Here is a 55,895-nt window from a genome sequence, read left to right on the forward strand (position 1 = left end):
GACATGCTCTACATGGCCGGCGGCGGCCGCATCACCCGCGTGCACGGCCCGTTCTGCTCCGACGAGGAGGTCGAGAAGGTGGTGGCGCATCTCAAGCGCCAGGGCCGGCCGCAATATCTCGAGGCGGTCACGGCCGACGAGGAGGAGGCGGGCGGGGCCGACGCGCCGGTGTTCGACCAGGGCGAGTTCGGCGCCCCCGGGGGCGATCTGTACGATCAGGCGGTGGCGGTGGTGCTGCGCGACAAGAAGGCGTCGACGAGCTACATCCAGCGCCGGCTGCAGATCGGCTACAACCGCGCCGCCTCACTGATGGAGCGGATGGAGCAGGAGGGCATCGTCGGGCCCGCCAACCACGCCGGTAAACGCGAAATCCTGCTGGAGAGCCCTCACGGCGGAGACGACTAGAGCATTTTCCGGCGAAGTGGATCCGGTTCGCCGTCAGAAAATGCGGCAGAACAAGAAAGAGAGCCGATTTCACGCAAGGGGAATCGGCTCTAGGCCTATATAGATGGAACCTTGGCCGCGGCCCTGCGTCATCTTTCGGCGCTGCGCACAAGCGCGGCTGCAGTCATAGTGTCTATCGAAGGAAGGTTCGAATGCGTCTGTTCAGCTTTGCCGGTCTGATGACCGCGGCGTCCGCTCTTGCGGGCCCGCTGCCGGCTGCCGCGCAGACGCTGCCCATGGACATGATCCTGCCGCCCAAGCGGCCGGTCAGCCAAGGATTCAATGCCTCCGCGCCATCGCTTCCGACCTCGTCCTTCCATCAGGCTTCCTCCACCGCGACGGGCCCGACCCCGGTCAATGCCGCTGTTCAGCCTACCCGAGCCGCCATTGTGAGGCCGGTGAATGCCGAGCAGGTGCTCGCAGCCACTGCGCCCCTGCCTCCGGCCCGGCCGGCTTTTGCTGAAACACCGACACCGCAGCCTTCCGAGGCCGAGCCCATCACCATCACGCCGAAGCCCATCGTGACGGCCTCCATGGGTCCGGTCGGCCAGGGCCAGCCCCTGCCGAACAGCGCCATCGTGGAGCGGGCGAACGCCTATTTCACCAATCTCAACACTCTCATCGCCGATTTCACTCAAGTTGGCGGCGACGGGCGGCGGATGGGCGGCACACTCTATCTTCAGCGGCCCGGCAAGGTGCGCTTCGAATACGATCCCCCGGCCACCCTCGAGGTGATCGCCGACGGTCGCTCGGTGGCCGTACGCGACCGGAAGCTCGCCACACAGGATCTCTATTCGATCTCCCAGACGCCGCTGAAATTCCTGCTGCGCGAGCGGGTCAGCCTCGGCCAGGACATCAAGATCACCGGCATTACCAGCGAGCCCAACGCGGTACGCATCAACCTTGAGGACTCATCCACGCTCGGCGGTACCTCCCGGATCACGCTGTTCTTCGATCCAGAGGTGCAGAACCTCAATCAGTGGCGCATCGTTGACGCGCAAGGGTTCCAGACCGTCGTGGTTCTGAACCAGGTCCAGAAGGGCCGCCGCATCGACCAAGACCTGTTCAGGATCCAGTACGAAGAGATCCGCGGCGACAACAAATAGCTGCTTCCTGCTGAACGCCTCGTCCGACCGCGAACCGGTCTCCACTTCGCCGGACAGGGCTTTCGATCTTCCCTCCGGCGCAAATCTGTCGTAGCCCGGGGAGGTCTCTCGAAGGACCTCCCCGTGAAACTCACCGTCTCTACCTGGAACATCAATTCCGTCCGCCTGCGCATCGACCAGGTCGAACGCTTCCTGAAGGACCGGCGGCCCGACGTCCTGTGCCTGCAGGAGACGAAGTGCCCGAACGACAAGCTGCCGATGAAGGAGCTGCAATCCTTCGGCTATCCGTTCGTCGTCCATATGGGCCAGAAGGGCTACAATGGCGTTGCGATCCTCTCGCGCTATCCGTTTTCGGAAACGAGCGTGATGGAGATGTGCGGCCGCCAGGATGCGCGCCACATCATGGTGACTCTCGGCCAGGCGAAGGCCGCCTCCGGCATCACGATCCATAATTTCTACGTGCCCGCCGGCGGCGACATTCCCGATCCGGAGATGAATGAGAAATTCCGCCACAAGCTCGATTTTCTTAGCCAGATGCGCGCCTGGGGCTCGAAGGCGAAGCCCACGTCAAGTCCCGCGATTCTGGTGGGTGATCTCAACGTCGCGCCGCTCGAACACGATGTGTGGAGCCACAAGCAGCTTCTCGACGTGGTGAGCCACACGCCGGTCGAGACGCAAGCGCTTGAGGAACTGCGCCAGGAAGCCGGGTGGACCGACGCCATGCGCGCCATAAGGCCAGAGCCCGAAAAGATCTATTCCTGGTGGAGCTACCGTTCCCCCGATTGGGCCGCCGCCGACAAGGGCCGCCGGCTCGATCACATCTGGATCTCGGATGGCTTGAAAGGCTCGCTGCGCTCCGTCGATGTCACCCGCGACACGCGCGGCTGGGAGCGTCCTTCCGACCATGCGCCGGTGACGATGGAATTGGAGCTGTAAAAAACGCGCCTCAGACATTCCCCGCAAGGCGTCAAGGATCACCGCTTTCGTCCCACAAGCTCGCCGCAAGCTAGGCTTTGTAAAAGGCAAATAAATTCAAAAGCCATGCCTTGGGGCGAGCGGATGATTCTCAAATTACGATCGATCAAAAGCCGGGTCCTGCTGCTCGCGGGAGCGGGCTTTATCGGTGCCTGCATGGTTCTGACTTTCGCAGGCACGCAGATCATGATGCATGAGGGCCGGAACGATGCAATCCTCACGGTGAACGCTCTCCTCAACCAGTACAAGGGTCTCGCTCAGGCAGAAATCGGCCATGCGATTTCCGCCGCAACGGTCACGAATTCGGCTGTCGAAGCCATCATCTACGATCAAAAGGTCGATCGGGACGAACTTGCCGAAGTCATCGCGAGAACCGTCGAGGGTCAACCCAATCTCATCGGCATGACGCTCGCTTTCGAGCCGGATGGCCTGGACAGGCACGACAAGGATTTTCTGGCCCATACCTATTCGGACCCGACCGGGCGCTTCGCCCCCTACTTCTACTGGACGAAGGACGGGAAGGTTTCCGTCGAGCCCATCAATCTGACGAAGCCGCAAGAGATCGAGAACTGGTACACCAAGCCCCTGCGCGAGAACCGCAACCAGATCGTTCCGGCCTATACCTACAAGGTGGATGGCGAGGACGTGCTGATGTCGACGGTCAGCATCGTCGTGCGCCGCGACAAGAAACCGGTCGGCATCATCACCGCCGATTTGGCCCTCAACAAGATCTCGGAGGCCATCGGCGCGTTGAAGCCGTTCGGCGAAGGAACCGTGAGCCTGATCGGCTCAGGAGGGTTGTGGGTTGCCAGCAAGGACGCGCAGCTTCTCGGGAAGCCGGCCGATGACAAGGTCGTCGCTGAGTTGACGGAGAAGGCCAAGGCATCGTCGGCCGGTTTCGCGGACACGATGATCGAGGATGCCTCGGGCGAGGAGATCTATCGGGCCGTGGTCCCGGTGACCTTCCCCGGAATCGACGAGCCCTGGCTTCTGTCCATCTCGGTCCCGGCCGATGCGATGATTTCGGGCGCCATCGACGCCCGCAACCTGATGCTGCTGACGGCGGCAGGCCTGCTTGTCCTGGCGCTATTCGGTGCCTGGCTCGCGGCCCGCTCGCTCGCCACGCCGATCACGCGCATCACCGAAACCATGAAGACCCTCGCACGCGGCGACACCAGCGTGAAAGTCACCGACATCGAACGCGTCGATGAAATCGGCGCGATGGCGGGTGCGGTTCAGGTGTTCAAGGACGCGTTGATCGCCAAGAAGGAAGCGGACGAAGCCGCCGCTTTCGAAGCCGAAGCCAAGATGCGCCGCGCGCAGGTGCTCGATCAGCTCACGAAGCAGTTCGAGGCCAATGTCTCCGTGCTCACGAGCGGTCTCTCTTCCGCCGCGACACAAATGGAATCGACCGCCCAGTCGATGACTTCGGTGGCGGATCAGACCACGAACCAGTCGGTAAGCGTTGCCTCGGCGGCCGAGCAGACGTCGGCCAATGTGCAGACGGTGGCGGCTGCCACCGAGGAGCTGTCGATCTCGATCCGCGAGATCGCCTCGCAGGTCGGCCAGTCCTCGCGCATTGCGGAACAGGCCGTATCGGACGCCCAGCGCACGAACGAGACCGTCCAGGCCCTGGCCGCCTCCGCCGAGCGCATCGGCGACGTGGTGCAGCTCATCCGCACCATCGCGGCCCAGACGAACCTGCTCGCGCTCAACGCCACCATTGAGGCGGCGCGCGCCGGCGAGGCCGGCAAGGGCTTCGCGGTCGTGGCGAGCGAGGTGAAGCATCTCGCGACGCAGACCTCGAAGGCCACGGAAGAAATCTCGGCGCAGATCGGCTCGGTGCAGCAGGCAACCGCTGAGACCGTGCAGGCGATCCAGAGCATCGCCCGCACGATTGCCGAGATGTCGCAGATCTCGGTGTCGATCTCGGCAGCCATGGAGGAGCAGGGCGCGGCGACCGCCGAAATCTCGCGCAACGTGCAGGAGGCCGCGCGCGGCACGGAAGCGGTCACCGGCAACATCAACGAGGTGCGTCAGGGCGCGGGCGAAACCGGCATGGCGGCCGCACAGGTGCTGACCTCGGCGCAGGAACTTGCGCGCCATTCCGAGACGCTCGGCCGCGAAGTCAGCTCGTTCCTGTCAGGCGTGAAAGCAGCGTAAGGGCTTAAGCACCGGACGTGAAAAGTGGAATGCACCTTTTGTCCGGTGCCTCATTTCTCAAGCGAGCGCATCGTTTGAAAACGATGCGCTCAGATCCCTCACTCGTTATCCGAGGGTTTCGCAGGGACCTCCTCATCGTCGATCGCGATGAGCTTCTGGCGGACCCGCTCCAGGCCTTGAGTGAGGCGGGCGAGCTCCTCGGCCATGGCATCCTGCATGGCGGCCGCCGCATCGGGGAATTCTTCCAGCACGCGGCGCATGAGGCTCGGCGTGACGCGGATCACGGTGGAGGCTTCCTGGGCCGTCGCCGTGGCGGGCCGGGACATGCGGGTGAACAGGGCCGCTTGTCCGATCAGGGAGCCGGGACCGGCGACGAAGGCTGCGGGCGAGCCGTCCTCGCTGGCGTCGAGCGTGATGGCGCCCCGGCTCACCACATAACCGCCATCCGAGCGGTCGCCTTTGCGAAACAGCACGTCACCCTCACGAAGGCTCCGGGTTTCCGACGCAAAGGCCACGAGACGCAGGGCATCGCGCTCCAGCAGGTTGAACAGGGGAGCCCGGGACAGGATCGCGATATCGTCGTCGAGAGCCATGGTTCTATGGGATCAGCTTGTAGCCGCCAGGTTCGGTCACCAGGATTCGGGCATTGGAAGGATCGGCCTCGATTTTCTGGCGCAACCGATAGATATGCGTTTCCAGCGTGTGGGTGGTCACGTTGGAATTATAGCCCCAGACCTCGGTGAGCAGCGTATCGCGCCCCACCACCGCCTGACCGGCGCGGTAGAGATAGCGCAGGATCGCGGTTTCCTTCTCCGTCAGCTTGAGCTTGGAGCCCTTCTCGTTGGTCAAAAGCTTGGAGCCTGGACGGAAGGTATAAGGCCCGATCTGGAACACCGCATCCTCGCTCGCCTCGTATTGGCGTAGCTGCGCACGGATTCGGGCCAACAGGACGGCGAACTTGAAGGGCTTCACCACGTAATCATTGGCGCCTGCCTCCAGGCCCATGACCGTATCGTTGTCGGAGCCCTGGCCGGTGAGCATAATGATCGGGCTGCGAAAACCGTTCTGGCGCATGACCTTCACCGCCTCACGGCCATCCATGTCGGGCAGGCCCACATCCATGATGGCGAGATCGATCCGGTCGCCCTTCACCGCCTCGATGGCGGCAGAAGCCGTATCGACGGTGGTGACCTGGAACTCCTCATGGAGGCCCAACTGCTCGGCCAGGGTGTCGCGCAGGTCCTGATCGTCGTCCACGACGAGGAGGCGGCTGGCATTCGACATCTCAAACCCTTCACACGATGAACAGCATTAGCGCTGGGGCGGCTTTCGAGGAGCAAAGGCAAAGCCTGCTCCCATCCTTCAGGCATGATCCTCTTTGACGGTTAGGCTCTGTAAAGCCCTGCCGGCGCAAGCATTCTGCTTTCAGATCACGCTCGTTGCATTAGAGTAGTCATTCCCAGCTTGACAACAAGGGGCAGGCCCTGCCCTTCCACTGCCTATGAAGCGTACTCGCGTCAATGTCATCCGTGTCCACCGTTCCCCGCTCGACCACCGGCGGGGATGGCTCAGGGCCGGCAACCTCACGCTGCCCTGCGCCATCGGCCGCTCAGGGACGAGCCATGCGAAGCGCGAAGGTGACGGCGCCTCTCCGGTGGGTCGCTTTCGCCTGCTGCAGGCCTTCTACCGGGCCGACCATGGCCCCCGCCCCCGCACGGGCCTGAAGCTGCGCCCCATCCGTCCGACCGATGGATGGTCTGACGAGCCCCAAGACCGGCGCTACAACCGGCTCGTGCCGCTCCCCTGCCCCACGAGCCACGAAAAGATGTGGCGCGACGACCATCTCTACGATGTGGTGATCGACATCGCCTGGAACCGAGGGCCCATCGTGAAAGGTCGCGGCAGCGCCATCTTCCTCCACCTCGCCCGCCCCGGCTTCCTGCCGACCGAAGGCTGCGTGGCGGTGGATCCGCGCATGATCCGGCGCCTGCTGGAACGGATCGGACCGCAGACTCGGATCGAGATCGTGGGATAGGGCGGATCAGGCTTCGTCTCTCAGCCGCTTCCGGGCAATCTCGACATAAGCCTCTTCCGCTTCGAAGCCGATGAAGGAGCGGTTCAAGTCTTTCGCGGCGACCAGCGTCGTGCCGCTGCCGCAGAAGGGATCGAGCACGATCTGGCCTTCCTGCGTCGTGAGATCGATCAGCGCCTGCATCAGGCGCACGGGCTTTTGGGTCGGATGAAGCCCGCCTTCTTTCGGCATGAAGCCGAGATCAAGCACGTTCTCAGGGCCCGGGACGTATGTCAGCAGCGCATCCTGGTTGTATGCGCCGACGCCATGAACAAGCGCGTTGTCGGCAATCGTCGTGCCGATCTTGTACGGTTTCGTCAGCCACAGGATCGGCTCGAAGGTCGGGCGCAAATTGCCGACGCGCCAACCGTCCCATGTCTTCGCAGCTTCTGCATCGCCGCGACGTTCATAAACGGCGCTCAGGCGTTGCGCGCGATGCGGTGCGCGGGCGCGCATCCAGGCGAGCATGTCCTTGTAGGAGAAGCCCGAATCCTCCATCGCCGAAATGCAGCGATGCGCGAGGCGACGGCCTGCAAAGACGAGCGCCGAGCCTCCCGGCTTCAGCACGCGCAGCCATTCCGGCGCCCATGTGAGGCACCATTCGTAATATTCACGCGGAATGGCGCGATCCGCTTCGGACCAGCCGTTGATGGGCTTGCCGCGTTTCTTGAACACCGCGCCCGCCTTCGTCTGCGCAGGGCTGGCGCCGAGATAGGCGGAATTGGTGTTGGTGTGCAGCACATCCCAATCCTCGGCGCCGATGCCATAGGGGATGTCGCTGAGGATCAGATGCACGCTCTCGGACGGCAGAGATTTGATGAGATCGATCGAGTCGCCGGCAAGCACATCATCGAGCGGCAGCGCACGACCTCCAGCGTCGTTGGCCGGAACGATGCGACGGCATTTGGCTGTTGCTTGCGTCACTGAGAACTACTTCAGACCCGGACGGATCTTACGAGAGTGGCAGGAGCACCGGTAGCGCGGAACGACACCCGCCCTGCCCGCTCCACATCATTTATGCCGCAGGCTTCGAGCGCGCTCCAAAAATCGCGCTGCCGACCCGCACATGCGTTGCGCCGAGCTGGATCGCCTCGTCGAAATCGGCGCTCATGCCCATGGAGAGCACCGTCAAGCCGTGACGCTTGGCGATGGTGTTGAGGAGCGCGAAATGAGGCGACGGCGGATCCTGTGCCGGGGGGATGCACATGAGGCCTTCGACCTCGAGGCCATACTTCGTGCGGCAGGCCTCCAGGAAGGCGTCCACCTCACCGGGCGCGATGCCGCCCTTCTGGGGCTCCTCGCCCGTGTTCACCTGGACCAGCAGGCGCGGCTTCCTGCCCTGCTTGGCGATCTCCCGCGCGAGCGCTTCGGCGAGCGAAGGCCGGTCGAGGGTGTGGATCACGTCGAAGAGCTCCACCGCTTCCTTGGCCTTGTTGGATTGGAGCGGGCCGATCATGTGGAGCTCCACATCCGGGTAGCGCTTGCGCAGTTCGGGCCACTTGGCCTTGGCCTCCTGGACGTAGTTCTCACCGAAAACCCGCTGGCCTGCGGCGAGAACCGGCTCGATGGCGTTCCTCGAGAAGGTCTTGGAGACGGCCACCAGCGTGATGCCCGAGGGGGCGCGGTCGTAGTCCGACGCGGCGCGGCGGATTGCCTCCCGCACCTCTCTTAAGGCCTCGACCGCATCGTTCTCGCTCATGGACGTCCTCTCCTGCTTCTGTCATCCCCGGCCGGAGATGGCTTGAAGCCATCGGACGGGAAGGGGATCCACGATCAAGCGTATCGCCATGGATCCCCTTCCCGGCCCTTTCGGGCCGCCGAGGATGACAGGGCGAGCGAAACTTGACCGCCTCTCGCGCGCGAAACCGTTGACCGCGCGGGAGAGCTGTGTCCTAGTCCGCCGCAACGTGGCGGCGCAAGCCGCTTGAATCTCGAACCGACGGATGATTGACGAAAAATGAGGCCCGAGCGCTACAACGCCAAGGAAGCCGAGCTGAAATGGCGGAAGGTCTGGAACGACCGCAACCTGTTCAAGACCAACAACGACGACCCGCGTCCGAAATATTACGTGCTTGAGATGTTCCCCTATCCGTCGGGGCGCATCCATATGGGCCACGTGCGCAACTACACCATGGGCGACGTGGTGGCGCGCTACAAGCGGGCCAAGGGCTTCAACGTGCTCCATCCCATGGGCTGGGACGCCTTCGGCATGCCGGCGGAGAACGCCGCCATGCAGAACAAGGTCCATCCCAAGGAATGGACCTACGCCAATATCGCCACCATGCGCGCCCAGCTGCAATCCATGGGCCTATCGCTCGACTGGAGCCGCGAGATCGCGACCTGCGATCCGAGCTATTACAAACACCAGCAGCGCATGTTCCTGGACTTCCTGGAGGCCGGCCTCGTCGACCGCAAGACGGCAAAAGTAAACTGGGATCCGGTTGATCACACGGTGCTCGCCAACGAGCAGGTGATCGACGGCCGCGGCTGGCGCTCCGGCGCGCTGGTCGAACAGCGCGAGCTGACCCAGTGGTTCCTGAAGATCACCGATTACGCGCAGGATCTCGACGACAGGCTCGACACCCTCGACCGCTGGCCGGAGAAGGTGCGCCTGATGCAGCGCAACTGGATCGGCCGCTCGGAAGGCCTCTTAGTGCGCTTCGCCCTGAAGCCCGACACGGCTCCGAACGGCGAGACGGAGCTTGAGATCTACACCACGCGTCCCGATACGCTCTTCGGCGCGAAGTTCATGGCGGTCGCCCCCGATCACCCGCTGGCGAAGGCCGCTGCCGCGAAGAACCCGGAGCTTGCCACCTTCATCGAGGAGGCTAAGCGCATGGGCACCGCGCAGGAAGCCATCGAGAAGGCGGAAAAACTCGGCTTTGATACGGGCGTGCGCGCCGTGCATCCGTTCGACCCGAACTGGACGCTGCCCGTCTATGTCGCGAACTTCATCCTGATGGAATACGGCACGGGCGCCATCTTCGGCTGCCCGGCGCATGACCAGCGCGACCTGGACTTCGTCAACAAGTATGGCCTCGGCAACACCCCTGTCGTGTGCCCGCCGGACCAAGATCCGGCCACCTTCCTCATCACCGACACCGCCTATGACGGCGAGGGCCGGTTGATCAATTCCCGCTTCCTCGATGGCATGGCTATCGCCGAGGCGAAGGAAGAGGTGGCTAGGCGCCTCGAAAAGGAGACGCGCAACAACCGTCCGGTGGCCGAGCGCAAGGTGAACTTCCGCCTGCGTGACTGGGGCATCTCGCGCCAGCGCTACTGGGGCTGCCCGATCCCGATCATCCATTGCGATGATTGCGGCGTCGTGCCCGTGCCGAAGGATCAGCTGCCCGTGGTGCTGCCGGAGGACGTGTCCTTCGACGTGCCGGGCAACCCCCTCGACCGTCACCCCAGCTGGAAGCACGTGAACTGCCCGACCTGCGGCAAGGCGGCTCGCCGCGAGACAGACACCATGGACACCTTCGTGGATTCGTCCTGGTACTTCGCCCGCTTCACGGACCCGACTCTGGCGGACCAGCCCACCGACCGCGCCACGGTCGATGCCTGGCTGCCGGTCGATCAGTATATTGGCGGCATCGAGCACGCGATCCTGCACCTGCTCTATTCCCGCTTTTTCACCCGCGCGATGAAGAAGACCGGTCATGCGGGCCTGGACGAGCCCTTCGCGGGCCTGTTCACGCAGGGCATGGTGGTTCACGAGACCTACAAGGACCAGAGCGGCGCCTGGGTGCTGCCGAGCGATGTGCGCTTCGAGACGCAAGGCAACACGCGCAAGGCCTTCCATGTGGAGACCGGTGCGGCGATCGAGATCGGCTCCATCGAGAAGATGTCGAAGTCGAAGAAGAACACGGTCGATCCGGACGAGATCATCGGTTCTTACGGCGCCGACACGGCCCGCTGGTTCATGCTCTCCGACTCCCCGCCCGAGCGCGACGTGATCTGGACCGAGGAAGGCGTGCAGGGCGCCGGCCGCTTCGTGCAGCGCGTGTGGCGTCTCGTCGGCGATCTCGCCGACCGCATGAACGGCGGCAACGGCGCTGCCGCTGAGGGCCCGATCGGCCTTGCCGTCCGGAAGGCCGCGCACAAGGCGCTCGCCGCCGTGGAAGAGGACGTGGAGCGCCTGCGCTTCAACCGCTGCGTCGCGCATCTCTACGAGCTCGCCAACAGCCTGCAGGATCTGGCGAACCAGGCCAAGACAGCCGACGAGCCGGGCCTCGGCAGCGCCTTCGCGGAGGCCGGCCGCATCTTCGTGCAGCTGCTGGCTCCCATGATGCCGCATCTGGCGGAGGAATGCTGGGAATCCTTGGGGCAGCCGGGTCTCGTGACCGACACGGCCTGGCCGGTCATCGACCGCTCGCTGCTCGTCGAGGACACGGTCACCCTGCCGGTTCAGGTCAATGGCAAGAAGCGTGCCGACGTCACCGTGGCGCGCGATGCGGACCAGGCCACGATTGAGGCGGCTGTGCTCTCGCTTGAAGCCGTGCAAAAGGCTATGGAAGGGAAGCCCGCCCGCAAGATCATCGTCGTTCCCCAAAGGATCGTGAATGTCGTCGCTTAATCTCAAAGGCCTGGCCCGTCTCACTGTCGTGGCGGGCCTCTCGCTTGGCCTGACCGCCTGCTTCAAGCCGCTCTATGGCCCGACGGCCTCGGGCCAGTCGCTTCAGACGGTGCTGGCCTCCATCGAGGTTCCCGAGATCGACTGGCCGGACAATCAGGCGGTGATGGGCCATTACCTGCGCAGCGAACTGGTCTATGCGCTGAACGGCTCGGGCTCGGACATGCCGAAGCGGTATGTGCTGAAGATGGCTCTCTCGCGCTCTCTCTCGACACCGATTGTCGATACGGAGACGGGCCGGGCGACCTCCGCCATCATCGGCGGTACGCTCAGCTACACGCTGACGAGCCTCGATGGAAACACGGTCTATACCAGGGGAACGGCCACCTCCACGGCGAGCTTTGACCGCTATCAGCAGCGCTTCGCAACCGTGCGCGCTCAGCGCGATGCCGAGATCAGGCTCGCTAAGGTCTTGGCGGAACAGGTGAAAACCCGTCTGGCGGCGACGCTCTCCGCCGGAAGTTGAAGCATTTTCCGCAAAAGTGGATTCGGGCTTGCGAAAGAAGATGCGTCTTTTCAATCACTTAGCGCATCGTGCGGACCCGAAGGGCCGCGTCAGCGAAAAGTGGATCCGGTTTTACGCTTCAACGATGCGCTCTCCCTAGAAGGGAGCATCGGACCCAAAAGTGCAGATCCACTTTTGGGTCCGATGCTCTAGAGCGTTTATCATGAACCTTCATTCACGGGGAACGCTCTAAGATGGTTGCCGTCAAGGCCGGCGATGTGGAAGGGGCGCTGCGGCGTCCCGATCCGCGCATCGGCGTGTACCTGTTCTACGGTCCCGACATGGGTCTCATCAACGAGCGCGCCCGCGCTGTCGCGGAGCGCTCGGTGGACGACCCCACCGATCCCTTCCAGCTCATTCGCATCGATGGCGACGACATCGCCTCGGATCCGGCCCGGCTCGCAGACGAGGCGGGGACCGTCGGCCTGTTCGGGGCTAAGCGCGCGATCTGGGTGAAATCCAGCTCCCGCAACATCGCGCCGGCCGTGGATGCGGTTCTGAAGGGCGAATTACAAAATACGGTGATTGTCATCGAAGGCGGTGATCTCCAGAAATCGTCGCCCCTGCGTACCCTCTGTGAGCGTTCGCAGAGGGCGCTCGCCCTGCCCTGCTATGCGGATACCGGCAAGGATCTTGGCGCGGTCGTGGACGAGACCTTGAAAAACAACGGTTTTTCCATCACCCGCGATGCCCGCACGGCTCTCATCGCGAGCCTCGGCGGCGACCGGCTGGCGACTCGCGGCGAACTCTCCAAGCTCATGCTCTACGCGCATGGAAGGGCTGAGATCACTCTTGAGGACATCGACGCGATCATGAGTGACGTGTCGAGCCTTGCCATGGACGCGGTGGTCGATGCCGCTTTCGGCGGCGACGGCACGAATCTCGAAATCGGCTCACGGCGCCTGGCGGCGGAGGGTGTCAATGCCGCCGTGCTGCTGGGCGCTGCCCTCCGCCATGCCCTGATGCTGCTCACCGCTCGCCTCACCATTGAGGAAGGACGGCCCATCCCGGCGGTGATGGAAACCATGCGCAGCCTGCATTTCCGCCGCAAGCCACTTGTGGAACGTCATCTCCAGCGCTGGACGAGCGAGACCTTGAAGCAGGCCATCGCCCTCCTCCAGTCGAGCCTCCTCGACACCCGCCGCCTGTCGGATCTCGACGACACGATTGCGGCCAAGACCCTCCTCGACCTCGCGCGCATGGCGCGGCGTTAAGATCGCAATCTCTTTTCTTTTGAGGTAAGACTGCCTCATCCTGAGGAGCAGCCGTCAGGCTGCATCGGAGGACCCTTCAGTGCTCGCTGGACGCCCCTTCGAGACGGCGCTGACGCGCCTCCTCAGGATGAGGTTGGTGAGTTGCGGATGGCGTTAACTTATGGATTCAACCGCCGGCACAACCCGTCAAGCTGCTCCAGGGTCTTATAACGGATACGCAATTCGCCGCCGTTGCCCTTATGGTCGATGGAGACGGTGAGCCCCAGGACGTCCTGGAGAACACGCTCCAGCGCACGGGTATCGGGGTCCTTCTCCACCTTGGGCTTGGCCGACTTCGTCTCGAGCTTGGAAGGTTCTGCGCTTTCGGTTTGCGCGATCGCCTCGACCTGACGCACGCTCAGACCAGCGTCGAGCACCTGTTTGGCCACAGCCACCGGGTCCTTCACGGCAAGCAACGCGCGGCCGTGACCGGCGGAGAGCTTGCGGTCGATCAGAAGCTTCTTCACCGGATCGGGCAGATCGGTGAGGCGCATCATATTGGCGATATGGCTGCGGCTCTTGCCGATGATCTTTGAGAGATTCTCCTGCGTGTAGGAGAACTCGGCCATCAGGCGCCCATAGCCTTCCGCCTCTTCGATGGGGTTGAGATCGGCTCGCTGGACGTTTTCGAGGATGGCGTATTCGAGCGAGGTCTTGTCGTCAATGTCGACGACGACCACCGGCACTTCGTGCAGGCCCGCTTTCTGCGATGCACGCCAGCGGCGCTCGCCGGCGACGATCTCGTAAGTGTCAGCCTTGTTCGGCACGGGTCGGACCACGATGGGCTGGATGATGCCACGGTCCTTGATGGACTGGGTCAGCTCCTGAAGCTCCGCATCCTCGAACACCTTGCGTGGATTGCGCGGGTTCGGGCGCAGGAACTCAACGGGCACCTTCTTCTGGCCGCCCTTGTTGCTGCTCTGCATGGTGCCGATTTCGGCACCAACCTCGCCGATCAATGCGGCCAAGCCCCGGCCGAGCGACTTCGCTTCTCTTGCCATTGTTTGTCTCAACTCTTGTTACGCGGCACGTAAGGAACGTTCACGCTGAATGATTTCGGATGCCAAACGGAGATAGGCTTGAGAGCCCGTGCACTTGATGTCGTAGAGCAGCACCGGCTTGCCGTGGGACGGCGCTTCCGAGACACGGACGTTTCGCGGGATCATGGTCTCGTAGACCTTGTCGCCCATGAACTCGCGCACATCGGCCACTACCTGCCCCGACAGGTTGTTTCGGGGGTCGAACATGGTGAGCACCACGCCATGGATCGTGAGATCCGGGTTGAGGGCCGAACGGACCTGTTCGACTGTCTTGAGCAGCTGGCTGAGACCTTCCAGAGCAAAAAATTCGCATTGGAGGGGGACCAGAACCGCGTCAGAAGCGGTCAAGGCGTTGATGGTCAGGAGGTTCAAAGAAGGCGGGCAATCAATAAGGACATAGGTAAAAGCTTCATTTACCTGATCGGCTGCCAAGCCCTGAATCGCCGCGCGGAGACGATGAGCGCGATTCCGCTCGCTTGCGATCTCCAGCTCAACGCCGAGCAGATCGAGAGTCGAGGGCGCCAGCCAAAGACCGGGCACCACTGTCTCGGTGATGCTCTCGGCCAGCGAAGCTTCACCGGCGAGCACGTGATAGGTCGAGACCTGACGGCTCTTTCGGTCAATGCCGAGGCCGGTTGAGGCATTGCCCTGCGGGTCAAGATCGATGATCAGCACCTTCTCGCCGATGGCGGCCAGCGCCGTACCAAGGTTGATGGCCGTCGTTGTCTTGCCGACGCCGCCCTTCTGGTTGGCGAGCACAAGAATGCGTGGTTTCACAGCACGCGCTCCAGCTTCGGATTCGCTGCGGTCGGTCATCATGAATGGCTCTCGATGGAGGTTATGCGAAGAATCCTGGCCTCAGAATCGGTACGGCTTGGCAGGACATCTGCTTTGAATGTCCACCTTTTCCGGGCCTCGGTCAATTCGGACTCGACCTCACGCCCTTTGGGAAAGAGGCCGATTGTCCCCGTTTTCAACATGGGCTCAGTCCATTCCAGCAACTGCGTCAACGAGGCGAGCGCCCGTGCGGACACCACATCGGCCTTGCCCACGAAGCCTGGAATGACGGTCTCAAGCCGCGCCTCGTGCACCGTGGCCGGAGCACCGGTGAGGCGGGCGATCTGGCGCAAGAAAGCGCACTTGCGGGAATTGCTCTCGACGAGGTGAACCTTCAATCCCCTCTCCTGCCCGGCAATGGCGAGCACCAGACCGGGAAACCCGGCGCCGGAGCCGAGATCGACCCAGGTCTTGGCCTCAGGTGCCAGTCCCAGAAGCTGGAGAGAATCGACGATATGCCGATCCCAGATTTGGTCGAGCGTCGCCGGGCCGACAAGGTTCTTGATCGCCTGCCAACGGCGAAGCTCGCGCTCCAAAAGCTCGAGCTTCTCGTGTGTTTCACGTGAAACATTCAAGGTGGTGCGAGAGGATGCGGCCGCATTCATGATGCCACCGAACCCATTGAGCGCGATTCCTTCCTGGTGGATTTCTTCGCATGAGCAGCCAGAAGCGTGAGCGCGGCTGGCGTGATGCCTTCGATTCGAGCCGCCTGCCCCAGGGTCTTGGGACGAACCAGGACGAGCTTGGCCTTGATCTCGTTCGACAGACCCGGGAGGTCTTGGAAGTCGAGCGTCTCCTCCAGCATGATCCCCTCGTCCCGACGATAGGCGGCGATATCCGCCCGCTGCCGGTCGAGATACACGGCGTATGTGGCATCGGTTTCCAGCCGCTCCTGAACCTGCGGGCTCACGGCAGAGAGTTCCGGCCAAGCCTTGACGAGGTCGTTCCAGCCTACAGTCGGATAGGAGAGCAGCTGATAAGCGCTGCGGCGAATGCCGTCCTGGTTCAGCCCGAGGCCGTGGCGGGCCGCTTCCTGAGGTGTGAGGCTCAGGGAGTACAGCTTTTCACGGATGGAACGGATTTCACCTTGAGAGCGGCGGAAATGGACTTCGCGTTCAGAGCCCACGCAGCCGATCTCCAGCCCCTTCCCGGTCAGGCGCTCGTCCACATTGTCGATGCGCAGGCTCAAGCGATATTCCGAGCGGGAGGTGAACATGCGGTAGGGTTCGCTCACGCCACGGGTAATCAGATCATCGATCAGCACGCCGATATAGGACTCGGCCCTGTCGAAGATCACGCTCTCCTGGCCGGCGGCCCGGCGGGCGGCATTGATCCCGGCAACCAGCCCCTGGGCGCCAGCCTCTTCATACCCTGTGGTGCCGTTGATCTGGCCGGCGAGGAACAGGCCCTTCACCGCCTTGGTCTCGAGCCCGGCGGACAGGTTCCGAGGATCCACATAATCGTATTCGATGGCGTAAGCCGGCTGGAGCATCCGCACCTTTTCGAGGCCCGGAATGTGCTTCAGGAATTCCAGCTGCACGTCCTCCGGCAGGGAGGTCGAGATGCCGTTGGGATAGACGGTGATGTCGTCGAGCCCCTCCGGCTCCAGGAAGATCTGGTGCCCGTCGCGGTCGACGAAGCGCACCACTTTGTCCTCGATGGAGGGGCAATAGCGGGGGCCGGTGCCCCGAATATCGCCGGAATACATGGCCGAGCGGTGCAGGTTGCCCCGGATCAGCTCATGGACCTTGGCGGTCGTGCGGGTGATGCCGCACTCGATCTGAGGCGTCGTGATCTTGTCCGTGAGAAGCGAGAACGGCACCGGATCGTCATCCGCCGCCTGCTTGTCGATTCCGGCCCAGTCGATCGTGCGACCGTCGAGGCGCGGCGGCGTGCCGGTCTTGAGACGGCCGAGGGTGAAGCCGAGCCGCGCGAAGGTCTTCGGGAGACCGAGCGAGGGACGTTCGCCCATGCGGCCTGCCGGGATCTTCTTCTCGCCGATATGGATCAGACCAGACAGGAAGGTGCCCGTGGTGATGACAACAGCACCCGTCGTGAGCGTCCGGCCATCCACCAGGAGCAGGCCTGTCACGCGCCCGTCCTGCACGATGAGGTCGTCCGCCTCCCCTTCCACGACAGTGAGGTTTTCGGTCTGGAGCAGCTCGGCCTGCATCGCCCGGGCATAGAGCTTCCGGTCTGCCTGGGTGCGCGGACCGCGAACAGCGGGACCCTTGCGCCGGTTCAGGAGGCGAAACTGGATGCCGGCCTTGTCGGCCATGCGTCCCATGACGCCGTCGAGGGCATCAATCTCACGCACAAGATGGCCTTTGCCGAGACCCCCGATCGCCGGGTTGCAGGACATGGCGCCAATAGTCGCGAGCTTGTGCGTGACCAGAGCCGTGCGCGCGCCCATGCGGGCGGAGGCAGCGGCCGCCTCCGCACCCGCATGGCCGCCACCGACCACGACGACATCGAATATTTCACGCGTTGAGAGCTGACTCACGGGATTCTCCATGCCTGGGGTCTAGGACCTCGCGGCGAAGAGGTCAAAAGGGCAAAATGTTCCACGTGAAACATTCGCTCCGCCCACCGATTTTGCACAGGATCCACACAGGCTGTGCAGAAGGGATTCAGCACCATTCAGCCGATTCGTGAACAGGTATCGCGCCGAGTCACACAGATTCGCTTTATCGTTACCGACGCCGCTACTTGCCGATGCAGAAGCTGGAAAACAGGCGATCCAGCACATCCTCCACATCGACTCGGCCCGTAATTTCTCCGACAGCGCGAGCCGCCAGACGGACTTCTTCGGCGGCCAGCTCCAGGGGACCACGCGATACCAACAGCTCTCGCCCGGCTGCCAGAGAGCGGTGGGTCCGTTCGAGAGCCTTGCGATGACGCTCCCGGGTGAGAATGGCATCGCCTTGGCCAAGAGCGACCTCGGCTTCGTGCTCCAAAGCGGCGATCAACTCAGGCAGCCCCTCCCCGGTCGAGGCCGAGATTAGGAGGTCGCAATCGTGACGGCTCCGATTCAAATCGGCTTTGGTGCCGACCTTCAGCGAACGCCGTGCCAGGGGCGCTTCCGTCTCCGCCCCTTCCGGCGGGACGAGCCAGAGAACGAGGTCGGCGTCTTGCGCGCGGGCACGGGCACGCGAGACGCCCTCCTGCTCGATGATATCCTGGCTCTCCCGCAGGCCCGCGGTATCGACGATCACCACGGGGAGGCCGCCCAGATCGCAATGCACCTCGATGACATCGCGGGTGGTTCCCGCGATCGGAGAGACGATGGCCACGTCCCTCCGGGCGAGCGCATTGAGGAGCGTGGACTTGCCCGCATTTGGAGGGCCGGCAAGCACAACGGTGAAGCCCTCGCGTAGACGCTCGCCGCTGCGGTTCGAGAGCGCCTGCCCGATTTCGGCATGAAGATGATCGAGCCGGTCCAGGATGTCGGCTTCCAGATCCTCGGGAACATCGCCTTCGTCCGAAAAGTCGAGGCTCGCTTCCAGCAGGGCAAGAACCTGGAGGATGCCCTCGCGCCACCGTTCGGCAGCATTGCCGAGACGGCCTTCGAGCTGGAGCATGGCCTGACGGCGCTGCGCCTCCGTCTCCGCATCGATTACGTCGGCGAGACCTTCCACCTGGGAAAGGTCCATCCGCCCGTTCAGGAAAGCCCGGCGGGTGAACTCGCCCGCTTCGGCCGGCCGGCAGCCGGGGATCGCGCCGAGAGCCTTGAGCACCGCCGCCCTCGTGGCGAGGCCGCCATGGATGTGAAGCTCGGCCTGGTCTTCCCCCGTGAAGCTGCGCGGTCCCGGCATCCAGAGCACAAGCGCCTGATCGAGGGGCTCGCCCGAGACGGGCTCCCTTAAGGTTCGCACGGCAGCATGACGCGGCTCGGGCACGCTGCCGCCGAGGGTTTCGAGAATGGCCAAACTCTGCGGCCCACTGATCCGGATGATGCAGACGGCGGCGCGACCATGGCCGGAGGCGGTGGCGAAGATGGTGTCATCCGAACGCATGGGTATGGACCTCTTAACAGACCGAGCGATTATGCTTGTGAGGCGTTCACGCGAGACGGACCCAGGATCGGTCCTGATCCGAATCGATTGCTCCGTTTCACGTGAGCGAACCAATAGGCAGGAGCAGGAACCATGAACCGCCTCGGGAATGCCAGTTCACCCTATCTCCTGCAGCACAAGGACAATCCTGTCCATTGGTGGGAATGGGGACCGGAGGCCCTCGCCGAGGCGAAGTGGCTCAATAAGCCCATCCTCATCTCCATCGGCTATGCCGCCTGCCATTGGTGCCACGTGATGGCCCACGAGAGCTTCGAGGACCCCGGCGTCGCGGCGGTGATGAACGAGCTCTATGTGAACATCAAGGTCGACCGGGAGGAGCGGCCCGATGTCGACCACGTCTATATGAACGCTCTCCATCTTCTCGGCGAACAGGGTGGCTGGCCACTCACCATGTTCCTGACGCCTGATGGCGAGCCATTCTGGGGCGGCACTTATTTCCCCAAGGAGCCGCGCTTCGGTCGTCCCGGCTTCGTCCAGGTGCTGCGGGAGATCAGCCGCCTCTATCACGCGGAGCCGGAGCGCATCCTCAAGAACCGGGACGCACTGAAGCAGCATTTGGCGAGAGGTGCGGAATCCGACGGCGGCACATTGGGTCTCGCCGATCTCGACCGCATGGGCCTGCGTCTTGCCGAGTTGATCGACACGGAGCATGGCGGCCTTCAGGGCGCGCCTAAATTCCCGAACCCGACAATCCTCGAATATCTCCTCCGCTATGCAAGCCGCGCTGGTAACGAAGAGGCTCACAGGCGGTTTCTTCTCACCATGGAGCAGATGGCGCTCGGCGGCATCCGCGATCACCTCGGTGGAGGCTTTGCGCGCTACTCGGTGGATGAGCGCTGGCTCGTGCCGCATTTCGAAAAGATGCTCTACGACAATGCGCAGCTCCTGGAGCTCTACGCGCTGGCCTATGCCGAAACCGGGCGCGCGCTGTTCAAGGAGGCTGCGGAGGGAATCGTGACCTGGCTCCAACGGGAGATGGTGACAGCGGAGGGTGCCTTCGCGTCCAGCTTGGACGCCGACTCGGAAGGCGAGGAAGGCCGCTTCTACGTGTGGAGCCTCGCCGAGGTCCGCGAGGTTCTCGGCGAGGAGGATGCCGCGTTCTTCGCCAAAGTCTACGACATCACCGAGCAAGGCAACTTCGAGGGACACAACATCCCGAACCGGCTGATCACCGGCGAGGCCCCTCCCCCGGTTGAAGAGCGCCTCGCCGCGATGCGGGCCAAACTGCTGGAGCGTCGGGCGACCCGCGTCCGGCCCGGGCTCGACGACAAGGTGCTGGCCGATTGGAACGGGCTGATGATCGCGGCCCTCGTTCGCGCGGCTCCCCTCCTGGATCATCCGGAATGGGTCGGACCGGCTCAACGCGCCTATCGTTTCATTCTCCAGTCGATGAGTCGTGAAGGCAGGCTCGGTCACTCATGGCGCGGAGGATCGCTCATCTTCCCCGGCTTCGCGCTTGATCAAGCCGCCATGATGCGGGCGGCTCTTGCACTCTATGAGCCGACCAGCGACGCCTCTTACCTGCGTGATGCGGAAACCTGGCGGGATGTCCTGCTCGCCGAATTCATGGTCGAGGAGACCGGTTGTCTCGCGATGACGGCTCGAAGCGCCGATCCGCTCGTGGTCCGTCCGCAGCCGACCCATGACGAGGCGGTGCCCAATGCCAACGGCGTCTTCGCGGACGCGCTCGTGCGGCTCGCGCAAATCACCGAGACTCAAGACGATCATCAACGGGCAACGGAGATCCTCACACGGCTCATGGGCGTCGCCCGCTCCTCGCCTCTCGGTCACACCTCAGTCCTCAATGCTCTCGATCTGCATCTCAGAGGCTTGAGCATTCTCGTCGCGGGAAACAACGCAGGGCCGCTTCACGAGACCGCGCTGCGCGTGCCCTATCTCGACCGAAGCGTGCGCCGGCTGCGCGCGGGTGAAACCCTCGACGAGAACCATCCTGCCAAAGCCCTGGCTTCATCGAGCGAGGAAGCACAGGCTCTCGTCTGCGCCGGCATGCGCTGTTCGCTTCCGGTGACGACACCCGAAGCGCTGAGAGATCAAGTGAAGGAGATGACCGCATCCTAGAGCCTCGGACCCACAAGTGGAATCCACTTTTGGGATTGATCCGATGCTCCCTCTCTCGAGCAGCGCATCGTTGAAAGCGGAACCGGAGGTCCGCGTCAGCGACCCGAAGGGCCACGTCAGTGAAAACCGGTGCCACTTTCTAAGCACGAGGCGCTAGGAACAGAAGCGCGTCCTGGAGCTTTCAGCCTCCCACCAACGCGGGAGCGACGATGTTCTTTTTCTTCTCGAACCGGATCGGCTGCGCAGGCTCTCTTCTCATCTCCGTCGGTCTCACCCTGCTCGTCCTGTTCCTGATGGGCGTAATTTGAAAATGGACCAGGCGCCATCCGCATGTCCTGGACCCACCTTCGAGACCCAGCCTTCAGCTGCTCCTCAGGATGAGGGTGGAGGTTTACGAAGGCTGAGGAGACGAGTGTCGCTTCGATAAAATTTGAAGCAATTCGAAATCGGCTCGGATCAAAGCTGCCTTCTTTGCTCGTGGCCAGCCTTTGACCTGACGTTCAAAGGCAACGGCATCGGTGATGCGTCCAAAATGTGCAGAGTAGACGAGGGTTACAGGGCATCGTTTGGATGTATAGCCGCCCAACAAGCCCTGATTATGCTGACTGAGGCGGGTTTCCAGATCTTCGAGCCTGCTCGTGCCGACATAGTAGAGCATCGTGCGGAAGAGTGGATCCGGTTTTCACTGGCGTGGCCCTTCGGGTCGCTGACGCGGACCTCCGGTTCCGCACTCAACGATGCTCTCATTGAAGGAGAAAGCATCGGATGGGTCCCAAAAGTGCAAATCCACTTTTCACGTCCGAGGCTGTAGCTGCCATCGGCGCAGCGCAGAATGTAGAACCAATAGCTCTGCACCATACTCTCCCTCCGTCACATACTCTCACCTCATCCTGAGGAGGTCGCTGAAAGCGACCGTCTCGAAGGAGGGTCCAGTCTGCATGGAAACACCCCCAAACAAAAACCCCACCCTCGGTTGAGAGGATGGGGCAAGATTTCCGCAGCCGGACGCGTTCGGACTCAGGTGTTCATCGAGTCGAAGAAATCCTGGTTCGACTTGGTCTGACGCAGCTTGTCGAGGAGGAACTCGATGGCGTCCACCGTGCCCATCGGGTTGAGGATGCGGCGCAGCACGTACATCTTCTTGAGCGTGTCGCTAGGCACCAGCAGTTCCTCCTTGCGGGTACCAGAGCGGGTGATGTCGATGGCGGGGAAGGTGCGCTTGTCGGCGACCTTGCGGTCAAGGATGATTTCCGAGTTACCGGTGCCCTTGAACTCTTCGAAGATCACTTCGTCCATGCGCGAGCCGGTATCGATCAGCGCGGTGGCGATGATGGTGAGCGAACCGCCCTCCTCGATATTGCGTGCGGCACCGAAGAAGCGCTTCGGGCGCTGCAGGGCGTTGGCGTCCACACCGCCGGTGAGCACCTTGCCGGAGGACGGAACGACCGTGTTGTAGGCACGACCCAGACGGGTGATCGAGTCGAGCAGGATGACCACGTCGCGGCCGTGCTCCACGAGGCGCTTGGCCTTCTCGATCACCATCTCGGCCACCTGCACGTGGCGGGTCGCCGGCTCGTCGAAGGTGGAGGCCACGACCTCGCCCTTCACGGAGCGCTGCATGTCGGTCACCTCTTCCGGGCGCTCGTCGATGAGCAGCACGATGAGGTAGCACTCGGGGTGATTGGTGGTGATCGACTGCGCCACGTTCTGCATCAGCACCGTCTTACCGGTGCGCGGCGGCGCGACGATGAGCGCGCGCTGGCCCTTGCCGATGGGCGAGACGATGTCGATGATGCGCGGCGAGAAATCTTTTCTGGTCGGATCGTCGATCTCGAGCTTGAAGCGCTCGTGCGGGAAGAGCGGCGTCAGGTTGTCGAAGTGAACCTTGTGCCGGATCTTCTCGGGATCCTCGAAATTGATGGTGTTGACCTTGAGCAACGCGAAGTAGCGCTCGCCCTCTTTCGGGCCTCGGATCGGGCCATCCACCGTGTCGCCGGTGCGAAGACCGAAGCGGCGGATCTGGCTCGGGGAGACGTAAATGTCGTCAGGGCCCGGCAGGTAGTTCGAATCGGCCGAGCGGAGAAAGCCGAAGCCGTCCTGCAGCACCTCGACGACACCCGCGCCGATGATTTCCACCTCGCGCGCCGCGAGCTGCTTGAGGATGGCGAACATGAGCTCCTGCTTGCGCATCGTGCTCGCGTTCTCGACCTCGAGCTCCTCGGCAAAGGCAATGAGTTCGGTGGGGGATTTGGATTTCAGGTCTTGAAGTTTGATTTCCCTCATCGGGGAACACTCTCGGGGTAAAATGCGCGGGCAGGTTCACTGTGCGCGGGGAGATCGGGGGAATGTTCGACAGGGCCGCTCAGTTCACGAGGGTGACTTGAGAGAGCCCTGAGGGCCCGTGCAGCGCAACCTGTCTTTTATGGAAGAGGATTCTTTTTACCCTCATTCGGGCCGTTTCACAAGTCCTGTTTGAACAATGCGAGTCGTGGCGGTCATCCATCTGGGATGGCGCGCTGCTCCCCTCGTCATTGGGAGCCGTCGCGGGTGAAGGCGTGGATGCCCGGAACAAGTCCAGGGATGACGATCAAGCATTGTCGTGGTTGGGGAATCCCGGATCTCTGCGCGTCGTCCGGAACGACGCGACCATGGTTAGAACGGCTTCACGATCACCAGGATCACGATGCCGATCATGAGCACCGTCGGCACCTCGTTGAGGATGCGGTAGTATTTCGCCGGACGGGTGTTCTTGTCGGCAGCGAATTCCTTCAGGCGGCGCACATAGACGCCATGCACGCCGGAGAGGATCAGCACGAGAGCAACCTTCGCGTGCAGCCAGCCGGAGGTGTACCAGCCGCCGTCCCAGATCATGTAAAGGCCGAGCAACCAGGTGACGATCATCGCCGGATTGATGATCGCCTTCAGGAGGCGCCGCTCCATGATCTTGAAGGTCTCGGACTGGATGGAGCCCTTCGGTGCGTCGCAGTGATAGACGAAGAGGCGCGGCAGGTAGAGCATGCCCGCCATCCAGGCGATGACCGCGATGACGTGGAACGCCTTGATCCAGAGATACAGCATCGGCCTCAAGCCTCCCGCACGCGAGCGATCATCTGCTCCACATGGGCGATCGGCGTCTCCGGGAGGATGCCGTGGCCGAGATTGAAGATGTGCGGACGGCCGCGCGCGCTTTTAAGGATATGGTCGATCCCCTGCTCCATCGGCGCCCCACCGGCGATCAGCGCGAGCGGATCGAGATTGCCTTGGGTCGCGACCGTATTCGGTAGCGTCGGAAGCACGACGGCCGGATCGAGTGTCCAGTCGAGGGCGAACGCATCGCCGATCCCGGCCGAGGCGAAGCGATGGAGGTTCGCACCGCCGCGCACGAAGACGATGGCCTTGGCCTGGGGACGGGCCGCCTTCAAGCCTTCGACCATCCGGCGGATCGGATTGAGCGAGAGCCGGTCGAAAAGAGCGGGCGGCAGGGCCGAGCCGAAGCTCTCGAAGATCTGCACCGCTTCGGCGCCCGCATCGATCTGGCGGATCAGATAGGCGGTGGACGCCCGCACCAGCCGGTCGATGAGCGTATCCATGAAGGCCGGATCGCGATAGGCCGTGAGTCGGGCCGGCGCCTGGTCCGGAGTGCCCTTGCCGGCGATCATGTAGCTCGCGACGGTCCAGGGTGCGCCGCAGAAGCCCAGAAGGGTGGTCTCCTGCGGGAGGGATTGCTTAAGGCGGTCGAGGGTCTCGAAGACCGGATCGAGCCGCTCCAGCGGCAGCTCATCGGCAAGCCTCGAAAAATCCTTTTCCGAGGTGACCGGATCGAGCTTGGGACCCTCGTTCTCGACGAAGCGCACGTCCTGGCCCAGCGCATGGGGGATGACCAGGATGTCGGAGAACAGGATCGAGGCATCGAAGCCGAAGCGCCGGATCGGCTGAAGGGTCACCTCCTCGGCGAGCCTCGGGGTGTAGCAAAGGTCCAGGAAGGAACCCGCCTGTTTGCGGGTCTCGCGGTATTCCGGCAAATAGCGGCCGGCCTGACGCATGATCCAGATCGGCAGAGGCCAGACCGGCTCGCCGTTCAGCACGCGGAGGATCGCTTTGGTGGGACGCTCGCTCACAGGCCCTCTCTAATAAGAATAATCTTTGAATCTAAGAATCTGATGTTTCTCTTGGGCCGTGAATCACAAAGCCGCAACCCCGTCCACAATCTCTCCACATCGGCCGACCCGTTAACTGTTCATTAACGGATGGGGCAGCCTTGCCCCAATCGTTTCCGAATTCTTAAACCTTAACAGCCCGTTAACGAATTTGAACGAGAGGTTAACGCCAAGCTGAAGGGTGATTCGTGCCGGATTCCCCCATGGTTGAGAATTCAGACTCACACGTGAAGCTGCCCTGTTGATGGCTGACCCGACAGATCACAGGCCCCCTGCCCTGGACCTCTGAATCAAGCCGTTCTATCCACATTTATCGACTCCTTTGCGCATCGTGCGGAAAAGTGGACCCGGTTTTCCGCTCAAAACGATGCGCCACTAAAAAGGGAGCATCGGATGGGTCCCGAAAGTGGAATCCACTTTCGGGTCCGAGGCTCGATCCGGCAAACCGTCCGCGAGGACCGCCCAGGAGAACCACCGTGGTGGGACGCAGCTACTTCCATCTCCATCTCGTCTCCGACTCGACGGGCGAGACCCTGATCACCGTCGCTCGCGCGGTGGTGGCGCAATATGAAGGGGTGGCCGCCATCGAGCACGTCTATCCGCTGGTGCGCTCCACCACGCAGCTCGAGCGCGTGCTCGCCGAGATCGAGGCCGCTCCCGGCATCGTCCTCTACACCCTGGTGGACCGGGACCTCACGTCGCGGCTGGAAGATGTCTGCCGCGCCACGAGCTCACCGTGTCTCTCCGTGCTCGAGCCGGTGCATTCGCTGATATCCTCCTATCTCGGCACCCATTCCACCGCGCGGCCCGGCGCGCAGCACATGCTGAACGCGGAATATTTCAAGCGCATCGACGCCATGAACTTCACGCTCATGCACGATGACGGGCATCTGCCCGACGATCTGGACGAGGCCGACGTGATCCTCATGGGCGTGAGCCGCACCTCCAAAACGCCGACGGCCGTCTATCTCGCCAATCGTGGGTTGAAGACGGCCAATTTCCCGCTCGTACCGGGCATGCCGCTGCCGCCAAAACTGGAAGCGGCAAAAAAGGCTCTCGTCGTCGGCCTCGTCGCGACACCGGAGCGCATCGTGCAGATCCGGCAGAACCGTCTGCTCAGTCTCAATGCCGATGACGATACATCCTATGTGGATCGCGAGGCCGTGGCGGAGGAAATCGCGGCTTCACGCCGGCTCTTTGCACGCCATGGCTGGCCGGTGATCGACGTGACGCGCCGTTCCATCGAGGAGACTGCGGCGGCGATCATCGATCTCTATCGCGACCATCGCCTGAAACTCATCGCGGAGTAGAACAATGCCCGCGCTTTGGACTGCCTCGGAGAAATTGCTGCTCGCATCGACCAGCGCGACACGGCTCGCGCTGCTTGTGAGCGCAGGATTGTCGGTCGAGACACAAAGCTCGAACGTCGATGAACGCGCCATCGAGCAGGCAGCGCAAAGCGAAGGGCTCGATCCGCCGGCTTTGGCCGCACGTCTTGCCGCCGAAAAAGCGCTGGCCGTGAGCAGCCGTCATCCGGAGCGCATCGTGCTCGGCGCCGATCAGGTTCTCGCCTGCGGCTCGACCGTGTTTCACAAAGTGGATGATCGCGACGCCGCCCGCCGCCAGTTGCACGCGCTCTCGGGAAAAAGCCACGCGCTCCATTCCGCCGGTGCACTCGCCATCGGTGGACAGGTGGTGGAACGCTTCGTGGCGACCGCCACTCTCGCGATGCGCCCGCTCACGGACGAGGCCATCGAGCTTTACCTGGAGCTCGCAGGTCCCGGCGTGCTCCAGAGCGTCGGCATCTATCAATATGAAGGTTTAGGTGTTCACTTGTTCGACTCTGCCGAGGGCGATCACTCCACCATTCTCGGATTGCCGCTGCTTCCGCTTCTCTCGGCCTTGCGCCGGCTCGGGTGTCTTTCTCTGTAGGACTTGCACATTATGAAAAAGGCCTTCGTCGTCGGCCATCCGATCAAGCATTCCCGCTCACCGCTCATTCACGGTTTCTGGCTGAAGCAGCACGGCATCGCGGGCTCTTACGAGCGCATCGATGTAGAGCCTGTGAACTTCGGTCGCTTCTTGCGGAATTTCCACGAGCAGGGTTTTGCAGGCGGCAATGTCACGATCCCGCACAAGGAAACGGCTTTCGCCGGCGTCACGCGCAGGACGGAACGTGCTGAGCGTTTGAAAGCCGTCAACACGCTCTGGATCGAGAACGGCGTGCTCTGGGGCGACAACACGGATGTGCTCGGCTTCATGGCCAATCTCGATCAGAGCCTGGGGACAGGCTGGGAGCAAGCTGTGGACAACGTGCTCGTTCTCGGCGCGGGCGGTGCGGCGCGCGGCATCGTGGCAGGCCTGCAGGATCGGCCGATGAAGCGCATCGTCGTCGCCAATCGCACCGTGTCGAAGGCCGAGGATCTCGTTCGCGATCTCGAACGCTACAGCGCGGTGAAACTCGAGGCTCTCGCCTGGGACGAACTCGACCGCGCTCTTCCCACATCGCAGCTCATCGTCAACACCACCTCGCTCGGCATGGCGGGACAGCCTCCAATTCTGATCGATCTCGCCAAGGTGCCAGGAAACGCCGTCGTCTCGGACATCGTCTATGTCCCGCTGAAAACGCCGCTGCTTGCGGCTGCCGAGGCGCACGGTTTGCGAACCGTCGACGGCCTGGGAATGCTGCTGCACCAGGCCGTGCCCGGTTTCGAGCGCTGGTTCGGCGTGAGGCCCGAAGTGACGCCCGACTTGCGCGCGCTGATCGTCGCCGACATCGAGAGCGCGACATGACCTTCGTGCTCGGGCTCACCGGCTCCATCGGCATGGGAAAATCGGCCACCGCCAATCTTTTCCGAAGGCTCGGCGTACCTGTGCATGATGCAGACGCCGCCGTCCACGCGCTCTATCGCGGCCGCGCCGCGCCGCTGATCGAGAAGGCGTTTCCCGGAACCGTCGTCGAGGGTGTGGTAGATCGACGCAAGCTCGGCCAAGCCGTGCTCAACAGCGCCGAAAAGCTGAAACTGCTCGAGAGCATCGTGCATCCGCTGGTGCGCGAGGAGGAAGAAAACTTTCTGGCCCGCGTCTCCACAACGTCGTCTCTTGCGGTTCTCGACATTCCGCTTCTTTTTGAGACCGGTGGCGACAGGCGCTGCGATGCGGTTCTGGTCGTCTCTGCTCCAGCCGACGTGCAACGGGCGCGCGTGATGGGACGACCCGGCATGACGGAAGAGACATTCGGGGCAATCTTGAGTAAGCAGATGCCTGATGCGCAAAAGCGTGCCCGCGCACATTTTATTGTCGATACGAGCCGTGACTTTGCTTCCGCCGAGGCGCAGGTGCGGTCTATCCTTGCTTGCCTCGCGGGACGGCCCGGCCGGCGCAAATTTTTGAAAAAGAGTGTTTGACGATGCTGCGAGAGATCGTTCTCGATACCGAAACCACCGGCACCGATCACGCCAAGGGTGATCGCATCATCGAAATCGGCTGCGTCGAGCTCCTCAACCACATCCCGACAGGCAAGAGCTATCACGTCTATATCAACCCCGAATGCCCGGTTTCCGCCGGCGCGCTCGCGGTGCACGGATTGAGCAACGAGTTTCTCGCCGACAAGCCGGTCTTTGCAGCGGTCGTCGACGAGTTTTATGACTTCATCCGCGATGCGCGGCTCGTCATCCACAACGCGGCCTTCGACATTGGCTTCATCAACGCAGAATTTGCGCGCACGGGCCATCCGGCCATCGATCTGGGCGATGTGGTCGATACGCTCATCATGGCGCGCCGCAAGCATCCGGGTGCCGCGAACAATCTCGATGCGCTCTGCTCGCGCTATGGCATCGACAATTCCAAGCGCACCAAACACGGCGCGTTGCTCGACGCGGAGATCCTGGCCGAGGTCTATATCGAGCTGATCGGCGGACGGCAGGTCGGCTTCGATCTCTCCGCGCAGCCGGTGAAGGGCAGCGGCCCTGCCCTGCGCACAGATTCCGCCTCGCCGCGCGAGGCGAAACCGCGGCCGATGATCTCGCGTCTCACGGATGCGGAACGCGCTGCGCACGCCGCCTTCATCGAGCAGCTAGGCCCGAATTCCCTGTGGCGCGAATATATCGGCGAAGCTTCGCCGGAAGCGTCATCGTGAAGCACGACATCTTTCCCACGAACAAATCTCTCTGCCCTCATCCTGAGGAGGCGAGAGGATAATCCGACCCAAAATACAGAAAGCGGAGCAGTTGCCTGCTCCGCCTGAAGTAAAAACTTAAAAAGCCGAACCGTGTTACGACACGGTCTGGCCACCCTGCTGACCCTGCATCTCGGCCACGCGCTGGCGGTAGAGAGCGACGAAATCGATCGGGTCGATGTAGAGGGGCGGGAAGCCGCCGTTGCGCACCGCGTCGGCCACGATCTGACGGGCGAAGGGGAAAAGAAGGCGCGGGCACTCGATCATCACCACCGGATGGAGCTGCTCCTGCGGGATGTTCTGCACGCGGAACACGCCGGAATAGGTGAGCTCGAAGGCGAACAGCACGTCATTGCCAGCTTTGGCATTGCCTTCGAGGGTGAGATCCACCTCGAAATCGGCCTCCGCCAGCTGCTTGGCGTTCACGTTGACCTGCAGGTTGATCTGCGGGCCTTCCGACTGCTGCTGCAGGGAGCGCGGGGCATTGGGATTCTCGAACGAAAAATCCTTGCAGTATTGCGCAAGAGCGTTCAGCGCGGGCATGCCGCCGGGCGCTCCATTGTTTGCCGGGTTGTCGGCCATGGGGTTTCATGCTCCGAAGAGAGGTAAATCGGTCGACCCGGACGTGGCGCTTCACACCTGAAGGCACCTGATCGGCAACGGGCCATGGATCTCCGCGCTATCATGTTTCGGGCCAAAGAGGCAAGATTTGCGAGCGTCCTTCGCTTGTCGTGCGCTTGTCGCGGGGAAAGGTGGATGTTACGACCGGAAGACCCCATATGCAAAGGATCACATCTTATCCCTTTGGGGCAACGCCCGGCGCCGAGCCGGGTTTGGGCAGGCTGACAACGGATCGACGATGCAGGACTCCTTCGACATCACGACCCTCATTTTCATCGTTCTCGCGATCTTCGTGATCTGGCGCCTTCGCTCGGTGCTGGGGCAGAAGACCGGCAACGAACAGCCGCCGTTCGATCCGCTCTCGCGCCGCGATGCGCCCTTGCGTCCCGGCAATTCGAATCCTGAGCCCGATCACAATGTGGTGCGTCTTCCCGGGGCCAACGGCACCCGTCCTGCGGCCGAGGTTCAGACCGCCGAGCGCTGGAAGGGTTTTGCCGAGCCGGGCACACCCATGGCCGGGGCTCTCGACAGCATCGCCCGCGCCGAGCCCAGCTTCGACGCTGCCGGTTTCCTGGAAGGAGCCAAGGCGGCTTATGAGATGATCGTCACGGCCTTTGCTGTGGGTGATCGCAAGACCCTGAAGGATCTTCTCTCCCGCGAAGTCTATGAGGGCTTCGAGCGCGCCATCACGGAGCGCGAACAGCGTGGCGAGCGCGTCGAAACCACCTTCGTCTCCATCGACAAGGCCGAGATGGCCGGCGCCGAGGTGCACAACAAGACCGCGCAGATCGTGGTGCGCTTCGTCTCGCAGCTGATTACCGTGACCCGCGATGCGGCGGGCGTGGTGATCGATGGCAGCCCGGATCAGGTGGCCGAGGTCACCGATGTGTGGACCTTCGCCCGCACGCTCGGCAGCCGCGATCCCAACTGGCAGCTCGTCGCGACCGAAGCGGGGCAATGAGGCATGCCGGGCGAGCCCTCCTCGCGTGTCTCTTCGCCTGGATCGTGACCGTGCCGGAGACGGAGGCAGCATTACGTCTGGCGGCCCAGGCGCGTCTTGAGGCTTTGTCCTTCAAGGATCTCGATGCGTGGGCGAATGACGACCACGGCGCCGCCTTCAAGGCCTTCCTGCGCTCCTGCCGCGCTCTCGATGCGAGTGCTGCCGAGCTGAGACCCGCGCAAGCGCCGGAGCGTCATCTTCTTTCCGTCTGCCGTGAAGCTCTGAAGAGCGAAAATCTCTCCCGCTCAGAGGCGCGCCGGTTCTTCGAGACGCATTTCCAGCCCTTCGCCATCATCCCCCGTTCCGGCAACGGCTTTCTGACAGGCTATTACGAACCCGAGTTTCAAGGTTCGCACACGCCCGATTCCCGTTTCAAGGTGCCATTGCTCGCAAGACCGGACGATCTCGTCACCATCGCGCAGGGCGAGACTCTGCCCGGCATCGACAAGGGGCTGCAGGCTGCCCGGCGCACCGCAACGGGCTATGAGCCCTATCCCGATCGCGCCGCCATCGAGGATGGTGCGCTGGGATCGCTCGCGAAACCCGTCGTGTATCTTCGCGAGCCTGCCGAGGCCTTCATCATCCATGTGCAGGGTTCGTCCCGTATCCGTCTGACCGATGGCTCGGTGATGCGCGTCGCCTATGCGGGCCGCAACGGGCGCCCCTACACCTCCATCGGCCGCGTGCTGGTGCAGCGGGGCGAGATGGATCTCGAATCCATGACGTTGGAAAAGCTTATGGGCTGGTTGAAGGACAATCCCGGCCCGGCCAAGGAGCTGATGCGGCAGAATCAGTCTTACATCTTCTTCCGCGAGGCCGATGAGCTTGCGCCAGAGGACGGACCCATCGGCGGCGCGGGCTTTCCACTGGTGCCGGGCCGGAGCCTGGCTGTCGACCGCTCCCTCTGGGCCTATGGCCTGCCCTTCTGGCTGGAGGGCGAATTACCCTTCACTCTCGAAAAATCCGAGCCACTGCGTCGCCTCATGATCGCCCAGGACACCGGCTCGGCCATCGTCGGTCCTGCGCGAGGCGATTTCTTCTTCGGCAGCGGCGAGGACGCAGGCACGCGTGCCGGTCTGTTGCGTCACACCACGCGCTTCGTGGTGCTCAAGCCTAAAGCGAAGCCATGACCAAGCATCGCCGGACACGTCAGCTCAGCCCCGAGGAGCGGCGGCTCTGGTCGCACGTGGCCCGCAACGTGCGGCCCATGAAGGGCAAGGTGTTGCCGCCCGAGCCGGAGCATGAGCCTGAGGCGGAGATCGCAACGGCCCCTGCTCCGCAGGTTCTTGTCACCTCTCCGGCACCCCTGCCTGCACCCCCGAAAAAACCTTCGCTTCCGCCGCTCGCTCCCGTGGAGCGCAAGACGCTCCAGGCCCTGCGCCGGGGCCGGAAGGACCTGGACAGCGTCATCGATCTCCACGGCATGCGCCAGGAAGAGGCGCATTTCGCACTCATCAGCTTCCTGCACCGGGCGCAGAATTCCGGACACGGTCTCGTCCTCGTCATCACCGGCAAGGGCGGCTCGGCCGTCAACAACGGCCTCTTCGATGAGCGTGGCGTGTTGCGCCGCATGGTGCCGCATTGGCTGCGCCTGCCCGATCTCAGATCTCTTGTGATCGGCTACGAGGAGGCCTCTCCCCAACATGGCGGTTCCGGTGCACTTTATGTCAGGCTCCGCCGGAGGCGGGGCGCGGGATAACCACCTATGACTCCCTTTGGCGAACGGGTGCGGCAGCTGCGCCGCGAACGCGGATTGATGTTGAAGGACATGGCCGCTCACCTAGGCGTGTCGAGCGCCTATCTCTCGGCTCTCGAGCGCGGCGATCGCGGCAAGCCCACTTGGACGCTCATCCAGGGGGTGCTGCAATATTTCCACATCATCTGGGACGAGGCCGACGAGCTGACGCGGCTCGCCGATCTCTCCGACCCGCGCGTGAAGATCGATACCGCCGGTGCCGATCCCAAGGCGACGCTCCTCGCCAATCGCCTCGCCCGCGAGATCCGCAATCTCTCGGAAGGAGAGCTTGAGGACATGCTCGCCATTCTGGATCACGCTCAAGGCCGCGAGCGCCGCGCCCCCGTGCCGGTCCAGGCCGTGCAGGATGCTGTCTGAGAAGGCATTAGTCTTGACCGCTCAGGCCGAGGATGCCAAAGCGCCCTTAGTTCCTTCCAACATCGTGGTTGTTCATGTCCCAGACCCGCATCGACGTGCTCACGCTCGGCAACGCCATCGTTGACGTGCTCGCCCATACCGACGAGGCCTTCCTGCTCCAGAAGAAGGTGCACAAGGGCTCCATGCAGCTCATCGACGAGGCGCGTGCCGAGGAGCTCTACCGGGATATGGGCCCTGCGGTGATCGTGTCGGGCGGCTCGGGCGCCAATACGGCAGCGGGAGCCGCAGCCTTGGGCGTGAAGGCGGGCTTCATCGGCAAGGTGAAGAACGACGAGACCGGCAAGCTCTTCGCGCATGATCTGAAGGCCATCGACGTGCATTACGACGTGGCTTTCGCAGAGGATGGCCCGGCCACCGCGCGCAGCTTCATCCTGGTGACGCCGGACGGCGAGCGCACGATGAACACCTATCTCGGCGCCTGCCAGAACCTCACGCCCGAGGACGTGAACCCCGATACGGTTCGCGCCGCGAGCATCGTTTATCTCGAAGGCTATCTCTGGGATCCGCCGGCCGCGAAGGAAGCCTTCCGCAAGGCGGTGAAGATTGCGCACGAAGCGGGCAACAAGGTCGCCCTCACCCTCTCTGACGCCTTCTGCGTCGACCGCTATCGCGACGAGTTTCTCGGCCTCATGCGCGACGGCAGCCTCGATATCCTCTTCGCCAACATCCACGAACTGCAGAGCCTCTATGGCACGTCCTCGGCGGAGAGCGCGCTGGCCGCGTTGCGCGAGGAAAACCTGCTCGGCGTCATCACCCGCTCGGCGGAAGGCGCGCTGGTGGTGAGCCGGGGCGAGACGCTCAGCATCCCGGCCTTCCCGGTCGAGCGCGTGGTCGATACCACCGGCGCGGGCGACCTCTTCGCCTCGGGCTTCCTCGCCGGTCTCGTGCAGGACCTGGAACTTGCCGATTGCGCCCGCCTCGGCGGCTTGGCGGCGGCAGAAATCATCAGCCATCTCGGCGCGCGTCCGCAGGCGAACCTGCGCGAACTCGCGCAGCAGGAAGGCTTGCTGAGCTGATCACTCAGGTCCGGGTTGTCTTCGATTCGGCGATCCTGGCGGCGACCAGCATCTGCAGCCGCCAGAGATTGCGGTCATGAATGCCGTTCTCTGCCAGATGCATGACCGTGTTGTGGAGATATTCGGCGCCTGATCCCCAGTGTCCGCAAGCCCTCGACAACACGTCGGCCACATCCTCGGGTGCGAGCCGTCCCACATAAGCGGGGGCCTGCCGGTTCATCACGAAGGCGATGGCCGTCACTGGCCCCTCCTCGGTCGCAACCTTGATCCAGCGCGGCAAGCTGTTGGCCGGCTTCACGGTGAATTCGCGGCGGAACAGCCTGCCCAATTGCCCTTGAAGAGAGTGCCCAGGGAGCCGATAGAGCAGCCCCCGGCACTGCCCGCCCCGATCCATCGCCATCATGAGCCCGGGCTGCTCCCGCGTGGCGCGCCAGCGCGTGATCCGGAAACAGAAGGAGCGGTGCCATCCATGCGCCGTGCCCCGGCGCATATCGATATGTTCGACCTCCGGTTTCCAGATCAGGGATCCATAGGCGAAGAGCCAGGCATCCTGCTCCGGTGGATGTGATGCGAGAATCCTGGCAACGACGGCGTCGTAGTCTTCGGACGTGTGATAGACGAGGCCCGGTTCAGGTCCGGGATCCTCAAGAGGGCGATGAACGAGCGCGACGAGGTCGGGCGTGAGCGCCATCTGCCGGGCCCCCATGGGATCACCTCTTGCTCAGATTGCCACCCGCAAGATTAGCTCAAGCGGCGACGCTCGTCCAAGCGCACAGCCTGCAGATTCTCAATCTCCTCCCGTGCGTCCGAACCAGAGCCCGAACAGGGCTGCCAGCGCGACAAGCATCAGAAAGCCGTTGAACATCACGAGCAGGTACGGCGGAAGGCGCTGCACGTCCGGCTGCGGCGGCTGCGCGCCGGTGAACACCTGACGCCACACGGCGGCGGCAAAGCAGAAGGCGCTGAACAGCACCAGGATCGAGCCGGTGGAGATGATCATCCATTCGGGCACCACGCCTTCCAGGAGCTTCTTCGCGCCGATGCCGGAGGCAAGCGACGCCAGACCTGTGCGCACCCAGGCCGCATAGGTGCGCTCGGCGGCGAAAACGGTGCGGTTTGCGGCGAGTTCCGTGCGTCGGTCGGCGCTGTCCTTCATCTGGACGCTGGCAACGGCCGTTGTCTTGGCCGCAGCCTGCGTCTGCTCGGCGGCTTCCTGTGTGTTTTCAGCCGCTTCCTGGGTCTGCGTCGCAGCTTCCTTCGCGTGCTCGACGCTACGCTTGAGCTTGTCCTCGACGGGTGGCGTGGTCATGCGTTCTCCATTTGACGGAGGAACAACGCTCAAGATTACGAAAAAGGTCAGTTCTTACAGACGTCGCAAAGCCACGGTTTCGATCCGGTGGCTCGCTCCCTTTGTCAGGATCAGGCTCGCACGCTGGCGGGTGGGTACGATATTTTCGCGCAGGTTCAGCAGGTTGATCCGGCTCCAGAGGCCGTCGGCAATGGCGATGGCTTCCTCTTCCGGGATCTCCGCGTAGCGGCGGAAATAGGAGAGCGGATCGCGGAAAGCCGTGTGGCGCAAGCGCAGGAAACGGCTCACATACCAGCGGTGCAGGTCCTCCTCCGCCGCGTCGATATAGACGGAGAAGTCGAAGAAGTCGGATACGAAGGGAATGGCCGTGCCGTCCTTCGGCAGACGCGCGGGCTGGAGAACGTTGAGGCCTTCGACGATGAGAATGTCCGGCCGGTCGACCGTCGTTTCCTCGCCGGGCACCACGTCATAAACCAGATGCGAATAGAGCGGTGCCTTCACGTTGCGCTTGCCCGCCTTGATGTCGGCGAGGAAGTGCAGGAGCTTGCCGGTGTCGTAGCTCTCCGGAAAACCTTTGCGCTCCATCAGGCCAAGCCGCGTCAGCTCGGCATTGGGGAGCAGGAAGCCGTCCGTGGTGACGAGGTCCACCTTTGGCGTGTTGGGCCAGCGGGCGAGAAGAGCTTTCAGCACACGCGCCGTGGTGGATTTGCCCACCGCCACCGAGCCCGCGACGCCGATGATATAGGGCACCTTCTCTTGCTGCTCGGCGAGAAGGAAGCGCTGGGTCGCCTTGAACAGCCCCTGGGTCGCAGCGACGTAGAGCGAGAGCAAACGCGAGAGCGGCAGGTAGATTGCCGCCACCTCATCGAGCGAGATCGGATCGTTGAGGGATTGCAGCTGCACCACCTCATCGGCGGTCAGTGTCATTGGCGTATCGGCGCGCAGCTTCGCCCATTCGTCGCGCGTGAACGTGCGGTAGGGCGAGAGGTCGTCCTCGCCTTGAGGAGAAACCACGTTGGGCTGGTCCATGCGAGCCCCCCTTATTCGAGGTCAGGACTTCAGGTCACGACTTGCGCGCGGCCTTCTCGGCGAGCCCCGATTGCGCGGTGCGGCGCTCCAATTCGGCCATGACGTCACTTAGAGGAATATTGGCGCCCTGCAACACGACCAAAAGATGATACAGCACGTCCGCCGCTTCCGCCGTGAGGTTCTGCCGGTCGCCCTGGACGGCGGCGAGGGCGGCCTCGACAGCCTCCTCCCCCAGCTTCTTGGCCGCCTTGGCGGGGCCTTCGCTCAGGAGCTTGGCCGTATAGGACTCGGTCACGGGTGCAGCCGCACGCTGGGCCACGATGCGGGCGAGATCGTCGAGGGTGAAGGAGGTCATGGATTCATCCCCTCTGATCAGGCTGCGTTCTTCGCCGGCTCGTCCAGCCGCATCTTCAGGCCCGCTTTCGCCATGTAGCTCTTCGCCTCGCCGATCGTGTGCGTGCCGAAGTGGAAGATCGAGGCCGCGAGCACGGCGCTCGCATGACCGTCCTTCACGCCATCGACCAAGTGGTCGAGATTGCCGACGCCGCCGGAGGCGATGACGGGAACGGAGACGGCATCGGCGATGGCGCGCACGAGCGCGAGATCGTAGCCGCCCTTGGTGCCGTCGCGGTCCATGGAGGTGACGAGGAGTTCACCGGCGCCCAGCTCGGCCACCTGCTTGGCGAAAGCGATGGCATCGATGTCGGTGGGGGTCCGCCCGCCATGGGTGAAGATTTCCCAGCGCGGAGGCTCACCTTCGCCCGAGACCTTCTTCGCGTCGATGGCGACCACGATGCATTGCGCACCGAATTTTTCGGCGGCTTCGCGCACGAAGCCGGGATTCTTCACGGCAGCGGTGTTGATCGACACCTTATCGGCGCCGGCCAACAGGAGCCTGCGGATGTCCTCCACATTGCGCACGCCGCCGCCGACCGTGAGCGGCATGAAGCAGGCTTCGGCCGTGCGCTGCACCACATCGAGCAGGATGCCGCGGGCCTCGTGGCTCGCGGTGATGTCGAGGAAGCAGAGTTCGTCGGCGCCGGCCGCATCATAGGCTTTTGCGGCTTCCACCGGATCGCCCGCATCGACGAGATCGACGAATTGCACGCCCTTCACGACGCGCCCGTCCTTCACATCGAGGCAGGGAATGAGACGCACTTTCAGCATCAGGCATTTTCCTTGCGCACGGCGCGCAACAGCGCCAGCGCTTCAACCGGATCGATGCGCCCGTCATAGAGCGCACGGCCGGAAATGGCACCGTTGAGCACGGCGCAATCGGGTTGGGTGAGACGCTCGATATCGGCCATGGAGGCAAGACCGCCGGACGCGATGACTGGGATCGAGACCGCGCGGGCCAAGCCCAGTGTCATCGGGAAGTTGAGGCCCTTCAAGATGCCGTCGCGGGCGATGTCCGTGTAGATGATCGCGGCGACGCCCGCGTCTTCGAAGCGGCGTCCGAGTTCTTCCGCCGACAGGGTCGAGGTCTGAGCCCAGCCTTCAACGGCAACCAGACCATCCTTCGCGTCGATGCCGACGGCGATCTTACCGGGATGGAGACGCGCTGCCTCGCGCACGAAGGCCGGGTCGCGCACGGCCGCCGTGCCGATGATCACGCGGGAGACGCCCTTCGCGAGCCAGCCCTCGACGGTCTTCATGTCGCGAATGCCGCCGCCGAGCTGCACGGGAATTGTCACGCGCTTGAGGATGTCCTCGACGGCGGATGCATTCATCGGCTTACCGGCAAACGCCCCGTCGAGATCGACCACGTGCAGCCATTCGAAGCCCTGAGCCTCGAAGGTCGCCGCCTGATCGGCGGGATCGTCGTTGAAGATCGTCGCCTGGTCCATGTCGCCCTGGATCAGGCGAACGCAGCGGCCTTCCTTCAGGTCGATTGCGGGATAAAGGATCACGGGCGCCACCTCAGGAAATTGGCAATGAGCCTGAGGCCGAGCGCCTGGCTCTTTTCGGGGTGAAATTGGGTGCCGACGATGTTGTCGCGTCCGACGATGGCCGTCACCGGCCCGCCGTAATCGGTCGTGGCGACCACGTCGTTGGGATCGTTCGGCGTCAGCGCATAGGAATGCACGAAATAGGCGTGCAGCCCGTCAGGTCCGGTGGGGATGCCGTCCATCAGCGGATGGGGCTTCGCCAGGGTCAGGGTGTTCCAGCCCATATGCGGGATCTTGAGCGAGGGATCCTTCGGCTCGATCGCCTTCACGTCGCCATGGATCCAGTCGAGGCCATAGCTCGTGGTGTGCTCGAGGCCGCGCGTCGCCATGAGCTGCATGCCGACACAGATGCCGAGGAAGGGACGTCCCTCCTCATGCACGACGCGCTGAAGCACCTCCACCATGCCGGGCACGGAATCGAGGCCGCGGCGGCAATCGGCGAAGGCGCCGACGCCCGGCAGCACGATCCGGTCGGCTTGTCCGACGAGGGTCGGGTCGGAAGAGACGGTAATGGTCTGGTCGAGGCCTGCCTCGCGGGCCGCGCGCTCAAACGCCTTGGCGGCGGAGTGCAGGTTGCCGGACCCGTAATCGATGATGACGACGCTCACCGGGGACGCTCCGCATCGGGGAAGAGGCCGATCACCGGGTCGGGCCTCCGGGGGGTGGATGGAACCGGCGCGGAGGCCGGATTGCGAGGGGAAACGGGGGCGGGACGCTGCGCCAGCCAGCGGGCATAAGCCTTGGCCTCCGCTTCATCCTTGTCGGCGGCAGTGACCACATCGGCTAGCCTGAGTCCATTGCGGGCCAGCGTCCAGCGCCTGAGGCTGTTTGCCTCAAGGCCGATCAGCGCCTGCAGCAGAAGCGCCGCCACGGTGCCGGCGGCGTCGTGCACGTCCAGCACCTGCATCAGCGCGCCGAAGGCGAAGACGAGCACAAGCACGCCTAAGCCGGCGAGCCAGAGCCTGTGGAAGAAGAACCAGAGGAAGGTGAAGAAGAACGCGCCCCAGGAGAACGCATCCTTCACGAGTTCCGCCTCTTCCAAAGCAGCCGGATCACCTGGCCGCGCATCGCGCGGAAGGTGCAGGGTATAGGTGGTCATGGCGTCGTTTCCTCAAACCTTGTCCAGCAAGGCGGGATTAATCCGGCCGGACAAGGGTCTCTTGCTTGAACTTAGAGCGTACCTTTGGTGGAGGGAACGCGCCCCTCTTCCCTTGGGTCCACGGCCACGGCCTGACGCAAGGCGCGTGCCAAACCCTTGAAGCAGCTCTCGGCGATGTGGTGGCTGTTCTCCCCGTAGAGCGTCTCCACGTGGAGAGTCAGCCCCGCCTGCACGGCGAAGGCCTGGAAGAACTCGCGCACCAGCTCGGTGTCGAAGACGCCGATCTTCTCCGTGGGGAAGGAGGTGCGGAAGACCAGGAACGGGCGGCCGGAAATATCGAGCGCAATCCGCGTCAGCGTCTCGTCCATCGGCAGATGGATGTCCGCATAGCGGGTGATGCCCTTTTTATCGCCAAGCGCCTTCAGGATGGCCTGGCCCAGCGCGATGCCCGTGTCCTCCGTCGTATGATGCTGGTCCACATGCAGGTCGCCCGTCACCTTCACGGTCAGGTCGAAGAGACCGTGTCGGGCAAAGAGTTCCAGCATATGGTCGAGGAAGCCGACCCCCGTGGAGATCTCGGCCTTGCCGATGCCATCGAGGGCAATCGACACGGCAACATCGGTCTCGGCGGTGCGACGGCTGACGCTCGCGGAGCGCATCATGAGTGTCCTTTGCGGAGAGTGAGACGCACGCCTTCTACCAAGACCGCGCAAGAAACGCTACCCGCGTTGCTTTTGCCCGTTGAGTGATTAAGTCAGGGTTCGAATAGTTTTTGCCCCTCCCCGTCCGCTGGAGTTCGCCTCGTGTCCGAAGACGCCACCCCCCGCAGCATGCATGCCACCACGATCCTCATGGTCCGCAAAGGGGGCCGCGTCGTCATCGGAGGCGACGGGCAGGTCAGCTTGGGTCAGACCATCGTGAAGGGCAATGCGCGAAAGGTGCGCCGCCTGTCCAAGGGCGGCGTGATCGGCGGCTTCGCCGGCTCGACGGCCGATGCCTTCACCCTCTTCGAGCGCCTGGAAGCCAAGCTCGAGCAATATCCCGGCCAGCTCACCCGCGCCTGCGTGGAGCTCACCAAGGACTGGCGCACCGACCGCTACCTGCGCCGCCTGGAGGCAATGATGCTCGTTGCCGACAAGGGGGTGGGTCTTCTGCTCTCCGGCGCCGGCGACGTGCTGGAGCCGGAAAACGGCATCGCCGCTATCGGCTCGGGCGGCAATTACGCGCTCGCCGCCGCGCGGGCGCTCGCCGACAGCGACCTGGATGCGGAGGCAATCGTCCGCCGTTCGCTCGCGATCGCGGCCGAGATCTGCGTCTACACGAATTCGAATATCATCATTGAAACATTGGATGAAACCTGATTGCCCGTCATGGCCGTCCCCGGACCTGATACGGGGATTGTCCCGGCTATCCACGTCTTGGAACCTCCACGTCGAAGAAGACGTGGATCCCCAGAACAAATCCGGGGATGACGACAACACCTTGGGCCAAAGCATACCATGACCACATTCTCCCCCCGTGAAATCGTTTCCGAACTCGACCGTTACATCGTTGGCCAGAACGACGCGAAGCGCGCCGTGGCGATTGCGCTGCGCAACCGCTGGCGGCGTCAGCAGCTGGAGGGCTCGCTGCGCGAAGAGGTCGCGCCGAAGAACATTCTGATGATCGGTCCCACCGGCTGCGGCAAGACGGAGATCTCCCGCCGCCTCGCCAAGCTCGCGGGCGCGCCTTTCATCAAGGTCGAGGCGACGAAGTTCACGGAAGTGGGCTATGTGGGCCGCGACGTGGAGCAGATCGTGCGCGATCTCGTGGAGATCGGCATCGGTCTGGTGAAGGACGAGCGCCGCCGTCAGGTGCAGGCCAAGGCTCATGTGGCGGCGGAGGAGCGCGTGCTCGATGCGCTTGTCGGCGCCACCGCCGGTGCCGCGACGCGCGATGCGTTCCGCCGGAAGCTGCGCAACAACGAGCTCGACGACAAGGAAATCGAGATCGAGCTGCAGCAGACGGGCGGGGGCGGCATGCCCTTTTTCGAGATCCCCGGAATGCCGGGTGCGTCGGTCGGTGCAATCAATCTCTCCGACATGTTCGGCAAGGCTTTCGGCGGTCAGCGCAAGACGCGCCGCACCACGGTGCAGGAAGCCTATGAGCCGCTGGTGACGGAAGAGGCCGACAAGATGCTCGACCAGGATGCTATCGTCCAGGAAGCCCTGCGTCAGGTGGAGAACAACGGCATCGTCTTCCTCGACGAGATCGACAAGATCTGCGCCCGCGAGGGGCGGTCCGGCGCCGACGTGTCACGCGAAGGCGTGCAGCGCGATCTGCTGCCGCTGATCGAAGGCACCACCGTTTCCACCAAGTATGGACCGGTGAAGACGGACCACATCCTCTTCATCGCGTCGGGCGCGTTCCATGTCTCGAAGCCGTCGGATCTGCTGCCCGAATTGCAGGGCCGTCTGCCGATCCGCGTGGAGCTTTCGCCGCTCACCGTCGAGGATTTCAAACGCATCCTCACCGAGACGGAAGCGAGCCTCATCAAGCAATCCGTGGCGCTGATGAAGACGGAGGGCGTAGACTTGGTGTTCACGGAAGATGCCATCGATGCGCTCGCGCAGGTGGCGGTGGAGGTCAACAACACGGTCGAGAACATTGGCGCACGTCGCCTGCAGACGGTGCTGGAGCGTGTGCTGGACGACGTGTCCTTTACCGCGCCTGACCGCTCGGGCGAGACCGTGACCATCAATGCCGCCTACGTGCGCGGTGAGGTGGAGACGCTCGCCAAGAACACGGATCTCAGCCGCTTCATTCTCTGATCTGATTAGACCTATGATGCGCCTGCTCTCGCCAGGCGCATCATGCAGCTTCCAGTTTTTGCCACTCCGCCAAGGGAAAAAGCCGGTCATAGGCCCAGTTGAAGACAAGAGCATAGCCCATGTAGAAAAGGGCGAAGGACACGTCCATCAGGAAGGCTTGCCATAGGCTGATGCCCAGGTACCAAGCGAACAACGGCAGCAGCACCACCAGAAGCCCAACCTCGAACAGGATAGCGTGCAGCACGCGGATCGGACCGGTCTTCCTGCTGCTTCCACGCACCCGCTGCATGAGCCGGTCAAAGCCGAGATTATAGATGTAGTTCCAAAGCGTAGCGATGGCTGCACCGGCAAACCCCAGTAAGCCGATATCGTGCATGGGCATGCCGAAAGCCCAGGCACCGAGAGGTGTTACGAGAGCCAGGCCGATAATTTCGAAGCTAATGGCGTGACGGATGCGATCCTGTGTCGTGCGCATGTAATCCCCCAGGGAAAAGGTTCGGGTCGTCCCGAACGATCGTCCCAGAGTCTGGGGGAGGCCGTCCTCGCTTGCGTCTTCATATAGGCCGGCGATTCGACATGCACAAGCTAGCCGTATTCCCATGCGTCTCGTGCAGGATGGTCTATGAAATGAGCTTATCCGATACACGTATGAAGTTGCGCGCTGTTGGAGCGGGCACGCTTCGGACATTTCCTTCTCACATTCGCTGATCTCGCCCTTGACCATGGAACCGCGGACTCCCTCCCCTACTTCCATTCCTTCGATCCGTTGAGCGAGCTGATCTCCTCGCTTCTCTCCCATCGCACCCGCAATGCGGATTCCGGCCGCGCCTTCAAGGCCCTGAGGGCGCGCTATGCGGACTGGAACGCGCTGATGAATGCGCCAACCGAAAAGGTTGAGGAAACCATTCAAGGTGTGACTTGGCCCGAGCAGAAGGCGCCGCGGCTGCAGGCGATTCTGCGCGCCATCGAGGAGCGGCACGGCACCCTCTCCCTCGACTTCCTGCAGGACCTGCCGGTGGAGGAAGCCCGCACTTGGCTCGAAAGCATTCCCGGCATCGGACCGAAGACGAGCGCGGCCGTTCTGTCTTTCTCCACCTTGCGGAAGGCCGCGCTACCGGTCGACAGTCATCATCACCGGGTCGCAATCCGCACCGGGTTGATTGCACGCAACGTGGCGGTCGGACCTTCGCATGCGGCTCTCTTTGCCCTGCTCCCGTCGGATCGGGATGCGCAAGCCGCCTACGACAATCATGAAGTGATGATGTTGCACGGGCAACGCTGCTGCTTCTTCAACAATCCCGCCTGCGGGCGCTGCGCGATCCTCGATCTCTGCCCCACCGGACAGGCGCGGATGCGGGAGGGCTGTGCCGCTTCTCCCGCCCCGCGAGAGAAAGATACCGCTTGGGCCAATCCCTCACGTTTTCGCGAGGGTGCTTAGGCAAAAAAGGCCACGCTAGGGAACGACACCTTGAGTGATGCGTTCGCCTCACAACGCTGAAAGATCCCCTGGAGGAGTTAACCCATGCGTAAGATGTTCATGGCCCTTGCTGCCACGGCGGCGCTCGGCACTGCCGCGTTCACGGCGCCGGCCTCGGCAGCCGAAGTGCAGACTGCTCCCGTGAACGAGCTTGTCGCTGCAATTCAGAATGGCGATGTGAAATCCGATTACGTTCAGTATCGTCGTCGCTACGTGGAGCGCCGATATTATCCAAGCGGCCGCTACGTGGAGCGCCGCTATTATCCGAGCCGCCGCTACTACTACCGCCGTGACCGCGGCGATGCCCTGGCTGCCGGTGCGCTCGGCCTCGCGACAGGCGCCATCATCGGCGGCGCGATCGCTCAGTCGCAGGCTCAAGCCGCTCCGGCCTATGGCAGCAACGTCCACGCCTATTGCGCGCAGCGCTACCGCTCCTACGATCCGGCTTCGGGCACCTATCTGGGCTATGACGGCCTGCGTCATCCCTGCCCGTAAGACGGCTGAGTGAAAAATAGAAGCGGGCTTTCGGCCCGCTTCTTTTTGCTTCGAGAATTTACTTCGCCGCGATGACGGCGATCTCGACCTTGAAGGGAGGAGCCGCCAGCTTCGCCTCGACGGTAGCACGGGCGGGCGTGTTGCCGGGCGACACCCAGGCATCCCACACGGCGTTCATCTCCTGGAACGTGTTCATGTCGGTGAGCCAGATATTGGCCATCAGGAGCTTCGACTTGTCGGTGCCGGCTTCCGCCAGGAGGCTGTCGATGATCGAGAGAATTTCCTGCGTCTGCTCGGTGACGCTCTTGCCAGCGGCTTGGTTGGCGACCTGGCCTGCGAGATAGACCGTGTTGCCGTGAACGACGGCGCCGCTCATGCGGGGGCCGGGCTTGATGCGTTGAATCGTCATGGAATGTCCTTGAGCTTCTGGAAAAAGTGAGACGGGCTTTTTCAAGCGCGGCAGGCTTTAGGTCAAGATCAGTAGAGCGTCGTCTTCTGCCTTTCGGGGAGTGCCTTGTCGTAAGCCTCGCCGTCGAAGCGGTTCTGGCTCACGGCCGCAAGGATCTGGCCGGCGCTTGGCAGGCGCTCACGCGCCACATGCTTTTGCGGATTCCACAGCTCCGAGCGCAGGATCGCGCGGGCGCATTGGAAGAAGACCGTCTCGATCGTGATCACGATGACGGATTTCGGCGCCTTGCCGTCGACGGCGAAGCTCTGGAGAAGCGCAGGTTCGACGGAAATCACCGCAAGCCCGTTCACGCGCAGCGTCTCGCCGATGCCGGGGATCAGGAAAAGCAGTCCGACCTGCGGGTTGCGCACGATGTTGCGAAGCGAATCGACGCGATTGTTGCCCCGCCGGTCCGGCATCAGCAGAGTCTTTTCATCCTGCACGCGCACGAAACCGGGGCCATCGCCGCGCGGAGAGCAATCGAGTCCTTCGGGCCCATGTGTCGCCAACGCCACGAAGGGTGAGGCCTCGATGAAGGCGCGGTATTCGGGGACGATGCGGTGGGCCTCTTTCAGGAGCGAGGCTTCGGAGGGCTCGCCATAGAGCGCCTCGAGTTCGGCGATGCTGGAGATCATGGCCGGCATGCGGAGCCTCTCGTGATGTTGGATGCGGTCAAGGCATAGCCTTGCCTCGCCTTGGCCGCAACGGGGGGATGCACCCTGCAGCCTTGTGCCTTCGGTGCCTGTGTGAAAGAGGTGCAGGTGAAGGAATCCATCATGACTTCTGCCATCGACACGCCTGCGAAAGACGCCAAGCGCCCGCCTTACATCAGCTATGCCATGGCGGCTGCGGGCGCGACGCTCTTTGCCACCAAGGGCATTCTGATCAAGCTCGCCTATGCCCGAGGCATCGATGCGGAGACCACGCTGGCCCTGCGCATGATTTTGGCCCTGCCGTTCTATCTCGTCATCGGCACTCATGCGGTCATGAGCCAGAAGGCGAAAGGGCAACAGCTGCCGGAGACAAATCCGCTCCTGTGCGCCTTTGGCGTCGGTCTCATCGGCTACTGGATTTCGAGCTATCTCGACTTCAAAGGCCTCGAATACATATCGGCCCATTTCGAGCGGCTGATCCTCTTCACCTATCCGCTCTTCGTGGTGCTGTTCGGCGCGGCTTTCTTCCGTCAGCCGATCAAGCCGAAGGCGCTGCTCGCCTTCGCCGTGAGCTATGCGGGACTTGCGCTTCTCTTCGCGCAGAACTTTTCCACCTTCGGCGCGAGCACCATGACCGGCGCTCTCTACGTGCTCGCCGCCGCCGTCACCTTCGCGCTCTACCAGCTTCTCGCGAAGCCTCTCATCATGAAGATCGGCCCGCAGCTCTTCACCTGCATTGCCATGGGCGCGGCGGGCGTCGCCGTCATCCTGCAGTTCCTGGCAACGCACCCGTTCGAGGCGATCCTGGTCTCGCCCTCTCTCTGGGGCTTGGGGCTCGCGCTCGCTTTCGGCGCGACGGTGCTGCCGTCGTTTTTCCTGAGCGCCGCGCTGAAGCAGATTTCCGCTCAGGCCAACGCGACCATCGGCATGCTCAGCCCCGTGGTGACCATCGTGCTCGCCATGGCGGTGCTGGGTGACGCGGTGAGCGGCACGGATTGGCTCGGCGCCGCCCTCGTCATCCTCGGGATCGGCTGGTTCACCCTGTCGGAGCGGAAGGGCTGATTCTCAGGATGCGCTATGCATTCCCGATCAGCACGCCCGCACCAAACACGAGCGCGCCGCCGAGCACCACCTGGAAGGCGGCGCGCAGGAAAGGCGTCTCCATATAGCGGTTCTGGATGAAGGCGATGGCCCAGAGTTCCACGAACACCACGGCGGCGGCGATGATCGTCGCGGTCCAGAAGTGCGGGATGAGATAGGGCAGGGCGTGTCCGAGGCCGCCGATGGCGGTCATGATCCCGGAGGCCAGACCCCGCTTGACGGGCGAGCCGCGCCCGGAGAGCCTCCCGTCGTCATGGGCGGCTTCCGTGAAGCCCATGGAAATGCCGGCACCCACCGAGGCCGAGAGACCGACGAGAAAGGTCTGCCAGGTATCCTGCGTGGCAAACGCCGCCGCAAAAATGGGAGCAAGCGTCGAAACCGATCCGTCCATGAGGCCCGCCAGGCCCGGCTGGACATAGGTGAGGATGAATTGCCGCCGCTCCGTCTGAGCCTCTTCCTCCTTCACCGATTCCGGCGTGTAGGCGAGGTCGAGGCGGCGGGCGAGCGACTCGTGCTCCACTTCCGCCGCCGCGAGGTCGCCGAGAAGCTTTCGTGTCGAGGCATCGCTGGTGCGCTTGGCGGCCTCCACATAGAAGCGGTGAGCCTGCGCTTCCATAGTTTCCGCGGCAGAGCGAACCTTCTCGATGCCGAGTGGGCGCACGAGCCAATCGGGCTTGCGCTCGTAATAGCCCCGCACATGCTCGCGGCGGATCAGCGGAATCGTCTCGCCGAAACGCTTGCGGTGCAGCTCGATCAGCGCCGCCCGGTGCCCGTCCTCCTCGGCCGCCATCTCCTCGAAGACCTTGGCCGATTGCGGAAAATCGGCCCGCAAGCCCTCCGCATAGGAAAGGTAGATCCGCGCATCGTCCTCCTCCGAGGAAATCGCAAGGGCGAGGATTTCCTGTTCGCTCAAGGAGTCGAAGGGACGGCGGTCGAAGCCGAAGACGCGAGAGAGCATGGTGGCACACTGTTTAGAATAATTCTAAATACCGTCCCCTGATCAGAGCGTCAACCGCGCCAAGCTTGGGTCTGCCGAAGAGCGCAACAAAAAGCGCGGCGAGCCGCGCTTCCATCGCGTCACCATCAACGACTTAGCTCCGGCAATCTGGAATCGGATAAGCTGGCTTGTGGAACTAAGCGCCTGAACTAAAACTATATTTCAATAGTCACAGTAATCACGCTTCTGGCGGATCGTGTGTTGTGGAATCGCCATGTTTTAAGAGTTGCGATGGATTTCGCTCGAACCGCGTCCTTCGATGCTTTGCCGGTGTCTGCATTGCCGGCACCTTGTCCAGTGCATCGCCAGCCGAGGAAAGTTCAAGACTGCTGAGAGGACGCGGAGGCAGCGGAAGTGTTCATCTCGCTCGATAACCAGCCGCTCCAATATCTAACCTTCATGGTTTTGCTCCCCGCAGCTGCCTCCATGGCGTCTTGCAAGTTATCGTCGACCCAGGCTCTCTCGACGCGATCTCTTGCCACCGAGCAGACGATCAAAAGTTTGTCGTTGAGGATCGCTGATACAAAGCTTCTCAAAGCCTTTTCTTCGTCGTCGCCGTAGTATCCGACGAGCAAGTCCGGGTGGGTATGCCAGGACAGGCCAGCGAAGCCGATCGCAGGACCATCGTCAAATTGCTGGACAATTAACGTCAGCAGGCCATCGGAAGTGGTGTGCTCTTCCAGTATCATGTTCTTCTCGTCATCTGTCAGGTGTCGCCCTGGGCGGCCTCAGACCGGTATTCCTCGATTTCAGCCCGGAGCAGGGCAGATTATCAATCGGTTGGCGGAATAACATCGGCCCATGATCGGTCTCTGCACACAAAGATCCCCATCACCTCATGAGTCGCCGTTACTGCTCAAAAACGGTGGACTTTTAAACGGACGACAACAATCACGAAGAAAGCGACAGCAACCATGAAGAAGAGCAACAGCGGCTCGAAGGAAGGACAAGGAGGAGATTCTCCCTCTCAGCTGATAGATGCAAGAATCAAGGAGCTGAGCGATTGGCGGGGCGAGACGCTCGCTCGGATCCGAATTCTCATCAAGCAGGCCGCCCCCGAAGTGATCGAGGAGTGGAAGTGGAGAGGGGTTCCGGTGTGGTCGCACGCCGGGATGATCTGCACCGGTGAGACGTACAAGAATGTCGTGAAGATGACCTTCGCCAAGGGCGCCTCGTTGGAGGACCCTTCAGGCCTTTTCAACTCCAGCCTCGAAGGCAACACCAGGCGTGCCATCGATTTCTATGAAGGCGACAGGATTGACGAGGACGCGCTGAAGGCGCTCATTCGCGCCGCCGTGGCACTGAACACGTCCTCAGCCGCCCAGCGGCCGAGAAGCGCGTCGAGGAATGAGCGGGCGGTCTAGCGCATCATGCGGAACCGAAGGTCCGCGTCAGCGAAAAGGGGATCCGGCTTTCCGCACGATGCGCTCCTCCAGAGAGTGAGCATCGGATCGATCCCAAAGTGGAATCCACTTTGGGATCGATGCTCTAGCGCGAGGTCACTCTCTCTGCCGTTCGGCAGACGGTCTTTGCGGAATTACGTGGCGTTTATTCTTTGTGCGGCGGGTTAGGATCGGTGAACCGATGAGCTCGCCAAGCGGCCCGACCTTTTGGCGTGATGCGGTAGTGCTTGGACTCTCGACCATTCCAAGTCGGGAGCGTCACCCTTTCCAGATATCCTCCTCGCACAAGCCTCTCTACCTCATCATCAGGGTAACGATGCCAGTCTTGAGTATGGCCGCGGACCTCCTCCGCGAGCACGCCGAGCAGATAGTAGTCCCGTTCCGTCAATTGTATCTCGTGGTCGCTCACGCGGGATCCTTGGAGGCCAGAAATGACTACATGGTCAGCCACGGGATGGACTATTCAACCCGGTGCGCAGTCCTACCGCCTAATGCCGCTGCGGTCGCAAGGCCCCCGTTGCTCTTCGTGAAGGTCCCATCCAACCCGTCCCTCAATGGGCTGCCGCGACTTACGTGGCATCGTCCATGACGAAACGATCCTTCTGACCGCCCAAATCAGCGGTGACGAAAAGGAGTAGGATAGTTCCCAGCAATGCCGTGTTTGCCCCAATGGTCGCGGAGGCCAGAATGAGCGGGATGTCCGTGGATCCGATCAGGAGCGGCGTGACCACCGCGCCGAGAAGAGTCGTAAACCCGTAGACGACTGGCATAGGCAGTGTCTCCTTGGCTTTTCAGTTTGCGTATGATCGCACGCCTACGTGTAAGCTCGATGACACCACCACTTCCATAAAGGAGCTTCTGCGAAGTAAGGACGCCCCGAGAGCGAGGGGTTCGCAAGGATAAGGCGCGGGAGTTCAGGATTGCCTCGTTCCCACGCCTCTTCGCAATTGGCCCAAGTGACTTTCAGCCCAAGTGACTTTCAGCCCAAGTGACTTTGCTCAACGCTTTTCGGGTCCGTTGGTCCGGCGCTCAGCACAAGGCAGGAACGCCGAGCAGAGTCACAGGAGCAGGAAGTCCTCAGTACCGAACTCGGCGACCGTGCGGCCGACGAACAAGACGCTGTTTCCATTCCCCAGATCCAGAAGAGTGCCACCCGCAGCTCCACTCAGGGCCTCAAGCGGATTGAAGTCTTCTGCGAAACCGAACAGTTGGACCACATCCTCCGATGGATCGAAGTCCGCGATCAGATCAACGCCTGTTCCTATGACCGTTCCACCATCAGTCCCGCCGTCAGTCCCGCCGTCAATGTCACCGTCAGTGCCACCATCCGTGCCATCATCGGTGCCACCGTCTGTACCACCATCGGTACCGCCGTCGGTGCCGTCATCCGAACCATCATCGTCAGCTCCTTCGCCTGACATCCGGAAGACAAATGCATCGGCACCATCGTTGCCGATGAGGAAATCATCGCCGGCTCCACCCTCGATGGTATCTGAAGCATCGCCACCGATCACCGTGTCGTTGCCTGCGTTGCCCTGCAGCAGGTCAGCGGCCGTGGCGGCGTCCGGCGAAGTTGCGAAAGCCCGGATGAGATCGTCGCCGGCGCTGCCCCGAATGGTATCGGCGGCCACATCACCGCCGAGAATGGTGTCGTTGTCGCCTCCGCCGAAGACGAGATCCCCGGTTGGATCATTCCAGGCAATGAAGTCGCTGCCTGCGCCAGCCAGGATGGTGTCCCTGCCGGCCATACCGCCGATACTGTCATCGCCAGGGCCGCCGAGCACGACGTCGTCGCCTGCACCGGTAGTGATGGTATCATTCCCTTGGCCGCCGGACAGGAAGTCGTCCCCCGCACCGCCATCGATGGAGTCATTACCCTGCTCGCCGAGGATGATGTCAGCCTCATCAGCGCCGGTCAGGGTGTCGTTACCAGAAGTACCAGGAAGGAATGCCATGGTTCTTCTCCATGTCTGATGTCAGGATGATGCATATTGATACTCAGATCGCCGCCACGCTAAATGCGGCATCTACAAAGATGATCAACGCAAAACGGTCAGTAGAAATCGACATCGCTACAGATACAGATTTGTCGGCAAGGTGGTTTGGGCTGCCTTCGGCCGAAAGCTGCAACGCGAAAACGCTACGCTTGCCACAGCGAGTTCTAACAATATTGCGCAGTGCGCAGTCTGTGCTATGGCACGCCCGGACATCTACTTGAAATTTGACGCAAGAAAGAAGACGAAGTGCGTTCAAAGCGCGCTACCGAAAGAGGAGTACCTTGCCTTTCCATGAAAGGATTTTTCGGAATTTCGCTCCGTCTATTGCTCACGCACGCGCGGCCTCGCCCTACCCCGAATGAGGCAGGCGCGCGGACCTTCTCCTGCCCAAAATCCGGCGCAGGGTGGAGCCACCCGCTGTGGCGCAGGCGCGCTTGCAGCGGCGTCGGAGGCGGACATGCCGATCAATTTCCGAAGGCTTTTCTTCTTTGGGGACAGCATCACTGATGCGGGGCGGCTCCCGGAACCGTTCCGGCCCGACCCGCCCTATGACGATGGCCGCTTCACCAACGGCCTCGTCTACGCCCAGCTCCTGACCCAGGAACTCCAGGACTTCGGCGTGACTGCCAACAACTACGCTTATGGCGGCGCGAAGGCCCTGCCGTCTGAACCGCAGCAGTTGCTCATCGGCCTCGACGCCCAGGTCTCGGAATTCGAGATCAGTTACCTTCTCGACGGGCCGGGCGCCAGCGCCGCCGTGATCTTTATCGGCGGCAACGACTATCACGACGTCGATCCGTCTGATCCGACGATCGTCAGCAGAGTGCTCGAGAGCATCGACGACGCGGCCATGCGGCTGGCGCGCCGGGGCGTTGACGAGCTCATCCTCTTCAACCTGCCGCTCTCCTCGCAGATTCCCCGCAGGAGCCTCCTGTCCGCCGCCGAGCTGGCGGCTGAGGACGCGATGATCAAGGCCCACAATGACGGCCTGCAGCAGCTCGCGGCCACCTACAGCGGCGCCGGGGTGCGGACCACCATCGTCGATGTCTATCGCCTCCTCCGCGAGGTCCGCGCCGACAAGGAGACCTTCGGCCTGAAGGCGGTCAATTCCTCCCTCTATATCCTCGACGAAGACGACATGCCCGTGCGAAACGAGATCACGAGCCAGTTCGATCCCGACGAGGTTGCCTTCTTCGACCCAGTCCACCCGTCGGCGGCTGGCCACGGCATCCTCGCCGCCTTCGCCGAGGCGACCCTGCGGGCCGACCTTGTCACGTTCCGCGGCAGCGGCAACGACACCATTGGCGGCAGCTCCGGCGCGGACTTGGTGGTGGCGGCCGGCGGCAGCGATCAGGTTCTCGCGGGGACCGGCGACGACGTTGTCCTCGCCGGCCTGGGCGACGATACCGTCAGTGGCAGCGACGGGTCCGACCTCATCATCGGTGGCCGCGGCAATGACAGGATTACGGGCTCCACCGGCAGCGATCTCCTTGCCGGCAGCGCGGGTAATGACAACCTCAGCGGCGGCGGCGACCACGACGTCCTGATCCTCGGCACCGGCCTCGACAGCGCCAGCGGCGGCGCCGGCAACGACCTCCTGATCATCACGGACGACGCTCTGACCGGTTTGGACACCGTGTCGGGCGGGACAGAGACCGACACGCTGCGGCTGGAGGTGTCCGAGGAGGTCTTCGTGTCCGATCTCTTCCAGGAAGAGATCCACGATTTCGTGCCCGGCGCGGAGACGATGCTCTCGATCGGCTTGACTGCGATCGGGGTCGAGCGCCTCGAAGTCTATGTCGACGGCACCCAGAAATTCGCCACCGACAATCTCGCCCCCAACCAGGGCACGACCGCTGCGGCGCGGCTGCGGGATGCGGATCTTTGGGGGCTGGTCTGAGCGGCGATCTCCCGCTCCAGCAGCCCCAGCTGGATTCCAAAAGGACTTGTCGGAATTTTGCGGACAATCTTTTCACGCATTTGCAAGCCTGTAGGGTCGATTGCAACATGGGTGATCGTCATTGCCGATGATGGGAGCGCCTTTGAGATCAAGGCGGCTGATAGCGGCTTCTTGAACCATCTCAAGGTCAAATTTGGGGACATGGTGCGGCCGCCTGGACCACCACCAGAGCCGTGGGCTCCTTGATCCTGTCGGCATCAAACTGATTAGCGCGGTGTGGCCTAGAGCCTCGGACCCAAAAGTGGATTTCACTTTTGGGTCCGAGGCTCCCTTCCTTGATGAGCGCATCGCTCGGTGCGGAAAACCGAATCCACTTTTCCGCACGATGCACTAACGATCAGACGGATATCTGCCTCCCGCTGAAGAGAAAACGCGCATGAGGCAATAAAGGCGCGGTCGAAGCGCGCCTTTCAAGTGAGACCTTACAGCTAAAAGCGAACAGGAATCGCTCCGGTGCATCAACCCTTCAGCTGGCACTCGAAGATCAAAGCTACATTGGTCTCCTGAAATGCGGGATGAGCAGCGCAGGCTTTCTCCGCAGCACGGTAATTCTCGATATCTTCATCTTTGACGATGAAGCGTTGGTACGCGTCATAAGCATTGGCTTGAGCGAGGATGAAAGAACCGAAATCACGCCCAAGCGATACCAAAGTCATATCTTGATCATCACGGCCCCAACTATCCATTTTCAGAAGGGCCAGATCGCCTGTCGTTGCAATAACCCAGTCCTCTCCATATCTTCCAAGGACAACACCATCGCCTTCGACGGTAAAGTAGGTTCTGAATTTTTCGTTATAGGCTGTTAATTGCTCTTCGACCGTGCGGCCAGCCCGTGGAGCGGGCGCGAAGTAGAAATGTCCAATCTGTTTGCCGGCGAGATCAAGGGTCCTGAGAACGCGCCGGACATCCTCATGGCCCGCTGGTAATATGGTGTCGAGCTGAGGTTCTCTTTCGGCTAAATCAGTCACTATGCCCTTTGCCAGCTCATCATAAAGCTCAGGATCTTCGGTATTGAGGGGAGTGAGCCATGAGCGTGTGAGAGCGGGCAGCTGATCCAGTGAGATGATCAGAGAATCGTGAGTTGCACGACCTTTCTTTGACAATGCCATGAGCTTTTTGAGGATCTGCATGAAGGCGGCTCACAAACCGGGAATTGACAGCTGTCCAGCCCAGGGTTGCTGATGGCGATCACTCTAGCATGAGCAGCTCCTTGTTCGGAAATGCTCATTCTTGAACGAAAAAAGGCGGCCCGAAAGCCGCCTTTCCTTTAAGAGCTACAAGTCTTTTACTCGCCCGCGGCCTTCTGCTGCTCGCGCTGGGCCCTTTCGGCTTCGCGCTCGGCCTTGAGCTGCTCGGTGATGTCCTCGCCGGTCTCCTGGTTGACCACCTTCATGGAGAGGCGGACCTTGCCGCGCTCGTCCATACCGAGGAACTTCACCTTCACCTTGTCGCCTTCCTTGACGACGTCCGTCACCTTAGCGACGCGGTTCTTGGCGAGTTCCGAGATGTGCACGAGGCCATCGCGGGAACCGAAGAAGTTCACGAAGGCGCCGAACTCCATCACCTTCACGACCGTGCCGTCGTAGATTACGCCGACTTCCGGCTCCGCCACGATGGAGCGGATCCAGTTGTAGGCGGCCTTGATCGACTTGCCGTCGGCGGACGCGATCTTGATGAGGCCGTCGTCGTTGATGTCGATCTTCGCACCGGTCTTCTCCACGATCTCGCGGATGACCTTGCCGCCCGAACCGATGACTTCGCGGATCTTGTCGACCGGGATCTGCATCGTCTCGATGCGCGGCGCATGCTCGCCGAGCTCGGCGCGGGGAGCGGTGAGGGCCTTGTTCATCTCGCCCAGGATGTGAGCGCGACCTTCCTTGGCCTGATCGAGCGCGACGCGCATGATCTCCTCGGTGATGCCGGCGATCTTGATGTCCATCTGGAGCGAGGTGATGCCCTGGTCGGTACCCGCCACCTTGAAGTCCATGTCGCCGAGGTGATCCTCGTCGCCGAGGATGTCGGACAGAACCGCATAGCGCTCACCCTCGAGGATCAGGCCCATGGCGATGCCCGCCACCGGACGGCGCAGCGGAACGCCCGCATCCATCAGGGCCAGCGAAGAGCCGCAGACGGTCGCCATCGAGGAGGAGCCATTCGACTCCGTGATCTCCGACACGACGCGGATCGTGTAGGGGAACTCGTGAGAGGCCGGCAGCATCGGGTGAACGGCGCGCCAGGCGAGCTTGCCGTGCCCGATTTCGCGGCGGCCGGGCGAGCCCATGCGGCCCGTCTCACCGACGGAGTAGGGGGGGAAGTTGTAGTGCAGCAGGAAGGTTTCCTTGCGGGTGCCTTCGAGCTCGTCGATGAACTGCTCGTCCTCGCCGGTGCCGAGCGTCGCCACTACGAGAGCCTGCGTCTCACCGCGGGTGAAGATCGCCGAACCGTGGGTGCGCGGCAGAACGCCGACTTCCGAGAGAATCGGACGGACGGTGCGAAGATCGCGGCCGTCGATGCGCTTGCCCTCGTCGAGGATGTTCCAGCGCACGACCTTGGCCTGGGCTTCCTTGAAGACGGCCTTCACCTTTTCGGCGTCGAACCTGGCTTCACCTTCGACCGGGCAGAGCGCGTCCATCACCTTCGCCTTCACGGCGTCGACGGCAGCGTAGCGATCCTGCTTCCTGGTGATCTTGTAGGCTTCGCGCAGGTCCTTCTCGGCGATGTCGAGAACGGCCTTCTCGACGTCGGAGACGTCGGCCGGCTGGAAGTCGCGTGGCTCCTTGGCGGCCTTCTCGGCGAGGCGGATGATGGCCTCGATCACCGGCTGGAAGTGCTTGTGGCC

At 62.7% G+C, this 55,895-nt stretch carries 58 protein-coding genes (1 of these 58 running past the window's edge); 26 read left to right on the forward strand and 32 right to left on the reverse strand.

Annotated elements, in window-relative coordinates:
• From DC522_RS08585 to DC522_RS35830, 4 genes are all read left to right on the forward strand, one after another.
• Positions 1 to 405 (forward strand): DNA translocase FtsK (locus tag DC522_RS08585; RefSeq protein ID WP_133239255.1); only part of this gene is annotated, 405 nt, incomplete at its 5' end.
• A 191-nt stretch (positions 406 to 596) separates the two neighbouring features.
• Positions 597 to 1,550, forward strand: a complete 954-nt coding sequence (locus DC522_RS08590; RefSeq protein WP_116528295.1) for an outer-membrane lipoprotein carrier protein LolA — start codon at positions 597 to 599, stop codon at positions 1,548 to 1,550.
• 123 nt (positions 1,551 to 1,673) lie between these two features.
• A complete protein-coding gene (gene xth, locus DC522_RS08595) occupies positions 1,674 to 2,486 on the forward strand; it encodes an exodeoxyribonuclease III (RefSeq protein WP_116528296.1) in 813 nt (270 codons plus the stop codon).
• Between the two features lie 123 nt (positions 2,487 to 2,609).
• Positions 2,610 to 4,688 (forward strand): methyl-accepting chemotaxis protein, encoded by a 2,079-nt coding sequence (locus DC522_RS35830; protein WP_245444054.1) that lies wholly within the window; start codon positions 2,610 to 2,612, stop codon positions 4,686 to 4,688.
• A gap of 98 nt (positions 4,689 to 4,786) precedes the next feature.
• Here DC522_RS35830 and DC522_RS08605 read toward each other — a convergent pair whose 3' ends face one another.
• A complete protein-coding gene (locus tag DC522_RS08605) occupies positions 4,787 to 5,281 on the reverse strand; it encodes a cyclic nucleotide-binding domain-containing protein (protein WP_116528298.1) in 495 nt (164 codons plus the stop codon).
• 4 nt (positions 5,282 to 5,285) lie between these two features.
• Positions 5,286 to 5,972 carry a response regulator transcription factor gene (locus DC522_RS08610; RefSeq protein WP_116528299.1) on the reverse strand — a complete coding sequence of 229 codons (687 nt, stop codon included), beginning with the start codon at positions 5,970 to 5,972 and terminating at the stop codon, positions 5,286 to 5,288.
• Between the two features lie 217 nt (positions 5,973 to 6,189).
• Between DC522_RS08610 and DC522_RS08615 the strand changes: the two genes are divergently transcribed.
• The gene (locus tag DC522_RS08615; protein WP_116528300.1) at positions 6,190 to 6,723 is read left to right on the forward strand and encodes a L,D-transpeptidase; all 534 of its coding nucleotides are present in this window, start codon (positions 6,190 to 6,192) and stop codon (positions 6,721 to 6,723) included.
• A 6-nt stretch (positions 6,724 to 6,729) separates the two neighbouring features.
• Here DC522_RS08615 and DC522_RS08620 read toward each other — a convergent pair whose 3' ends face one another.
• Complete coding sequence (locus DC522_RS08620; RefSeq protein WP_245444055.1) at positions 6,730 to 7,683, reverse strand: site-specific DNA-methyltransferase; 954 nt, start codon at positions 7,681 to 7,683, stop codon at positions 6,730 to 6,732.
• Between the two features lie 91 nt (positions 7,684 to 7,774).
• Positions 7,775 to 8,458, reverse strand: coding sequence for a YggS family pyridoxal phosphate-dependent enzyme (locus DC522_RS08625; RefSeq protein ID WP_116528301.1), 684 nt, complete (start codon positions 8,456 to 8,458; stop codon positions 7,775 to 7,777).
• 258 nt (positions 8,459 to 8,716) lie between these two features.
• Here DC522_RS08625 and leuS point away from each other — a divergent pair, with 258 nt between their 5' ends.
• From leuS to holA, 3 genes are all read left to right on the forward strand, one after another.
• On the forward strand, positions 8,717 to 11,338 hold the full coding sequence (gene leuS, locus DC522_RS08630) for a leucine--tRNA ligase (RefSeq protein WP_116528302.1): 2,622 nt from the start codon (positions 8,717 to 8,719) through the stop codon (positions 11,336 to 11,338).
• Entirely contained in the window at positions 11,325 to 11,861 is a 537-nt protein-coding gene (gene lptE / locus DC522_RS08635; RefSeq protein WP_116528303.1) for an LPS assembly lipoprotein LptE, read from the forward strand. Before leuS ends, lptE begins: the two co-directional genes overlap by 14 nt.
• Before the next feature lie 233 nt (positions 11,862 to 12,094).
• Positions 12,095 to 13,114: a DNA polymerase III subunit delta gene (gene holA, locus DC522_RS08640; RefSeq protein WP_116528304.1), complete on the forward strand. Its 1,020-nt coding sequence runs from the start codon at positions 12,095 to 12,097 to the stop codon at positions 13,112 to 13,114.
• Between the two features lie 158 nt (positions 13,115 to 13,272).
• On the opposite strand, the gene DC522_RS08645 is transcribed toward holA, so the two are convergent.
• From DC522_RS08645 to mnmE, 5 genes are all read right to left on the reverse strand, one after another.
• Entirely contained in the window at positions 13,273 to 14,154 is an 882-nt protein-coding gene (locus tag DC522_RS08645; protein ID WP_116528305.1) for a ParB/RepB/Spo0J family partition protein, read from the reverse strand.
• Between the two features lie 18 nt (positions 14,155 to 14,172).
• Positions 14,173 to 15,012: a ParA family protein gene (locus tag DC522_RS08650; protein ID WP_116528306.1), complete on the reverse strand. Its 840-nt coding sequence runs from the start codon at positions 15,010 to 15,012 to the stop codon at positions 14,173 to 14,175.
• Complete coding sequence (rsmG, locus tag DC522_RS08655; RefSeq protein WP_116528307.1) at positions 15,009 to 15,635, reverse strand: 16S rRNA (guanine(527)-N(7))-methyltransferase RsmG; 627 nt, start codon at positions 15,633 to 15,635, stop codon at positions 15,009 to 15,011. Before rsmG ends, DC522_RS08650 begins: the two co-directional genes overlap by 4 nt.
• Positions 15,632 to 17,533, reverse strand: coding sequence for a tRNA uridine-5-carboxymethylaminomethyl(34) synthesis enzyme MnmG (gene mnmG / locus DC522_RS08660; RefSeq protein WP_245444056.1), 1,902 nt, complete (start codon positions 17,531 to 17,533; stop codon positions 15,632 to 15,634). The genes rsmG and mnmG overlap by 4 nt, the downstream gene beginning before the upstream one ends.
• Positions 17,534 to 17,735: 202 nt before the next feature.
• Entirely contained in the window at positions 17,736 to 19,046 is a 1,311-nt protein-coding gene (gene mnmE / locus DC522_RS08665; protein ID WP_116528309.1) for a tRNA uridine-5-carboxymethylaminomethyl(34) synthesis GTPase MnmE, read from the reverse strand.
• Positions 19,047 to 19,178: 132 nt separating this feature from the next.
• Here mnmE and DC522_RS08670 point away from each other — a divergent pair, with 132 nt between their 5' ends.
• Entirely contained in the window at positions 19,179 to 21,185 is a 2,007-nt protein-coding gene (locus DC522_RS08670; RefSeq protein ID WP_116528310.1) for a thioredoxin domain-containing protein, read from the forward strand.
• A 391-nt stretch (positions 21,186 to 21,576) separates the two neighbouring features.
• Here DC522_RS08670 and DC522_RS08675 read toward each other — a convergent pair whose 3' ends face one another.
• The 4 genes from DC522_RS08675 to hemE form a co-directional block, all read right to left on the reverse strand.
• Complete coding sequence (locus DC522_RS08675) at positions 21,577 to 21,843, reverse strand: GIY-YIG nuclease family protein (protein WP_116528311.1); 267 nt, start codon at positions 21,841 to 21,843, stop codon at positions 21,577 to 21,579.
• Between the two features lie 359 nt (positions 21,844 to 22,202).
• A complete protein-coding gene (rho, locus tag DC522_RS08680; protein ID WP_116528312.1) occupies positions 22,203 to 23,468 on the reverse strand; it encodes a transcription termination factor Rho in 1,266 nt (421 codons plus the stop codon).
• Positions 23,469 to 23,837: 369 nt separating this feature from the next.
• Positions 23,838 to 24,260, reverse strand: a complete 423-nt coding sequence (gene hemJ, locus DC522_RS08685; RefSeq protein ID WP_116528430.1) for a protoporphyrinogen oxidase HemJ — start codon at positions 24,258 to 24,260, stop codon at positions 23,838 to 23,840.
• Between the two features lie 8 nt (positions 24,261 to 24,268).
• Complete coding sequence (hemE, locus tag DC522_RS08690) at positions 24,269 to 25,303, reverse strand: uroporphyrinogen decarboxylase (RefSeq protein ID WP_205769549.1); 1,035 nt, start codon at positions 25,301 to 25,303, stop codon at positions 24,269 to 24,271.
• Positions 25,304 to 25,821: 518 nt separating this feature from the next.
• Here hemE and DC522_RS08695 point away from each other — a divergent pair.
• From DC522_RS08695 to dnaQ, 5 genes are read left to right on the forward strand one after another with little or no spacing between them, the layout of a single operon-like run.
• On the forward strand, positions 25,822 to 26,652 hold the full coding sequence (locus DC522_RS08695; RefSeq protein ID WP_116528431.1) for a pyruvate, water dikinase regulatory protein: 831 nt from the start codon (positions 25,822 to 25,824) through the stop codon (positions 26,650 to 26,652).
• A gap of 4 nt (positions 26,653 to 26,656) precedes the next feature.
• Entirely contained in the window at positions 26,657 to 27,274 is a 618-nt protein-coding gene (locus tag DC522_RS08700) for a Maf family protein (RefSeq protein ID WP_116528313.1), read from the forward strand.
• 12 nt (positions 27,275 to 27,286) lie between these two features.
• The gene (locus DC522_RS08705; RefSeq protein WP_205769550.1) at positions 27,287 to 28,135 is read left to right on the forward strand and encodes a shikimate dehydrogenase; all 849 of its coding nucleotides are present in this window, start codon (positions 27,287 to 27,289) and stop codon (positions 28,133 to 28,135) included.
• Positions 28,132 to 28,749, forward strand: a complete 618-nt coding sequence (gene coaE / locus DC522_RS08710) for a dephospho-CoA kinase (protein WP_116528315.1) — start codon at positions 28,132 to 28,134, stop codon at positions 28,747 to 28,749. Before DC522_RS08705 ends, coaE begins: the two co-directional genes overlap by 4 nt.
• 2 nt (positions 28,750 to 28,751) lie before the next feature.
• Positions 28,752 to 29,480 (forward strand): DNA polymerase III subunit epsilon, encoded by a 729-nt coding sequence (gene dnaQ / locus DC522_RS08715; protein ID WP_116528316.1) that lies wholly within the window; start codon positions 28,752 to 28,754, stop codon positions 29,478 to 29,480.
• Between the two features lie 135 nt (positions 29,481 to 29,615).
• Here dnaQ and secB read toward each other — a convergent pair whose 3' ends face one another.
• Positions 29,616 to 30,101 carry a protein-export chaperone SecB gene (secB, locus tag DC522_RS08720; protein ID WP_116528317.1) on the reverse strand — a complete coding sequence of 162 codons (486 nt, stop codon included), beginning with the start codon at positions 30,099 to 30,101 and terminating at the stop codon, positions 29,616 to 29,618.
• 277 nt (positions 30,102 to 30,378) lie between these two features.
• Here secB and DC522_RS08725 point away from each other — a divergent pair, with 277 nt between their 5' ends.
• From DC522_RS08725 to DC522_RS08745, 5 genes are all read left to right on the forward strand, one after another.
• On the forward strand, positions 30,379 to 31,101 hold the full coding sequence (locus tag DC522_RS08725) for a Tim44/TimA family putative adaptor protein (RefSeq protein ID WP_116528318.1): 723 nt from the start codon (positions 30,379 to 30,381) through the stop codon (positions 31,099 to 31,101).
• Positions 31,098 to 32,270: a murein transglycosylase A gene (locus tag DC522_RS08730; protein ID WP_116528319.1), complete on the forward strand. Its 1,173-nt coding sequence runs from the start codon at positions 31,098 to 31,100 to the stop codon at positions 32,268 to 32,270. Before DC522_RS08725 ends, DC522_RS08730 begins: the two co-directional genes overlap by 4 nt.
• The gene (locus DC522_RS08735) at positions 32,267 to 32,839 is read left to right on the forward strand and encodes a Smr/MutS family protein (protein ID WP_116528320.1); all 573 of its coding nucleotides are present in this window, start codon (positions 32,267 to 32,269) and stop codon (positions 32,837 to 32,839) included. The genes DC522_RS08730 and DC522_RS08735 overlap by 4 nt, the downstream gene beginning before the upstream one ends.
• 6 nt (positions 32,840 to 32,845) lie before the next feature.
• Positions 32,846 to 33,253: a helix-turn-helix domain-containing protein gene (locus DC522_RS08740; RefSeq protein ID WP_116528321.1), complete on the forward strand. Its 408-nt coding sequence runs from the start codon at positions 32,846 to 32,848 to the stop codon at positions 33,251 to 33,253.
• 74 nt (positions 33,254 to 33,327) lie between these two features.
• Positions 33,328 to 34,329, forward strand: coding sequence for an adenosine kinase (locus DC522_RS08745; protein WP_116528432.1), 1,002 nt, complete (start codon positions 33,328 to 33,330; stop codon positions 34,327 to 34,329).
• Positions 34,330 to 34,333: 4 nt separating this feature from the next.
• Here the strand turns inward: DC522_RS08745 and DC522_RS08750 are convergent, their stop codons facing one another.
• The 9 genes from DC522_RS08750 to hisB all read right to left on the reverse strand — a co-directional run bounded on the left by DC522_RS08750 (position 34,334) and on the right by hisB (position 40,374).
• Positions 34,334 to 35,035, reverse strand: a complete 702-nt coding sequence (locus DC522_RS08750) for a gamma-glutamylcyclotransferase (protein ID WP_116528322.1) — start codon at positions 35,033 to 35,035, stop codon at positions 34,334 to 34,336.
• Between the two features lie 81 nt (positions 35,036 to 35,116).
• Complete coding sequence (locus DC522_RS08755) at positions 35,117 to 35,638, reverse strand: YidH family protein (RefSeq protein ID WP_116528323.1); 522 nt, start codon at positions 35,636 to 35,638, stop codon at positions 35,117 to 35,119.
• A gap of 54 nt (positions 35,639 to 35,692) precedes the next feature.
• On the reverse strand, positions 35,693 to 36,667 hold the full coding sequence (gene coaA, locus DC522_RS08760) for a type I pantothenate kinase (RefSeq protein ID WP_116528324.1): 975 nt from the start codon (positions 36,665 to 36,667) through the stop codon (positions 35,693 to 35,695).
• A 34-nt stretch (positions 36,668 to 36,701) separates the two neighbouring features.
• Positions 36,702 to 37,022 carry a phosphoribosyl-ATP diphosphatase gene (locus DC522_RS08765; RefSeq protein WP_116528325.1) on the reverse strand — a complete coding sequence of 107 codons (321 nt, stop codon included), beginning with the start codon at positions 37,020 to 37,022 and terminating at the stop codon, positions 36,702 to 36,704.
• Between the two features lie 17 nt (positions 37,023 to 37,039).
• Positions 37,040 to 37,834 carry an imidazole glycerol phosphate synthase subunit HisF gene (gene hisF / locus DC522_RS08770; protein WP_116528326.1) on the reverse strand — a complete coding sequence of 265 codons (795 nt, stop codon included), beginning with the start codon at positions 37,832 to 37,834 and terminating at the stop codon, positions 37,040 to 37,042.
• Entirely contained in the window at positions 37,834 to 38,586 is a 753-nt protein-coding gene (hisA, locus tag DC522_RS08775; RefSeq protein ID WP_116528327.1) for a 1-(5-phosphoribosyl)-5-[(5-phosphoribosylamino)methylideneamino]imidazole-4-carboxamide isomerase, read from the reverse strand. The genes hisF and hisA overlap by 1 nt, the downstream gene beginning before the upstream one ends.
• Complete coding sequence (gene hisH, locus DC522_RS08780) at positions 38,574 to 39,224, reverse strand: imidazole glycerol phosphate synthase subunit HisH (protein ID WP_116528328.1); 651 nt, start codon at positions 39,222 to 39,224, stop codon at positions 38,574 to 38,576. The genes hisA and hisH overlap by 13 nt, the downstream gene beginning before the upstream one ends.
• A complete protein-coding gene (locus tag DC522_RS08785) occupies positions 39,221 to 39,715 on the reverse strand; it encodes a DUF2628 domain-containing protein (RefSeq protein WP_116528329.1) in 495 nt (164 codons plus the stop codon). The genes hisH and DC522_RS08785 overlap by 4 nt, the downstream gene beginning before the upstream one ends.
• Before the next feature lie 71 nt (positions 39,716 to 39,786).
• A complete protein-coding gene (gene hisB, locus DC522_RS08790) occupies positions 39,787 to 40,374 on the reverse strand; it encodes an imidazoleglycerol-phosphate dehydratase HisB (RefSeq protein ID WP_116528433.1) in 588 nt (195 codons plus the stop codon).
• A gap of 171 nt (positions 40,375 to 40,545) precedes the next feature.
• Here hisB and hslV point away from each other — a divergent pair, with 171 nt between their 5' ends.
• Both hslV and hslU read left to right on the forward strand, forming a co-directional pair.
• Entirely contained in the window at positions 40,546 to 41,076 is a 531-nt protein-coding gene (hslV, locus tag DC522_RS08795) for an ATP-dependent protease subunit HslV (protein WP_116528434.1), read from the forward strand.
• A 138-nt stretch (positions 41,077 to 41,214) separates the two neighbouring features.
• A complete protein-coding gene (gene hslU, locus DC522_RS08800) occupies positions 41,215 to 42,525 on the forward strand; it encodes an ATP-dependent protease ATPase subunit HslU (RefSeq protein WP_116528330.1) in 1,311 nt (436 codons plus the stop codon).
• A 40-nt stretch (positions 42,526 to 42,565) separates the two neighbouring features.
• Here the strand turns inward: hslU and DC522_RS08805 are convergent, their stop codons facing one another.
• A complete protein-coding gene (locus DC522_RS08805; RefSeq protein ID WP_116528331.1) occupies positions 42,566 to 43,000 on the reverse strand; it encodes a PACE efflux transporter in 435 nt (144 codons plus the stop codon).
• Positions 43,001 to 43,189: 189 nt separating this feature from the next.
• On the opposite strand from DC522_RS08805, the gene nth reads away from it, so the two are divergent.
• Positions 43,190 to 43,963: an endonuclease III gene (gene nth / locus DC522_RS08810; RefSeq protein WP_116528332.1), complete on the forward strand. Its 774-nt coding sequence runs from the start codon at positions 43,190 to 43,192 to the stop codon at positions 43,961 to 43,963.
• Between the two features lie 84 nt (positions 43,964 to 44,047).
• Positions 44,048 to 44,497: a BA14K family protein gene (locus tag DC522_RS08815; protein WP_116528333.1), complete on the forward strand. Its 450-nt coding sequence runs from the start codon at positions 44,048 to 44,050 to the stop codon at positions 44,495 to 44,497.
• A gap of 58 nt (positions 44,498 to 44,555) precedes the next feature.
• On the opposite strand, the gene DC522_RS08820 is transcribed toward DC522_RS08815, so the two are convergent.
• Both DC522_RS08820 and DC522_RS08825 read right to left on the reverse strand, forming a co-directional pair.
• The gene (locus DC522_RS08820; RefSeq protein WP_116528334.1) at positions 44,556 to 44,906 is read right to left on the reverse strand and encodes a RidA family protein; all 351 of its coding nucleotides are present in this window, start codon (positions 44,904 to 44,906) and stop codon (positions 44,556 to 44,558) included.
• 68 nt (positions 44,907 to 44,974) lie between these two features.
• Positions 44,975 to 45,589: a pyridoxamine 5'-phosphate oxidase family protein gene (locus DC522_RS08825; RefSeq protein WP_116528335.1), complete on the reverse strand. Its 615-nt coding sequence runs from the start codon at positions 45,587 to 45,589 to the stop codon at positions 44,975 to 44,977.
• 132 nt (positions 45,590 to 45,721) lie between these two features.
• Between DC522_RS08825 and DC522_RS08830 the strand changes: the two genes are divergently transcribed.
• Positions 45,722 to 46,660, forward strand: coding sequence for a DMT family transporter (locus DC522_RS08830; RefSeq protein WP_116528435.1), 939 nt, complete (start codon positions 45,722 to 45,724; stop codon positions 46,658 to 46,660).
• A gap of 13 nt (positions 46,661 to 46,673) precedes the next feature.
• On the opposite strand, the gene mbfA is transcribed toward DC522_RS08830, so the two are convergent.
• Together mbfA and DC522_RS08840 are read right to left on the reverse strand one after the other, a co-directional pair.
• On the reverse strand, positions 46,674 to 47,657 hold the full coding sequence (gene mbfA, locus DC522_RS08835) for an iron exporter MbfA (RefSeq protein WP_116528336.1): 984 nt from the start codon (positions 47,655 to 47,657) through the stop codon (positions 46,674 to 46,676).
• A gap of 359 nt (positions 47,658 to 48,016) precedes the next feature.
• Entirely contained in the window at positions 48,017 to 48,385 is a 369-nt protein-coding gene (locus DC522_RS08840; RefSeq protein ID WP_116528337.1) for a hypothetical protein, read from the reverse strand.
• Positions 48,386 to 48,610: 225 nt separating this feature from the next.
• Between DC522_RS08840 and DC522_RS08845 the strand changes: the two genes are divergently transcribed.
• On the forward strand, positions 48,611 to 49,060 hold the full coding sequence (locus tag DC522_RS08845; RefSeq protein WP_116528338.1) for a DUF1801 domain-containing protein: 450 nt from the start codon (positions 48,611 to 48,613) through the stop codon (positions 49,058 to 49,060).
• Positions 49,061 to 49,668: 608 nt separating this feature from the next.
• Here DC522_RS08845 and DC522_RS08850 read toward each other — a convergent pair.
• Complete coding sequence (locus tag DC522_RS08850) at positions 49,669 to 49,869, reverse strand: hypothetical protein (RefSeq protein WP_116528339.1); 201 nt, start codon at positions 49,867 to 49,869, stop codon at positions 49,669 to 49,671.
• 288 nt (positions 49,870 to 50,157) lie between these two features.
• A complete protein-coding gene (locus DC522_RS08855; protein ID WP_116528340.1) occupies positions 50,158 to 51,054 on the reverse strand; it encodes a calcium-binding protein in 897 nt (298 codons plus the stop codon).
• 499 nt (positions 51,055 to 51,553) lie between these two features.
• Here DC522_RS08855 and DC522_RS08860 point away from each other — a divergent pair, with 499 nt between their 5' ends.
• Complete coding sequence (locus DC522_RS08860; protein ID WP_165820099.1) at positions 51,554 to 52,996, forward strand: SGNH/GDSL hydrolase family protein; 1,443 nt, start codon at positions 51,554 to 51,556, stop codon at positions 52,994 to 52,996.
• Between the two features lie 518 nt (positions 52,997 to 53,514).
• Here the strand turns inward: DC522_RS08860 and DC522_RS08865 are convergent.
• Complete coding sequence (locus DC522_RS08865) at positions 53,515 to 54,186, reverse strand: hypothetical protein (protein WP_116528342.1); 672 nt, start codon at positions 54,184 to 54,186, stop codon at positions 53,515 to 53,517.
• 155 nt (positions 54,187 to 54,341) lie between these two features.
• Positions 54,342 to 55,895, reverse strand: partial view of a polyribonucleotide nucleotidyltransferase gene (pnp, locus tag DC522_RS08870; RefSeq protein ID WP_116528343.1) — the 3' portion only. The gene runs 621 nt beyond the window's last position; the window shows 1,554 of its 2,175 coding nt (coding positions 622-2,175); its start codon lies beyond the right edge, outside the window — the gene reads right to left on this strand; the stop codon is at positions 54,342 to 54,344.

This window comes from Microvirga sp. KLBC 81 (assembly GCF_003075415.1).
In the GTDB taxonomy this organism is placed as follows: Bacteria; Pseudomonadota; Alphaproteobacteria; order Rhizobiales; family Beijerinckiaceae; genus Microvirga.

Bases quoted from the DNA above. Each gene is read 5' to 3' on its own strand.
- DC522_RS08590 (WP_116528295.1), top strand. From the start codon at position 597: ATGCGTCTGTTCAGCTTTGCCGGTCTGATGACCGCGGCGTCCGCTCTT.
- DC522_RS35830 (WP_245444054.1), top strand. From the start codon at position 2,610: ATGATTCTCAAATTACGATCGATCAAAAGCCGGGTCCTGCTGCTCGCG.
- DC522_RS08605 (WP_116528298.1), bottom strand. From the start codon at position 5,281: ATGGCTCTCGACGACGATATCGCGATCCTGTCCCGGGCTCCCCTGTTC.
- DC522_RS08610 (WP_116528299.1), bottom strand. From the start codon at position 5,972: ATGTCGAATGCCAGCCGCCTCCTCGTCGTGGACGACGATCAGGACCTG.
- DC522_RS08615 (WP_116528300.1), top strand. From the start codon at position 6,190: ATGAAGCGTACTCGCGTCAATGTCATCCGTGTCCACCGTTCCCCGCTC.
- DC522_RS08625 (WP_116528301.1), bottom strand. From the start codon at position 8,458: ATGAGCGAGAACGATGCGGTCGAGGCCTTAAGAGAGGTGCGGGAGGCA.
- leuS (WP_116528302.1), top strand. From the start codon at position 8,717: ATGAGGCCCGAGCGCTACAACGCCAAGGAAGCCGAGCTGAAATGGCGG.
- lptE (WP_116528303.1), top strand. From the start codon at position 11,325: ATGTCGTCGCTTAATCTCAAAGGCCTGGCCCGTCTCACTGTCGTGGCG.
- holA (WP_116528304.1), top strand. From the start codon at position 12,095: ATGGTTGCCGTCAAGGCCGGCGATGTGGAAGGGGCGCTGCGGCGTCCC.
- DC522_RS08645 (WP_116528305.1), bottom strand. From the start codon at position 14,154: ATGGCAAGAGAAGCGAAGTCGCTCGGCCGGGGCTTGGCCGCATTGATC.
- DC522_RS08650 (WP_116528306.1), bottom strand. From the start codon at position 15,012: ATGATGACCGACCGCAGCGAATCCGAAGCTGGAGCGCGTGCTGTGAAA.
- rsmG (WP_116528307.1), bottom strand. From the start codon at position 15,635: ATGAATGCGGCCGCATCCTCTCGCACCACCTTGAATGTTTCACGTGAA.
- mnmE (WP_116528309.1), bottom strand. From the start codon at position 19,046: ATGCGTTCGGATGACACCATCTTCGCCACCGCCTCCGGCCATGGTCGC.
- DC522_RS08670 (WP_116528310.1), top strand. From the start codon at position 19,179: ATGAACCGCCTCGGGAATGCCAGTTCACCCTATCTCCTGCAGCACAAG.
- DC522_RS08675 (WP_116528311.1), bottom strand. From the start codon at position 21,843: ATGCTCTACTATGTCGGCACGAGCAGGCTCGAAGATCTGGAAACCCGC.
- rho (WP_116528312.1), bottom strand. From the start codon at position 23,468: ATGAGGGAAATCAAACTTCAAGACCTGAAATCCAAATCCCCCACCGAA.
- DC522_RS08700 (WP_116528313.1), top strand. From the start codon at position 26,657: ATGCCCGCGCTTTGGACTGCCTCGGAGAAATTGCTGCTCGCATCGACC.
- DC522_RS08705 (WP_205769550.1), top strand. From the start codon at position 27,287: ATGAAAAAGGCCTTCGTCGTCGGCCATCCGATCAAGCATTCCCGCTCA.
- coaE (WP_116528315.1), top strand. From the start codon at position 28,132: ATGACCTTCGTGCTCGGGCTCACCGGCTCCATCGGCATGGGAAAATCG.
- dnaQ (WP_116528316.1), top strand. From the start codon at position 28,752: ATGCTGCGAGAGATCGTTCTCGATACCGAAACCACCGGCACCGATCAC.
- secB (WP_116528317.1), bottom strand. From the start codon at position 30,101: ATGGCCGACAACCCGGCAAACAATGGAGCGCCCGGCGGCATGCCCGCG.
- DC522_RS08725 (WP_116528318.1), top strand. From the start codon at position 30,379: ATGCAGGACTCCTTCGACATCACGACCCTCATTTTCATCGTTCTCGCG.
- DC522_RS08730 (WP_116528319.1), top strand. From the start codon at position 31,098: ATGAGGCATGCCGGGCGAGCCCTCCTCGCGTGTCTCTTCGCCTGGATC.
- DC522_RS08735 (WP_116528320.1), top strand. From the start codon at position 32,267: ATGACCAAGCATCGCCGGACACGTCAGCTCAGCCCCGAGGAGCGGCGG.
- DC522_RS08740 (WP_116528321.1), top strand. From the start codon at position 32,846: ATGACTCCCTTTGGCGAACGGGTGCGGCAGCTGCGCCGCGAACGCGGA.
- DC522_RS08745 (WP_116528432.1), top strand. From the start codon at position 33,328: ATGTCCCAGACCCGCATCGACGTGCTCACGCTCGGCAACGCCATCGTT.
- DC522_RS08750 (WP_116528322.1), bottom strand. From the start codon at position 35,035: ATGGGGGCCCGGCAGATGGCGCTCACGCCCGACCTCGTCGCGCTCGTT.
- DC522_RS08755 (WP_116528323.1), bottom strand. From the start codon at position 35,638: ATGACCACGCCACCCGTCGAGGACAAGCTCAAGCGTAGCGTCGAGCAC.
- coaA (WP_116528324.1), bottom strand. From the start codon at position 36,667: ATGGACCAGCCCAACGTGGTTTCTCCTCAAGGCGAGGACGACCTCTCG.
- DC522_RS08765 (WP_116528325.1), bottom strand. From the start codon at position 37,022: ATGACCTCCTTCACCCTCGACGATCTCGCCCGCATCGTGGCCCAGCGT.
- hisF (WP_116528326.1), bottom strand. From the start codon at position 37,834: ATGCTGAAAGTGCGTCTCATTCCCTGCCTCGATGTGAAGGACGGGCGC.
- DC522_RS08785 (WP_116528329.1), bottom strand. From the start codon at position 39,715: ATGACCACCTATACCCTGCACCTTCCGCGCGATGCGCGGCCAGGTGAT.
- hisB (WP_116528433.1), bottom strand. From the start codon at position 40,374: ATGCGCTCCGCGAGCGTCAGCCGTCGCACCGCCGAGACCGATGTTGCC.
- hslV (WP_116528434.1), top strand. From the start codon at position 40,546: ATGCATGCCACCACGATCCTCATGGTCCGCAAAGGGGGCCGCGTCGTC.
- hslU (WP_116528330.1), top strand. From the start codon at position 41,215: ATGACCACATTCTCCCCCCGTGAAATCGTTTCCGAACTCGACCGTTAC.
- DC522_RS08805 (WP_116528331.1), bottom strand. From the start codon at position 43,000: ATGCGCACGACACAGGATCGCATCCGTCACGCCATTAGCTTCGAAATT.
- DC522_RS08815 (WP_116528333.1), top strand. From the start codon at position 44,048: ATGCGTAAGATGTTCATGGCCCTTGCTGCCACGGCGGCGCTCGGCACT.
- DC522_RS08820 (WP_116528334.1), bottom strand. From the start codon at position 44,906: ATGACGATTCAACGCATCAAGCCCGGCCCCCGCATGAGCGGCGCCGTC.
- DC522_RS08825 (WP_116528335.1), bottom strand. From the start codon at position 45,589: ATGCCGGCCATGATCTCCAGCATCGCCGAACTCGAGGCGCTCTATGGC.
- DC522_RS08830 (WP_116528435.1), top strand. From the start codon at position 45,722: ATGACTTCTGCCATCGACACGCCTGCGAAAGACGCCAAGCGCCCGCCT.
- mbfA (WP_116528336.1), bottom strand. From the start codon at position 47,657: ATGCTCTCTCGCGTCTTCGGCTTCGACCGCCGTCCCTTCGACTCCTTG.
- DC522_RS08840 (WP_116528337.1), bottom strand. From the start codon at position 48,385: ATGATACTGGAAGAGCACACCACTTCCGATGGCCTGCTGACGTTAATT.
- DC522_RS08845 (WP_116528338.1), top strand. From the start codon at position 48,611: ATGAAGAAGAGCAACAGCGGCTCGAAGGAAGGACAAGGAGGAGATTCT.
- DC522_RS08850 (WP_116528339.1), bottom strand. From the start codon at position 49,869: ATGCCAGTCGTCTACGGGTTTACGACTCTTCTCGGCGCGGTGGTCACG.
- DC522_RS08855 (WP_116528340.1), bottom strand. From the start codon at position 51,054: ATGGCATTCCTTCCTGGTACTTCTGGTAACGACACCCTGACCGGCGCT.
- DC522_RS08860 (WP_165820099.1), top strand. From the start codon at position 51,554: ATGCCGATCAATTTCCGAAGGCTTTTCTTCTTTGGGGACAGCATCACT.
- DC522_RS08865 (WP_116528342.1), bottom strand. From the start codon at position 54,186: ATGCAGATCCTCAAAAAGCTCATGGCATTGTCAAAGAAAGGTCGTGCA.